The sequence below is a fragment of the Mammaliicoccus sp. O-M54 genome (assembly GCF_022386035.1).
Taxonomy (GTDB): Bacteria; Bacillota; Bacilli; order Staphylococcales; family Staphylococcaceae; genus Mammaliicoccus; species Mammaliicoccus sciuri_A.
In genome coordinates, this window is sequence record NZ_JAJNJE010000008.1 from 57,672 (window position 1) to 115,342 (window position 57,671).

A 57,671-nucleotide genomic window follows, 5' to 3' on the forward strand; every position below is an offset into this window, starting at 1 on the left:
GATGTTCTGAACCGTTTGATCAACATCATGTGGTACAGTTGAAACATCACCTACATCCCCGATAGATAAATGTTTATGTACATCTATGTGATCTAATTCAGGTAAATATCCACTATATCTAGCAGAAGATAATCTAATTTGCTTCGGCCCTAATTCACACCCAGTATAATCTCCCCAAGTGCAAGGTCCTTCGAAAGGGACGCCATATACGAGAACGTCTGTAGAATAATCTTTTTCTTTTGTTAAGTTTTTACCACCTAAAAAGCAAGGTGTATTGCCATAAATTCGTTCTGTCATTGTAAAAGTTCTCCTTTCAATTATTTATTCACATTATATAAAAGTAATCATTCGTTTTCAAACTTTTCTGAATATTATTTTTAGAAAAGGGAATATTAATTTTAATAAATTAATTAAATTTCACTTAAAATGATTGGAGGGATTTATAATCATGATATATAAATGTGTATGGATGGTTACTGCTATATTGCTGTTAACAGGATGTAGTATCACAATAGGAGATCCTCAAAATCACAATCAAAAACCTTCGAAATCCAATAATAAACAGCAGAAAAATAAAAAAGAAACGCCAAAAATTAATGTTTTATCACAAGATTTTTCTGATCATTATATGAATGAAAACCATGTTACGGGATATAGAGGATTAGTGAAGACAATGGATAAATCAGAAATAGAATCTAAATATGGAGATGAAGAAGAAGTACGTAATTTTTTAGGAAGAGAAGGGCATGTTTATGGGAACTTTATGGTTAGGTATTATTTGAGTGAAGGTTATCCAGTTAAACAATTTAGTATCGTTCCTAGTAACCACGTTACGTATAAAGACTTCGTCGATTTTCATGGTGAACCAACACAAGATTTAAGAACGAGACAAGGACATTCATTTGTTGTATATAACAAGACGAATCATAACGGCTATCAAGTTGCTGTATATACAAAAGGAAATACTGACGATGATAATATTCAATATATCATGCAATTTCCAGATGACTTTCAGTTTGAAAATTCAAGGGATAATCAACAAACAACCATTACGAGAGAGAATGTATTTGATGCAGTAGAAGCATTTGAAGGTATAGATAAAGATGATACAGATCATATCATTTGGAAAGAACCTAAGAAGAAAGGTGACGTGTTTGGATTTTCATATTCAAGTAAAGATGGCAAACTACTTGGTTCTTATAATGTTAGTGAAGATGGTTATGTAGAATCCTTTAATGAAAATGGCAAAAAAATTAGAGCTGGTTATATTAATTTAAATCAGTAAAATTACATTCGTAGCGTTGACAATTTTAATGGAACCGATTACAATCATATCATGTTAATATATTTTTTTGAATCTTTTTGGTACCGGTACCAAAAAGAACGGGATAAATAAGGAGTGAAATGAATGAATTATAAAAAGGAAGCTCAGAATATTACTGAAGCAATAGGTGGTAAAGATAATATTGAAGCTATTGCGCATTGTGCCACGCGTTTAAGACTTGTATTAAAAGACGAGTCTCAAGTAAATGAAGACCAATTAAATAATATGGATGTTGTTAAGGGGACTTTTTCAACGGGTGGTCAATACCAAATTATTATAGGTTCTGGAACGGTTAATAAAGTTTTTGCGGAAATGGAATCTTTAACAGGGTTAGAGGCATCTACGACATCAGAAGTAAAAGAAAAGTCGACTAAGAAATTAAATCCGATTCAGCAATTTGTAAAAATGTTATCAGATATATTTGTTCCGATTATTCCTGCAATTGTAGCAGGTGGTTTATTAATGGGGATTAACAATATTTTGACTGCTAAAGATTTATTTTATGATAAAGCGTCATTTATTGATGTACATAGTCAATTTGCAAGTCTAGCTAATATGATTAATGTTTTCGCAAATGCACCATTCGTATTTCTACCAGTTCTAATAGGGTTTAGTGCAGCGAAGCGGTTTGGAGGCAATGCATTTCTTGGAGCTGCACTTGGTATGATACTTGTGCATCCTAGTTTAATGAATGGTTATGATTATCCTAAAGCTTTAGTAAAAGGCGACGAAATCCCAACGTGGGAAATTTTTGGACTTTCTATCAAAATGGTTGGTTATCAAGGACAAGTGTTACCTATATTAGTCGCATCTTACATACTTGCTAAATTAGAAATTGGATTTAGAAAAGTCATCCCTTCTACTTTAGATAATTTGTTAACACCATTACTGTCATTATTCTTTACAGCATTTGTTACATTTTTAGTCGTTGGACCAGTTACACGAACTGCAGGGACATTCTTATCTGACGGTTTAACTTGGTTATATGAAACAGGTGGCGCAATCGGTGGATTATTATTTGGATTATTATATGCACCGATTGTTATTACTGGTATGCATCATAGCTTTATCGCTATTGAAACAACATTGATTGCAGATAAAGCAAATACAGGCGGATCATTTATATTCCCAATTGCAGCAATGTCTAACGTTGCACAAGGGGCAGCAACACTTGCAGCATTCTTTATTGTGAAGAATCATAAGATGAAAGGTACTGCTTCAGCAGCAGGTATTTCTGCATTGTTAGGTATTACAGAACCAGCTATGTTTGGTATAAACTTAAAATTACGTTATCCATTTATCGGTGCAATTATAGGATCAGGTGTCGGTTCTTGTTATGTAGCCGCAACAAAAGTAAAAGCTATTGCACTCGGTACAGCGGGATTACCAGGATTTATTTCTATAGCTCCAGGTAGTTGGTTTAACTATATTATCGGTATGGCGATAGCAATTGTTGTCGCATTTGTTGTTACAATTGTATTATCTAGAAGAAAAGCATATAGAGATGTGCAATCATAATATTTGTTACGACCTCTCATTATTTCGTACAATAGAAGTAGTTATTAAATGGAGGTATTGAACATGAAATTAAATGAAATTGATGAAAATGAATTATATCCTACAGAAAAAGTTGGTCCAAGTGTATTAGGAACAATTATTTATAAAGTAGGCGAACAAAGCCAATTTAAAGGGGCATATATTACAACAAACGAACGTGTTATTATGAGCGTTGATATGAACGGTGAACCTTATAAAAGAGTATTTAGTTATCAAGATATCAAAGCCGTTACAATAGAAGATAAAGGTGTATTATTTATTGAATTCCTCCCACAAGGAAAAGTTGCAATGATTGATATTGAAGAAGGCGACAAAGAAGCATTCAAAGATTACGTTAACAATCTTGTTCAACAATAAATAACATCGTTAAAAACCTTTCAATGAAGACCATAATAGGTCTAAATTGAAAGGTTTTTTTTATACAAATGATGAAATAGATTAACTGTTATTCAATCCAATAATATTGACTTCGTTAAAAATTTTATCAAGCTTTTCATAGTCTAAATCATTATTTGTGGACTTTGACCAATGTATAATACCAGCTAAATTAGAAGCGTAAATAAAAGGTAGTAAAGATTGAGGTAAATGCTCTGGTGTTGAAACCATATTGATATTATTTTTGAAATCTTTGCTGAATACTTCAATAAAGTACTTAGCGATTTCGTCCATAAATGCAGTATCACTATTATCTTTTTGCTTTTCAAATACGTCACTTAACTCACTGATAAATGCCTTTTCCATCGATTGAAATGGATGATGTAGACGGTCGTATAAATCTAATTCAAAGAAATCTTTTGTATATTCGCTTAATGCATATTGTAAGAGATCAAACTTATCCATAAAATGCTTGTAAAAAGTTGTTCTATGTATAAGCGATGTATGACAAATTTCATTTACAGTAATCTCTGAGAAATTCTTCTCTTTAAGAATCGAGATTAATGTTTCTGTGAGTGCTTTTTTAGTTTTAATCACGCGTAAATCCGTTTGTTTAGTCAAAATGAATTCCACTCCTTTAATATACAGTGTATGCATAAAATTTATGAAATGCAAATAGGGAGGTTGTGAGTTACAGATGATATGAGTTATGTATGGGAGCGTGTCGTTATTAGCAGTTTTGGCAAGAAGTGCAAATACTGAGGTTGTTATTAGCAGTTTTAGTGAGAAGTGCAAATACTGGTGTCGTTATTAGCAGTTTTGATGAGAAGTGCAAATACTGAGGTTGTTATTAGCAGTTTTGGTGAGAAGTGCAAATACTGAGGTTGTTATTAGCAGTTTTGGTGAGAAGTGCAAATACTGAGGTTGTTATTAGCAGTTTTAGTGAGAAGTGCAAATACTGGTGTCGTTATTAGCAAGTTTGGTGAGAAGTGCAAATAACGAGTGTGTTAGTAACACTTCAGGCGACTTTTGTAATTAAGGCAGTCTATAGTAACACTTCAGCGGAGTTTTGTAACTAAGGCAGTCTATAGTAACACTTCAGGCGGCTTTTGTAATTATGGCTATTCTTAGTAACACTTCAGGCGACTTTTGTAACTAAGGAGGTCCATAGTAACACTTCGGCGGAGTTTTGTAATTAAGGAGGTCTATAGTAACACTTCGGCCGAGTTTTGTAACTAAGACCCCTGTTATGAACAAGTTTGGCCAGAAGTGTTCACAAGGCCCTCGTTATGAACAAGTTTGGCCAGAAGTGTTCACAAGGCCCTCGTTATGAACAAGTTTGGCAGAAAGTGTTCACAAAGCCATCGTTATGAACAAGTTTGGCAGAAAGTGTTCACAAGCCCGCCATTACGTACATATTTAACAACCCCCATATATAATAGAAGAGACTAGGTCACTATGACCTAGTCTCTGCTTTATTATTTAGTTAACATATCTTTGAAGTATTTAGATTGTTTTTCGATTGAAATTGGATCTGAATACATAAATTCATTTCTTGGATAGTAGTACACGTGATCTTCTTTAACTGCTGGTGTGTTTTTCCAAATGCTACCTTTAGTTAATGAAGAACTTGGTGCTTTTCCATTTTCAGTTGGGATTAATAAATAATCACCAGTGTATTTATTAAAGTTTTCGAATGAAGTTGTTAACCAACCTTCTTTAGGGATGTCTTTTTGTGCTGCTTCTGGATGTTTAAATCCAAATCCTTGATAAATGACTTCTGAACCTCTACCAAAGTTCTTACCGATTAATGTAAGTTCTTTAGGTCCAACTTCCATGATAGAAACTGTGCTGTCTTTACCAATTTTGTCTTGAACTTCTTTCCCGTCTTTAGCCATGATATCTTCTAATTCTTTAACTTGTTCTTTAGCTTTATCTTCTTTACCTAATAATTTCCCGATTTCAATGTGTACTTCTTTAAAAGTACGTTTACTGTGGTCGAATGGTACAGTAGGTGCTATTTTTTCATATTTTTTAATTTGTGGGTTAGCATTATAAGTAATGATTAAATCTGGTTTAAGCTTTGTAACAGCTTCAACATCTTCAGAACCAACACGTTTCCCATCTTTATCGTCAACATATTTTGATTTAGGGAAATCAGCATCTGTTCCGACTGGATCAACACCAAGTTTTTGGAAGTTACCTTGGTTAGTTGTTAATACGACAACACGTTTTGGATTGTTAGGAATTTCAACTGTTTTACCTTCATCTGTTTTATATTTGTGAGTTTTGCTTTTAGATGAGTCATCGTCTTTGTTGCCACAAGCTGCTAATACAAGTAACAATGTAGCGAGGAATACAAGTAATTTTTTTGTCATTTTTCTCTCTCCTAAGTGATAATTACTTTCAATTATATCATGTTAATTTGTTAAATAGTATCCATTTTTTTATTTTAAATTTGTTTATGAATTGTAAATAATGGATAATAAACTGTAACGATGGAGGTGATGTATCATGCATGAAATTAGAATAGAATGTCCCGAAAGATTCGACTATGAAAAATGCTTAGATTATTTAAAAAGAGATGAGAATGAAGTGTTATTTGAAGTTGAAGATCATAAAATTTATCGTGCGATTAATTTAGATGGCGAGCGACTGTTGATGTGTATTTATTATCATCACCATTACTTAATTGTTGAGATTTTAAATGATGTTTCTGTAAATCCCGCACTTACTGAAAAAATAATTGCATATATAGAAGAATGGTTCGATTTCTCAGCAGATTTATCATCGTTTTACCAATATGGTAGAAAAAATGAAATACTAAAGCCATTAATCCAGGAATTATATGGTTTAAGATTGATTAGAATTCCAAATTTATTTGAAGCTATTTCCTGGGGCATAATTGGACAGCAAATTAATTTAACATTTGCATACCAACTTAAAAAGAGACTTGTTCAAACATATGGCGAAAAAATAACTTACAATCATAAAGCTTATTATATCCATCCTACAGTTGAAGTGATTGCGAATGTTTCTGTACAAGAGTTAATGGATTTAAAATTTTCAAGAAGAAAAGCAGAATATCTAATAGATATTGCGAAAAGAATGCATTCTCAAATGTTATCTAAAGACATGTTGTTGGATATTGAAGATACAAATGAAATTGAGCGTACACTTATTAAAAATAGAGGGATTGGTCCTTGGACAGCACATTATGTTATGATGCGTGCGTTAGGTGTTCAGGATGCTTTTCCAATCGGGGATGTTGGTTTACAAAACGCATTGAAAGACATCTTGAATTTAGGTAAGAAACCATCTAAAGAACAAATGTTGAGTTTGAATGAAGGTTGGCATGAGTGGAGTTCATATGCAACATTTTATATATGGCGAGCACCACATATTCAAAATTAAAGAGTTGGATTGAAATCTCTACGATAAATAGGGTATTTCATCCAACTCTTATTGTTTAGTCTAAAGTTTGTTCTTCACCATTAAAGATAAGTTTCGGTTCAATTGTTGCTTTTAAAGAATGTGCAACCGTACAATATTTTTCGACACTCAGTTTTATGGAACGCTTTAATTTTTTTAAATCCACTTCACCTTCAACATCAAAGATTAATGTGACATGTTTCACTGCTCGAGATGTTGTATCTTCTCTTTCATCATCTACAGTAATTTCTAATTTCGTAACTTGTGCTAAACGTTCTTTCATTAAATTGGTAACATCAATTCCAGTACATCCAGCTAAACCGCTTAGCATAAGTTCAACAGGAGATGGACCGTTGTCATCTCCACCTGATTCTGTTGGTGCATCAGAGATGATGTCATGGCCAAATTTGGATTGTGCTTTAAAAGTTTTCTTACCTTGCCAAGTAGACTTAATCATTAAGCTCTCCTCCTCTTTTTCTAAATTGTATCAACTTCAAATAATATAGACTAGTAAATCGTCTTTCCCATAATCATTCATAAAATAAAAAAATTTGTTTTATGTCTTTTTGTTCATATTCAGTTCATATTGCCTCGCTATGATATGTATATACATTAAAGAGAGAGGAACGGATAGACATGAAACTAGCACTTAAAGAGCTTACTTATTACAAATTTAAATATCTACTCGTAACATTAATTTTATTCTTATTAGCATTTTTAGTGTTATTTATATCAGCTTTAGCACAAGGGTTAGCTAAAGAGAATGTATCGGGAATTGAACAATGGAATAAAAGTACGTACGTAATCGCCAGTGATGCTGACAATAACTTGAGTCAGTCTAATATTACGACTAAAACTGATGACGCTGTTAATACAATCGCTAAAGGCGACACAATCAAAACAGCAATGCAAAAAATTGATACTAAAAGCGGGAAAACGGATTTAATGTTTACACAAATGACAAATAACATTAAACCGAAACCAACAGAAGGACATTTACCTCAAAATAAAAACGAAGTGTTATTGAATGAAAAATTAAAAGCAGAAGGTTTTAAAGTAGGGGACGAAATTAAATTATCAGAAGGCGATCAATCATATAAAATCTCAGGATTCGCTGATAATATCATGTTCTCACATACATCAATGGCATATGTAAATGAAAATGGTATGGATGCGTTGAAAGGTCATCATATTTCAGTCATTGCATATGATAACTTGAATGATCATCAAAAAAGTGAAATCAACGACATAGACAATGTTAAAGTCATTTCACAAGATGACATGTTAAATGCCATTCCAAGTTATAACGCAGAACAACAACCATTGAACTTGATGATTGTATTCTTATTCGTTATTTCAGCGATTGTTATTACGGCATTCTTCTATGTTATGACAATTCAAAAAACAAGCCAATTTGGTATTTTAAAAGCAATCGGTACAAAAAACATATCACTTATCTCATCATTAATGCTGCAAATTCTGATGATTACATTAGTGGGCGTGGTCTTATCCATTGCCGTTATATTTATCATCAACAGTGTGATGCCAGTTTCAATGCCATTCTATATTGACGCAAACTTAATGATGTTAATGGTAGCCGTATTCATCGTAGTTTCATTAATCGGCGCCGTACTATCACTGATTAAAGTGACAAAAATCGAACCACTTGAAGCTATAGGAGGAGAATAATAATGGGATTAGTTGTTGAACATGTTACAAAATCATTCGGAGAAAATGAAGCAAAAACACAAGTATTAAATGACATTACATTTACAGCAGAAAAAGGGCAGCTTGTTATTTTGAATGGTGCCTCTGGTTCAGGGAAATCTACATTACTTTCTATTATTGGTGGATTACTTGGCAAAAGCTCAGGAGAAATAACATTAGACGATTTAGATTATGTAGACTTATCAGATAAAAAATTAACAGATATGAGATTGAATCAAATAGGGTTTATCTTTCAATCATCACACTTAATACCATATTTAAATGTTACAGATCAACTTGTTTATGTTGGTGAAATGGCTGGTATGCGTAAGAAAGATGCTAAAGAAAGAGCTGAAAAATTATTAAAACAAATTGGTTTATCTCATAGACTCAAATCATATCCAAATGAATTGTCAGGTGGGGAAAAACAACGTGTTGCAATTATGAGAGCTTGGATGAATCATCCAAAAATGATTTTGGCAGATGAACCTACTGCAAGTTTAGATTCAAAACGTGCAATAGAAGTAGCAAAAATGATTAAAAATAGTGTAAAAGAGAATAATTCAATTGGTATTATGATTACACATGATGAAAGAATATTTGAATTTGCAGATAAAGTGATTAAATTAAGTGACGGAAGAATTGAGGAACAAGTATCATAATTAGAAAAAGCGGCTGGAGATTGTTAATCATCTCACAGTCGCTTTTTGTATGTTTATTTTTTAATAAATCCTTTTAAATTTAATTTTTCTAGAATATCTGGTCTTGTTTTTTTGCTCATCATATTCTTAATTTGTTCTGACCAAGATTCTGAGCGCTTGCCTTGGGTACGTTTTTCATAATATTCTTGAATGTCTTTGTCATATTGTTTAATTTGACTAAGTTGTTGTTCTTTGTCAGCATTGTATTGATTTTCGTGGAAGACATGTTCAAATGGTAAGCGTTGCTTAGGTGACCCTTGATCGTCATCACTTGGTACACCGACAGCCATACCGAATAGTGGGAAGACATGCTCAGGTAAGTTTAATATCTCACTCACTCGACCAACATCGTTACGTAATGATCCTAAATAAACAATGCCTAACCCCATATCTTCAGCTGTTAATGCTACATTCTGTGCAGCAAGCGCAACATCTATCGTACCAACGAGCAAGCCTTCAGCTGACTCAAAACTAGGTTGCATATTACCTTGTGTTTCTTGGTTAATTAAACTATGACGGTAATAATCTATCACATACACAAATAAATAACCGTTATCGACAACATGTTGTTGCCCTGATACTTCTTTTAATGCTTGTTTAATTTCTGGGTCTGTAATACCAATAATAGAATAAGCTTGAACGTAACTTGAAGTTGAAGCCATTTGTCCTGCTTTTACTAATTTTTCTACAGTCTCTTTAGAAAGAGGTTCATCTTTAAACTGTCTAACAGATCGATGCTGTTGAGTTAAGTCAAATACACTTTGATTCATTATGTTCAGTGCTCCTTTATAATTCTTATGATATATAAATGTTATCAAAAATATTAAAAATATTCATATAAGGTGCTTTAAATAAAAAATAAACGTTTAGGATATCAAATGAAATCCTAAACGCTTATTAAGTGAAACTTATTTAATTTTATTTAACGCTTGTTCTAAATCTTTAATAATGTCTTCGCTAGATTCTGTACCAACTGATAAGCGTACTAAGTCTTTTGTGACACCTGATGCAAGTTGTTCTTCGTCTGTTAATTGTTGGTGTGTTGTACTTGCTGGATGTATGATAAGTGATTTAGAATCACCAACGTTTGCTAATAAAGAGAATAAATTCAGTGCTTCTACAAATTCGGGGATAGCTTCTGAATCGCCTTTAACACCAAATGTTAAGATAGCACCTTGGCCATTAGGTAAGTATTTAGTAGCGAGTTCGTGATATTGATTAGATTTAAGACCAGGATAATTAACCCAGCTTACTTTTTCATGATTTTCTAGAAACTCTGCAACTTTTTGAGCATTTTCAGAATGACGTTCTGTTCTTAAATGTAAAGTTTCAAGTCCGATTAGGAATTGTTGTGCATTAAATGGAGAAAGTGCTGGTCCAATGTCTCGCAATAATTGTACACGTGCTTTCGTAATGTATGCAGCTGCACCAACGTCATTGACATAAGATACACCATGATAACTTGGATCAGGTTCAACTAATCCAGGGAATTTGCCATTATCCCAGTTAAATTGACCACTATCTACAATCACACCACCAATTGATGTACCGTGACCACCAATAAATTTAGTCGCAGAATGGACAACGATGTCAGCACCAAATTTAATTGGTTGTAGTAGGTGAGGTGTAGCAAATGTATTATCGACGATTAATGGAATGCCATTATCGTGAGCCACTTTAGCAACAGCTTCAATATCTAATACATCTATACGTGGGTTACCAATTGTTTCAGCGAAAATAAGTTTCGTGTTTTCATTGATTGCTGCTTCAAAATTTGCAGGATCATCTGGATCTACAAAGTGAACTTTAATGCCAAATTTCTTTAAAGTTACAGCAAATAAATTATATGTACCACCATATAGGTTAGTAGATGCGACTACTTCAGAGCCACTTTCTGCAATATTTAATATACTCAATGTAATGGCTGCTTGACCGCTACCAACACTTAATGCTGCTAGTCCGCCTTCTAATAAAGCGATACGTTTCTCGAATACATCATTCGTTGGGTTCATGATTCGAGAATATATGTTACCTTCTTCAGCTAAAGCGAATAAGTTCTTCGCATGTTCAGTAGATTTAAACGTATATGAAGTTGTTTGATGAATAGGTACAGCTGTAGAACCTGTTACAGGATCAGGTACTTGTCCACCATGAATGGCTAAAGTTTCTTTATTCCAATTTTCTTGTGTCATAAAAATAATCCCTCCTAAAGTTATATATGTCATTATAGTCAGATAATTTAAAAAATTCAATTAAATCCGAGTTAAAAGATAAGAAAATTTCATAAAGCCTTTTAAAATGCAATTTTAAATTAAAACCGACTTTACTTATAAGAATAGTTGTGATAAATTCAAAATATTATTACGTTCGGGAGTGAATGACTTGCTTAAAGTTGAAGGGTTGTATCATAAATTTGGTACACAAGAAATTTTGAAGAATATAAATTTTGAACAAGAAAAAGGTACCGTCACAACAATTATTGGACCAAGTGGATCGGGGAAGACGACGCTACTAAGAAGTTTAAATATGCTTGAAACACCATATAAAGGATTGATCGAACTAGGGAATTGTAAGTTCGATGTAGAAAATTATCAAAAACAGGATGTTACACGCTTAAGAAGTCAATCTGCAATGGTCTTTCAACACTATAATTTGTTTAAAAACCGTACGATTTTAGAAAACATTACAGAAGGTTTAATATACGGACAAGGAATGAAGAAGAAAGATGCTAAAGAAAAAGCTATGAAGTATCTTAAGAAAGTATCTTTAGATGATAAAGCAGATGTTTATCCTGTTCAATTGTCAGGTGGACAACAGCAACGAGTTGGTATCGTGAGAGCACTCAGTATCGAACCTGAAGTATTGTTATTAGATGAACCGACTTCAGCACTTGATCCGGAATCTGTACAAGGTGTGTTAAATATTATTCAAGAAATCGCAAGCGAAGGTAGAACGATGGTTATTGTAACGCATGAAATTCAATTTGCGAAAGAAGTATCTGATCAAGTTGTGTTTATGGATAAAGGTGAAATTATTGAAAGTGGGACACCAGAAGCCGTTATTGATAATCCAGCGTCTGAACGTACGAGAAGATTCTTAAGTCGTTTAACACCAGTCGGATTGTAGGAGGTAAAGAATGAAGTATATTAAATTATTGATTTTGATGATGCTCATCATTTCTTTCTCTGGTTGCGGCACAATCACAAAAGAAAATAACGGTAAAAAAGTAGTTAAAGTAGCTTTATCTGCAGAAGTCAATCCGCCTTATTTATATACAGATAGTGATAATAAACCAGTCGGATACGATATGGATTACATGAAAGAACTTGAAAAGAAATTACCACAGTATGATTTCCAATATGAATTCGGAGAAGAAGAATCTAACGTTGTCGGTATTGGTGTCGGTAAATTTGATATGGGTATTAATTGGTTCTTCAAAACGCCTGAAAGAGAGCAGAAATTCTTATATCAAAAAGAACCTTATGTATATTCTTTAACAACACTTATTGTACATAATGATACAAATGATATTGAAACTTTAGATGATTTACAACATAAAAGACTGACGCCTATGTCACCGAGTGGTGGCTTATATTCAATCTTAACAGGTTACAACAAGACACATAATAATCAAATCGACATTGATGAAATTCATAAAGTTTCAAATGGTGAGAATTTCAAAATGATCGAATCTAAAAGAAGAGATGCCATGTTCTTAAACTTAACAACTTACCAAGCAATTCAAAAAGAACTCAATGCTGATGTAAAAGTTGGTGGCGTTGTTTCAAAAGAATCTGTTCATATTTTATATAACAAGAAAAATACGCAATTACAAAAAGATATAGACAAAGCGACTAAAGAGTTAAAAGAAGACGGTACGCTAGAGGAATTATCTAAAAAATGGTTTGGATTTAATATATTTGATGATAAAGAGTCATTAAATGATATTAAAGACCGCTTATAAGGAGGAGACATATGGGAACAACTACTTGGCCAGATTTGTTTGTGCAAATACTGGATAAACTACCAATAACATTGTTAATAACCGTTCTTTCTCTTTTATTTGCGATGATATTGGGGCTAGTATTAGCAGTTATTAGAATCAAAAAAGTACCTGCACTATCCCAAATCGTAAAATTATATATATCCTTTGTTAGAAGTACGCCACTTATATTACAACTATTTTTAGTATATTTTGCGTTACCGATCATATTGCAGTGGATTTACATTGATATTAATCACTTTAGTAGACTTTTCTTTGTGATTTTGACATTCACGCTGCATACTGGTTCATATTTATCAGAAGTGATGAGAGCTGGATATAACTCTGTTGATAAAGGTCAAATTGAAGCAGGGAAAACAGTCGGTCTTAATGATCGTACAATTTTATTAAGAATTATTATTCCACAAGGATTTAGAAATAGTTTACCAAACATCGGTAATCAAGTTATAGAACTGATTAAAGACACATCATTAGCGTTTACAATCGGTTTAATCGACATGATGGGACAAGTAAATTTAATTATCGGTAATAACTACGGACTAGGCATGTTTCCCGTATATGTCGCGATTTGTATCATTTACTGGGTTATCTGTATCATAGTCGAATTTATCGTGATGCTTTTAGAAAAGAAATACAATATTCCATATCAAACTGAACAAATGAGGTGAGCAATTTGACGATAGATTTTCCTTTTATGTATGAACATGTTGGAGATATTTTAAAAGGTGTGCCAACAACGTTATTAATAGCAGTTGTCAGTATGGTAATTGGTTTAGTGATAGGTACTGCTTTTGCATTAATAAGACAAGCTAAGTATCCAGTTATTAACCAACTTATTGTCATATTTGTTTCATTCTTTAGATCGACACCACTCATCGTTCAGTTGTTTGCTTTTTATTATGGGACGCCTGTAGTCATAGAGTGGTTAAACAAAATGTGGCATTTGAACATTAATCCAGATGGCATAAATCCTTTAGCAATCGTATTATTTGTATTTACATTACATTCAGCTGCGTATTTGACTGAAGTGATGCGTGGTGGTTTACGAAGTGTTGATGATAAACAAATAGAAGCGGCACTTACAGTAGGACTTAGAAAACGTCATATACTTATGAGAATTGTGATACCTCAAGCTTTAGGTTATGCAATTCCGAACTTAGGTAATCAATTTATTGCTTTAATTAAAGGAACAGCAATCGCGTTTGTTGTGCAAGTAACAGAAATACTCGCAATCAGCCAAATTATTGCTAACGATGGTTATCGTTTTGTTGAAGTATATATTATAGCTAGTGCAATATATTGGATTATGGCTATCTTTTTCGAATGGATTTTTGGAAAGATGGAAAACAGAGTTGGAAAATATTTATATCAAACATAACGCGCAAGGTCATAGATTATTATTTCCTAGGAAATTTTAACTATGACCTTGTTTTTTTATAACTTTACATCGTATAAGTGTATACTAATAGATAAATAAATATCGGGGGTGCAACATGATTGAAATCCGACCAGTAGAAATGAACGACGCAAGTGAATTATTAGATATAGATGTACGTAATAGAGCACTATTTGAATCATATTCAGCAGCAGACAGAAAAGATTCAGACTACCAACTCTATAATTATAGAAAAATTATCGATAAACATTTGCAAGATATGACAGAAGATAAGGGCTATCACTATGTCATTGTACATAAAGAAGATAATAAAGTAATCGGTACGATAGATTTATTTGCAGTCGTTAGACACAATATACAGAGCTGTATGATGGGTTATGCATTAGACGCAGCATATAACGGAAAAGGTATTACAACATTGGCAGCAAAAGAAGTCATTCGTATCGCATTTAATGAATTAGGATTTCATAGAGTTGAAGCGGGCGTACAACCAACAAATATCGGTTCAGTTAGAGTATTAGAAAAAGCAGGCATGACACGCGAAGGACTAAACAGATCTAACGTAAGAATCAATGGCGAATGGAAAGACCATTACCTATATGCCATCGTAAACGAAAACTATTAAAGATAGGTGAGCAGCATGGTGGTAGTAGGGTTGGGTGTTTATATATGTTTGTTATTATTGGCTAATTACTTAATTAAAAATGAAAAATTCTATATTATTCATACGATGTTTACAATAATCTTTATTTGTTTTAGCCAAATTCCTTTAATTTATTATGCAAAACTTGAAGGGGACTTAAATGGCATTGTATTGATATTAGGATTGATATTTACAATACTGATGAGTGTATCGATGTTCCTACAAGTGATTTGTGATTTATTAGCATATACGAATTTGTTTAAAACAAAAACCATAGATAAAGTGTTCAAAATTGTATCTGATCCATTAGAGGTAGCTGGTAATGTAATGAAATCAGTATGGTTATTACTATTAGGCATACATTTAATTCAAAACAATGATTATGGGATAGGATTATTAGTTCTAATATGTGGTATAACGATTGTCTATTATATTGGCATCCTTATAAATTATTTAACAAGACACAAGAAAGGTATTAGTCCAAATGTGATTTTTATAAATATTGAAACACTATTGATATTTTTAATTCTATATATAGGAACTTTTGTTATATGAGGTGACTTTCTGGACCGATAAAAATAATTATCGGTCCAGAAATGAGAAATATGGACCGATAAAATAAATTACCGGTCCAGAAATGAGAAATATGGACCGATAAAAAAATTTACCGGTCCAGAAATGAGAAATATGGACCGATAAATAAAATTACCGGTCCAGAAACGAGAAATATGGACCGATAAAAATAATTACCGGTCCAGAAACGAGAAATATGGACCGATAAAAAAATTTACCGGTCCAGAAATGAGAAATGTGGACCGATAAAATAAATTACCGGTCCAGAAATGAGAAATATGGACCGATAAAAAAATTTACCGGTCCAGAAACGAGAAATATGGACCGATAAAAATAATTACCGGTCCAGAAACAGGATTACCAGGCCGATAAAATAAAATATCGACCCGAAAACGAGATTTGCAGGCCGATAAATAAAAATATCGGCCCGAAAATGGGATTTGCAGGCCGATAAAAATAAATATCGACCCGAAAATGAGATTACCAGGCCGATAAAATAAATTATCGGCCTGGTAATTTCCTGTTATCGCATTAAATGAAACAAGCGGAACCATAATCAACGATGGTTCCGCTTGTCCTTTTACCTTGAATCGGGTTGGTCTATTTTTCTATGGTGATCTATATATAATCCGAGTGGTGTTAGTATGAATGAAAGTATGATATATGCCCAATTTGATGTATATATTTTAGGTCCTAATTGTAAATAGACGCCTGGTAAATAAAAGGCTAGTATCGTTACAACTAATGTCCCGAATATCAATATATTAGTAATCATGGTTGTCCAATTGGATTCGCTATATATTCGTATTTGAACGACTTTAAATATCATCCATATAAATATAAAAATCATCGTAAATCCTGTTACAAAGGTGATGAGGAATGTGTAAAGATATGTGAATTCAACTTGTGTGAAGAATCCTGTGAATCCTCTTATGAATGAAAATACACCTAACAAAATAAGGATGTGTAATCCGATAAATTTAAATATATTCTGGAATGTTCTATTTGGCATATTTCTAATCATCGTGTCGGCATGTTTTTTTGGATCGTGGTCAAAAAATTCCATGGCATGCATGCCGTCTTTTTCGGCACTTAACAAATGATTAAGTATATTGAGCAACATTTTCTCTGAGTCATATTCATTGATGCTCAAATTTGCACGTACATATGTTATATAATTTTCGTAAACTTCTCTATCGTGACTATTGAGTCTTAATCGTTTTACGTTATTTTCGATTATAAGGTCGCGTGTTGATTTTTTCATCAGCGTTTTCCTTTCTGTTATCAATAATTTTATTTTAACAAGTATTTTCTAATAAAAACATTACAAATTTGAGGTTTATACTTTTTACAGATGATTCATTTTTCGATATTATTAAATGTAACAGGTGGTGTAGTCTTGGAGATCATGACATTATTTATTATCTTTTTAGTAGGGGTTTTTGCAGGAACGATTAATATCGTATCTGCTGGTGGCTCATTAATTGTTTTGCCATTACTTATATTTTTTGGACTACCAACTACTGTTGCGAACGCATCGAACAGGGTTGCGATTTTAGTTCAAAATTTATTAGCGTTATATGTGTTTTATATAAAAGGCATGAAAAATGTTAAGTTGAGCTTGATGTTAAGTGTGCCTGCTATTATTGGCTCTTTCATTGGCGTTCATTTCGCTATAAATCTCCCGGATGCTGTCTTTAACCGCATGTTAGGTATTATTATGCTTCTCGTTTTAATCGTTATGATTATTCCTACCAGATGGAAAGATACACAAAAACAATCTGAAAAATTATCTATCTTTAGAATTGTACTTCTCATTATTGTTTTTCTAGCACTTGGTATTTATGGTGGCATTGTTCAAGCTGCTGTAGGATTTTTATTTATTATAGCTTTAAATTTAATTATGCCAAGACTGACTTATGCTGAAGTTCAGTGTATGAAGACTTTAGTTATAACGATTTACTTATCATTATCTACTTTTGTTTTTATTTTTCAAGGTTATGTTAATTGGCCATTTGCCATAAGTTTAGCACTTGGTTCAGGATTAGGTGGCTTTATAGGTGGTCGTTTAACAGTTTCTTTACCTGAAAAGAAACTAAAAATCATAATGTTTATTATTATATTTATTTTAGCAATTAAATTATTAATCGAGAATAATTAGGTAGGGTAAAAATGGTTGTCATAAAAAATATAGAAGATGACGCAACGATATATAGCATTAGTGAAATGGCTGCTTCTTCATTTAAAGATGAAAATCAAAGCTTGAGACTTGCTACATCATTAGAATACGAAGCAATAAAGCGATCTCTTGAATATGAGAAGAGTGTTTTGAAAGGTGCTTTAATTCAAGATGAATGCATCGGTTTTATATGGGCGAAATATAATGTTCATGATCGAGAGGTTAAGATATACAACCTTCTCGTTGAGAAAAGTCATAGAAATAAAGGTATAGCAACCGCTTTGAAACGAGAATTAGAAAAGTGGGCGAAAGATATGGGTGCGTATACCATCGTTTCAACAGTCCATGCTCACAATAAAACAATGATTCATTTAAATGAATCAATGGACTACGAAGTTGAAAAAGTTATTATGCGTAAAAAGTTATTTTAAACAGAAGAGAGGAATTTTATGGCCATATTTGAAGGTTTCTTATGGTTCATCATGGGTATCATCCTAAGTTCAATCATACATCATTATATTTCTAAGATACCTTTAAGTTTTGTTCAAATCATAATTGGTTTTGTTATATTCTTATCTCCAATTCCAGTTGAATTAAACTTTGAGTCAGAAGTATTTATGGTAGGAATTATCGCACCATTGCTATTTTTAGAAGGTATTTCGGTATCACGTTTCCATTTAGCGAGATATTTGAAACCTGTTATGTCAATGGCATTAGTGCTTGTATTCTCAACAGTTATTGGTCTCGGCTTCTTATTACATATTATCTGGCCAGAATTACCATTAGCTGCATGTTTTGCAATTGGTGCAATTGTGTCACCTACAGATGCGGTAGCCGTTCAAGCTATTGCGAAAGGTAAATTATTGCCTAAAGGTTCTATGACTATATTAGAAGGTGAATCTTTACTAAATGATGCTGCAGGTATCTTATCATTTAAGATTGCATTAGCCGCATTAGTAGGTGGTTCATTCTCATTAACTGGTGCAGTTGGCCAGTTCTTCATAACTGCAATCGGAGGCGCAATTGTTGGTCTTATCATTGGTTATGGTGTTGTACAGTTACGTGTTTATTTAACTCGAAATGGGATTAATAACGGTAATATGTTGACGTTCATCCAGGTTATTACGCCGTTTCTAGTTTATATTATTGCTGAAACATTCCATTCATCAGGTATTATTGCTGCAGTTGTTGCAGGTTTAATTCACGGTGTTGAAAAAGACAGAATTGCTCAAGCAACGACGAAAGAGCAAGTAACATATAATCATACATGGGATTTACTGAGTTATTTATTAAACGGTTTTGTATTTATTTTATTAGGTTTCTTAATACCTGAGGTCATGATTAATATATTAGAAGAACCACAACATGAAATTATGCATGTTATTGGTATTACACTATTTGTAGCTGCATTAGTGTATCTATTTAGATACATTTGGGTGCTTATTTCATATCCATATTTCTATTTACCAGAAAGTCGATTTTCTAAAATGTTAAATACGGGTAAAGATATTGCGCCAGAGTCAGAAATAGATAAACCAAATCGCTTTAAATATGCATTTATTATGACGATTTGTGGTGTTCACGGTACCATTTCATTAGCAATCGCATTGATGTTGCCATTTAAATTGTCAGAACACACTGATTTTATTTATCGCGATCATCTATTGTTTATCGCAACTGGTGTTATTTTAATCAGTCTTGTGCTCGCGCAATTAATATTGCCGCTCGTTACACCAAAAGCTAAACCGAAAGATCAAAGTTTATTAACATTTAACGAAGCGAAAATTTTATTAATTGAAAGTGCATTAGAAAATCTACAAGAATTTTACAGTAAAGAAACAAGCTATATTTACGGTAAAATCACACGTAGTTATCATATGCAATTATCATTCTTAAGAGAAAATGAAGAAAAAGACGAAGATATTAAAGAGTTAGAACGTATGCAACGCATTGCGATTGATACAGAATTCAATACGTTGGATAAACTCATTAAAGAAAATAAAATATCTCAAAGTACATTTGATAACTACAGACAAATTACTGAACGTTCATCAACATTTAAAAATGCTTCATTATATACAAAAGTGAAATTAATGTTGAAATTATTTGTTAGACGTAGAAAAATTAAAACATTCATCAATGCTACAAGTTCACTTTCAATTGAAAGTAACATTAAAGAAATGAGATTTATCAGTAAAGAAGTGCATTTCAATGTTGTTAAAAGATTAACCGAAGAAATGAATGACAACAATGAATTTGAAATTAGTATTGTATGTGATTCTTACTTAAACAAAGTTGAAAGATTAACGCCTGATTACTTTAAAGGTAATCACACTGCTGTATATACAGAAATGGAAATTTACGCATTAAGAATTCAAAGAGAAATGATTAATCAGTTAACAGAAGAAGGTAAAGTCAGTCGTTCAATGGCAATCAAACTAAGAGAATCTGTTAATTATGATGAAATGATTGTTCTCGGTAACAGCATATAGTTTGTTTTCAATAGATAGCTTACATGTTGTGTGGTAAAATGTTTAAGACTATATATAGGAGGCGACACCTATGAAGAAGGCACTTTTACTTATGGTGAGCTCATCAATTATTCTAGCAGCGTGTGGCAATGATGATGAACAGAAAAATCTAGAACAAGAAATTAAATCTTTAGAGAAATCGACTAAAGATTATCAAAAAGATAAAAAGTCTTTAGAAAAAGAAAATGAAAAGTTAAAAGAAAGTATTAAAGATAAAGAAGAACAATTAAAAAAACTTGAAGATGAAGTGAAAAGTAATCAATCAGATACAGAAGAATCTAAAAGTAGCAAAGAAGATTCTTCAGACAAAAAAGAAACTTCAAGTGCTGAAAGTAAAGAGGACTCAGCAAAAAAGCCATTTCCTAATACAATTCGAACGTCAACAAATGGAGATGTTGAACTCATTCATGATCTTAAAGATAAACATTTTCAATTTGAAGACAGTGGCATGAAAGTCAATATTGATCATTTGCAAATTTTCCAAGTGCATAACATGCCTGAAGGACAGGTCTTACTGTTTAACGGTGCGAAAAATGGTTATGTCGTGATGTATGAAGTATTAACTGAAAATACTTCTAATCATAAGTTATACTATGATAATACGGCATCTATTCAAGATGGCAGTCATAAACAACGATCTGATTATGCATCATTTATACCAGACTCTCACAATGAAAAGTACATGAAAAAGTCTAAAGAAAATACAGATGAATATCAGCCTGGTGAAAAGACAAAAAGTTTAAAATCTATTCCAATTTCTCATGAAGCCTATGATGCGCTTAAAAATAACCGTGCTACTTTTAATATACACGGTGGTGTAAGTAAATCAGCTACATTTGATGATGCAACTGATAAAGTAAAATCATTTAAATTAGATTTATAAGTCGCGTTTAGATTGAATTGTATTAGGGAATAAACAACAAAGGATTATTTGAAAAGAGGGATGTCATCGTGCACGAAAAAGAATTTGTTCTGATTGAAGGCGGAAAAATGACATTATTAGAATTAGGTCATGAAATCGAAACAATCACAGGTCGAACATTACAATCAACAACAGGTGAGGTTAGAAGTTGGCCATCAGAAGCAGTAAATTTTAATCGCAAATCTAATATTAATCAAGTCACATATCGTTTTAATGATGTTAACGATTTGATTGATGCAACGATTGAAGTTCCTAGAGGCTTTAAAAATTATGATACTGATCCTGTAACAATTAAACTGCTAACATATATTAGAAAAGCATAGAACACATAACGGAGCGGGATGATGAAATCTTTTAAGTTTAAAAGATTTCTCACTCGCTCCATATTTTATACATAAGGAGAAATATAATGAAGTCTAAACTGTCGATATTGAGTTTAATAACACTGATTGTCTTTGTTATTGCAGGTTGTTCAAATGACGCAACTGAGAAAGAAGGTAAAGATGGAAAAATTGTATTATCACCTAAAAGTGATGATATAAAAGGGAAAGTCTTGTTTGATAGTGCACATGGTCAAACAGCAGGCAGCGCAGATTGGGTCATCAATGGTGGCTTTTCTGATTTTGCTGATGCATTAACTAAAGAAAACTATGAAGTAACAGATTTAGGGTATAACCAATTATTAGATTATGACAAAATGAAAAATTATGAAGTCGTTGTTATTCCAGAGGCTAATAATCCACTTAAAGCGAGTGAACAAGACGCTATAGAGCAGTATGTGAAGTCTGGTGGCAGTATATTAATGATTAGTGATCATTATAATGCCGATAGAAACTTTAATCGATATGACTCTTCAGAAGTGATGAATGGTTATAGAAGAGGTGCGTTTGATAATCCTACAAAAGGCATGAACGCTGAAGAAAGCTCGTCAGATAAGATGAAAGATGTTCAAAGTAGAGATTTCTTAAACGAAGTGTTTGGCTTAAGATTTAGATACAATGCATTAGGTAACATTAAAGTAGATGATTTAGCGGATGAAAAAGATAGCTTTGGAATTACTAAAGGTGTTAAAGCAGTATCGATGCATGCCGGTTCAACAATCGCCATTACAGATCCTAATAAAGCAAAAGGTGTCGCTTTTGTTCCTAAATTATCAAAAGATGATGCATGGAATCATGCTGTTGACCAAGGTATATACAATGGTGGTGGCCGCAATGAAGGTCCATATATAGCTGTGAGTAAAGTATCTAAAGGTAAAGGCGCATTTATAGGTGATTCTTCAATGGTAGAAGATAAGTCACCAAAGTATAAACGTGAAGACAATGGTGAAACTAAAAAGACTTATGATGGATTTAAAGAAGAAGATAACCAAAAAATGATTATGCAAATTGTAGAATGGTTAAATAAAAAAGATGACCAACAAGATTTATCATCTTTGAATGTTCAACTTGATGAAAAAACGCAGTTGTTAAATTTTGAACAACCAGAAAATAGTAGAGAAAATGAAAAAGAACCTTGGGGAACACCTAAACAAGGATATAAATGGTATGATTCGTCAACTTATGCATCTGGAAGTTATGGTGCAAACTCTGAAAGTAAGAATAATAAAGATGATCAATCAACAACACCTCGTTCAAAAGAACAAAATAATAATCAATCATCTAAGAGTGACCAAGGTGCATTTGAAATGCCATCATCTGTTCAGAAACAAGAGAAATTTCAAATAACAGTCCATGTCGATGAATCGAAATTAGTAAATCATAAATTCCAGTTGTCGATTAAAAATAAAGACGGACAAGAAGTAGGTATGTTCGACGGACAAGCACCAGGTGTTTCAAGTTCAGTATCACCAAAAATTAAAAACGGTGTAACCGATTGGTATTTTAAATCCAAAATAGCAAACGAAGCGGATAACGAAGTAGAAGTTGAAGTCTTATCAGGCGGCAACGTGATAGCCAAAACGACATTAAATGTACAATAACGGGTGTCGTTAGGGACAGAATTCTGAGAAATGTCCGTAAGAGGCGTTGTTAGGGACAGAATTCTGAGAAATGTCCGTAAGAGGCGTTGTTAGGGACAGAATTCCGAGAAATGTCCATAAGAGGCGTTGTTAGGGACAGAATTCCGAGAAATGTCCGTAAGAGGTGCTGTTAGGGACAGAATTCCGAGAAATGTCCGTAAGAGGTGCTGTTAGGGACAGAATTCCGAGAAATGTCCGTAAGAGTGGTTGTTAGTGACAGAATTCTGAGAAATGTCCGTAAGAGTGGTTGTTAGTGACAGAATTCTGAGAAATGTCCGTAAAGGGGGGCTCTAATTACCAGAATTCAGAATAATGGAAGTTACAGCGTTCTAATTACCACAATTCGAAATAATGGAAGTTACAGTGTTCTAATTACCAGAATTCAGAATAATGGAAGTTACAGCGTTCTAATTACCAGAATTCAGAATTCTGACATTTAGCGCTATCTCAATAAAATTCATATAACGACATTTAAGCGTCTAGGCATAAGTTTATGCTCCAGACGCTTTTTATATATAGATATTTGTAACTTTTTATTTAAATTTTTATTAATAATATAAAATGCATTTTATTTGATGTAAGCGTTTTCCTAGATTAAAATTAAAGTGTAATTAATCTAAGGGAGGCGTTTTAATATGGCTTTTGAATATCCAACTGCAGCAAATGCAAAATACAAAGTTAAAGACAAGTATCAGAACTTTATCGGTGGTAAATGGGTGGATCCTAAAAATGGTGAATTCTTTGATAATGGATCACCGGTAACTGGTGAAGTATATGCAAAAATTCCTCGTTCTACAAAAGAAGACATAGATGAAGCAGTTAAAGCAGCGCATAAAGCACAAGTTGAGTGGGCGAAAAAATCGCCAGCTGAACATTCGCAATTACTCTTAGATATAGCCGATCGTATTGAAGAAAATTTAGAAGAATTAGCAGTTATTGAAACATTTGATAATGGTAAACCTATTAGAGAATGTTTAGCAGCTGATTTACCATTAGTTGTGGATCATTTTAGATACTTTGCTGGTGTGGTCAGAGCAGAAGAAGGGGCAATCTCTCAAATTGACGACAATACAGTAGCGTATCACTTTAAGGAACCTATTGGGGTTGTAGGTCAAATTATTCCATGGAACTTTCCGTTATTAATGGCTACTTGGAAATTAGCGCCAGCAATTGTTACAGGTAACGCTGTTGTACTTAAACCAGCAGAACAAACGCCTGTATCTATTTTACATCTTATTGAACTGATTCAAGACTTATTACCAGAAGGCTTGATTAATGTTGTAAATGGTTTTGGTGCAGAAGCAGGACAAGCTTTAGCAACACATGAAAATATTAATAAAGTTGCATTTACAGGTGAAACAACTACTGGTCGTATCATCATGCAAAATGCGAGTCAAAACTTAATTCCAGTAACCCTTGAATTAGGTGGTAAATCACCAAATATCTTCTTCAAAGATATTATGGATGAAGATGATGACTTCTTAGATAAAGCTGTTGAAGGATTAGTAATGTTCGCACTTAACCAAGGTGAAGTATGTACATGTCCATCAAGAGCATTGGTACATGAAGATATTTATGATAAATTCATCGAAAAATGTATCGAACGTGTAAAACAAATTAAGACAGGTAATCCTCTCGATCCAGAAACAATGCTTGGTGCACAAACTTCACAAGAACAAGCTGAAAAAATTAAGAGCTATTTAGATATTGGTAAACAAGAAGGTGCAGAAGTATTAGTTGGTGGTAATGTAAGAGAAGAAGCTGGAGAATTAGAAAATGGTTTCTATATTGAACCAACAATATTTAAAGGCACACAAAATATGAGAATATTCCAAGAAGAAATCTTTGGACCAGTATTATCATTAGCAACATTTAAAGATGATGAAGAAGCATTAGAAATGGCGAATGATACTTTATATGGTTTAGGTGCAGGTATTTGGACTAGAAACCAAAATAAAGCTTATCGCTTTGGTAGAGGTATCCAAGCAGGTCGTGTATGGGTGAATAACTACCATACTTATCCAGCTCACGCTGCTTTCGGTGGTTACAAAATGAGTGGTATTGGCCGTGAGAACCATAAGATGATGTTAGAACATTATCAACAAACTAAAAACTTACTCGTGAGTTATGACGAGAAGCCTGCAGGACTGTTCTAAATGACTGAACAAGTCACTGCTACTGAAAAAGCCAAATCACTCATTAGAGAATTAAAGAAAACACATGGTGAAAACCTTATTTTTCATCAATCAGGTGGATGTTGTGATGGTAGCTCTCCAATGTTATTTGTTGAAGGAACATTAATTATTGGAGATGTAGATGTGAAATTAGGTGAAATTGAAGGTGTCCCATTCTATATGAATAATAAGCAATATGAATATTGGAAACATACGAATTTAGAAGTCGATGTTGTCGATGGAAGAGGCGGTATGTTTAGTATAGAAGGCCCAACTGGGAAGAGGTTTCACATTAGGAGTTCAGTAAGATCATAATTTTTTGAAGGATGTGCTAAAATATTAGTACATCCTTTTTTGAATATGATAAAGGTTGGGTGAATGAAATGAAACATTACATTGAAACAAAACGTTTAATACTTAGAAATTGGAAAGATGAGGATGTTGCATTATTTCAAAGTATGAATGCAAGTCCTGAAGTGAGAAGATACTTTCCAGATATATTGAGCTATCGTGCGACTGAAAATACGATTAACCAAATGAAATCAGTCATCGATCAACATGAAATTGGTTTATTTGCTGTGGAATTAAAAGAAACTAAAAGCTTTATCGGTATGGTAGGTTTGAATTATATTCCAGAAGGTAGCGAATTAAGTTTCCCAGAATTACCTTTTTATGAAATAGGTTGGCGAATGGATAAGGATGTATGGGGTAATGGGTTAGCAACAGAAGCGGCGGAAGCGGTATTAACGTATGCTAAATCAAAAGGTATCGATGAAGTGTATAGTTTTACGTCGGAAATTAATAAACCTTCCAGAAGAGTCATGGAAAAATTAGAAATGAACCATATTAGGAATTTCTTGCATCCAAAAGTCATACATGATGATGATTTAGCAGCACATGTTTTATATCATAAAGTATTGTAAGGAGTAGATGATATGATCGTTATTAGTGCATGTTTAGTTGGAGAAAAAGTAAGGTATGATGGCAACCATAAGTTGGATTTATTCTATAAGAATTTAATAGATGAGAAGAAAGCGATTAGTATTTGTCCTGAAATATTAGGTGGCTTACAAGTTCCAAGAGAACCAGCAGAAATCATCGGAGGAGATGGTTATGCTGTGTGGAATGATCAAGCAAAGGTCATGACTGTTACAGGTCGTGATGTCACAATACAATTTAAAGAAGGCGCTAAACGTGCACTCTCTATTATTAAAGATTTAAATGCCGATACAGTTATTCTGAAAAGTGACAGTCCTTCATGTGGTAGTACTGTTATATACGATGGTACATTTACGGGAAATAAAAAAGAAGGTGTCGGTGTTACGACAGCCCTCTTTACATTAAATGATATTAACGTCTATGATGAAAAAACATTTTTAACTATTTTTGATAATCACGAAGTTTAACGGGTTGTGCCATTTTCATAGCACTAAATAAATCATCGATATTTTCTTTAATAATCGCTAAATTTTTATAATCTGAACTGATAAATTCAGTCGATATTAAATGATCAATCATTAAACTTAATGGATTGAAAAATTGTTTAGTATTTAATGCACCAATTGGTTTATGATGTAGTCCTATTTGAGACCATGTATAAATTTCAAAGAATTCCTCTAAAGAACCAGCACCACCAGGTAACATAATGAATGCATCAGCCATATCAGACATCATTTGTTTTCTTTCATGCATTGTTTCGACAACATGATATTCTGTTAAATTTTCATGAGCGATTTCACGTTCTCCTAAAAATCTTGGCATTACGCCAATAGCAATACCATCATGGTCAATGACACCATTGGCTACTGCTCCCATCATGCCAGTTGATCCGGCACCATATACTAATTCATATTTATTTTCGGCTAAATATTTACCTAACGCATAAGCTTGTTCTGTATAAATTGGGTCATTTCCCTTACTTGCACCACAGAAAACAGCAATTTTCTTCATATATATTACTCCTCTCACATATGTAGTATAATAACTTAAAAGATACTTCTATTTATTTAAGAAGGGGGTATAACTGTGAATATATTTTTAATGGTCGTGCTTATTGTACTTATTTCATCAGTAGCGGGTCTTATAAAAAACCATCAAAGTAAAACGGTTAGAATAGAAAAAATTAAATCCCAACGTGTTAAAGATGAATTAGAACTTGAGAAACTAAAGCATGAGAACTATCTATTAGAAACAGATAAGATGCGTTTAGAATTAGAACAAATGAAAGAAACAGATAAAGTTAATTTAGAAAAAGCTAAAAAACAAATGATAGAATAATAACATTCTGGACGATTATCATTGTCCAGAATGTTTTTTTATTAATTTTGATAGAAATTCTGAAAAAACTTTATGGTCTTCTTGTGTGAGTTTTTTAGGACCTTTCGTTCTACCACCTTGTTGACGTACTTGAGCAGAAATATGTCTTTGCGTTAACAGTTGTTCAATATTTTGAGGCGTATACTCGTAACCTTTATGGTGGATAACGTGAAGGGCTTTATTTAATAGAAGACTCGCTAGTCCGTAATCTTGCGTTACAACGATATCATCTGGTTGCGTCAATTTGACAATTCTAAAGTCTGCACTATCAGCACCATGATCAACATATATTGTTGAAACATAATCGGGATATTCTGTTAGTGAAAAATGGTTAACACTTCTAATAATAAGAACAGAGATGCCTGTATGTTGAGTTAAGCGAATGATATCATCCGTAACTGGACAAGCATCTCCATCTATAATAATTCTGTTAATCATTTATTGCGGCGAAATCTTTTTTTAGATTTTTTATGTTCAGATGTATGTTCATCATATGGAAATTGACTGATATGTTGAGACATAGACGATCTATGTTGATTAAATAGAAGATGACTAGATTTTTCTTCTTTCTCATTTCTAACTCTTTCATTGACTAATTCTTGAATGTTTGGTTTTGCTTGTTTAGAGCTTACGTCGTTGATTGATTTTGCATGACTGCTTTGTGTAGTTGCTGTGTTCATTTGATGTCCCTCATATTTCTTTATTTCTTTAATGCGTTCTTCTTTGTTTTGTTGCTCTAATTTTTGTTCTTCTTGTTCACGTGCTTCGATATTACTTTGTAACTTTTTATCTAACTTAGATACATCTTTTTCGTTTTCTTTTTGAAGTTTTTCACCTTTTTTAGCTTGTTGTTCTTCAAGCTTTTGGTAGTGTGTGAGTTCTTTAATACGCGCTTTTTTATTTTCTTTTTGTGCTTTTTCTTCTTCTTTTTTACGAGCATCGATATTTTTTTGAAGTTTTTTATCTAAATGATCAATTTCTTTTTGTTGTTGTTTTGCTTCTTTTTGTTCTTCTTTAAAAGGTTGTTTCATTTGTTTGTTGTACTCATATAAACGTTTCTTTTGAACGACATATGATTTTACAGGTTGTGTTTTTTCTGCAACTTTATCTTTCGTTTCGATTGTTTTATCTTTTACTTTATGTGAAAAATCAACAGTCGTCTCAGTTACATGTTTAACATCTGGATGTTCTTTTATTTTTTTGCGTTCTCTAATTAATGGTACTAATACAAGTGGTAATGTGTTAACAATTAATTTAACTTTATCATTCATGAGTCATTCCTCCGTAGTTATTTCTTATAATATATCTTACTCCAATACCCTATATCATAATCTTCAAACGATTGGTACGATGTGTTAGCCGATATTCTGACCAATTCCAAAACCGAAATATGCAATAGCAATAATAATAACTAAAATAATACGATAAATCGCAAAAGGTATTAATTTTACTCTATTAATCAGTTTTAAGAATAATTTGATTGAAATCAGTCCAAATATAAATGATGCGATAAACCCTACAATATAGAAAGGTATTTGATCTAATGTTATAAATTGTAGATTTCCAAGTAACGCTTTTGCACTTGCTGCAAACATAATAGGTACTGCCATAATAAATGTAAAGTCAGAAGCTGCCTTGTGATCTAACTTTAAGAAGACACCTGTTGAAATAGTTGAACCTGAACGACTAAATCCTGGCCATAATGCAATTGCTTGAGATAGGCCAATTACAAATGCTTTTGGATAGTTCATATCATCTACTTTGTGTGGATTTGTGACGCGTTTAGAATACATATCCGCACCAATCATATATATAGCTCCAAGTAATAAACCGATTAATACAGTTGGGACACTAAATAAATGTTCTTCAATGAAATCATCAAATAATAGTCCGAGAATACCAGCTGGTACAAGCCCGACAATAATATGTGATAATTTTAATTTTCTTTTTTGCTGTTCATTTTGTTTAATATGTAACATTTCAAAATATCGATTTCTAAATATCCATGCTGCTGCAAGGATCGAACCTAATTGGATCACAACTTTAAATGTGAATGCTGATTCGCTTCCAAGAAAGGCTTTAGATTTTAACCACATATCATCTACTAAAATTTGATGACCTGTAGATGAAACAGGTGCGAATTCTGTTAAACCTTCAACAATACCTAATATAATAGCTTTTATTAATTCTAATATAAACATAGCTTTGCTCCTCTGTTTTTATGAAAGTCTGTGGTTATCTAGAGACAATCACCGTATCATCATTGTACCAAATATTACATTGTAATATGCTAATATTTAATAATACATTTTAGTTTATTTTTTTCGTAAAGGCGTTATAATGGAACAAGGTGGTGAGATTGTGAAAGATTTAACAAAGTATAGTATGCAGTATAAAACGTTGCAAATATTTATGTTTCTCGCTTCGTTTTTATTAAGTTTAACAGTCGTATTTCAAAATATATATTTAGGAAAAATTATTAACCAAATGCTCGTCGTAAAATCAAATGGACAACAACTTTATTTATGGCTAGCAATCTTGCTCATTGTATTGCTTTTAAGAGCATGCTTTAACTACCTTAATCAATTATCAGGACAAAAACTTTCTTATAAAGTTAAAAGAGATGTTAGACATCAATTGATAAATAATGAAACAGATAGAACTAAAATAACAATGATTACTGAAGTGGTTGAGGGTATACATCCTTTTTATGAATCATATTTGCCACAAGTCTTCAAATCAACCATTATCCCAGTATCGATTATCGTTACATTACTCTTTATTCATTGGCCAGCTGCGTTAATTATGATGATTACAGCGCCGTTTATTCCACTGTTCTATATTGTATTTGGGCTGAGAACTCGTGATAAAGCGAAAGACCAAATGCAATCGTTAGATCAATTTGCAGCAGAATTTATAGATTTAACAAAAGGTCTCGTATCGTTAAAACTTTTCAATCGAACACATGAAACGACTGAAAAAATCTATAAATCAAGTACGTCATTTAGAGATTTAACGATGGAAATTTTGAAAAGTGCCTTCTTATCAGGCTTAATGTTGGAATTTATCTCGATGCTTGGAATAGGTATAGTTGCGCTAGAAGTAGGGTTAAGATTAATCGTATTTCACGATGTATCTTTTGTAGTTGCCATTATTACTTTATTATTAGCACCAGAATTTTATAATGCGATTAAAGACCTAGGACAAGCTTTCCATACGGGTAAACAAAGTGAAGGTTATATAGAATTGATTGAAGATATGAATAATGAAGAATCTATACAAGCTTCAAACATTCAAATTTATTCAAATATGAATGATGAAGATATCATTCAATTTGATCATGTGTCATTCACTTACCCAGAGCGTAAAGATTTTGCATTTGATCAAATCAATATAAGTATAAAAGAAAATCATCATACAGCAATTATTGGACCGAGTGGTGCAGGTAAATCGACATTAATCAAACTTATGTTAAATGAATTGAATCCCAATGAAGGTAAGATTATTTATAAAAAACCACTCAAAATGGGGTATCTATCCCAAAGACCTTATATTTTCAGCGCATCTTTGTATGAAAATGTCACAATGTTCCAAAATTATGATGAAAATCGTGTTAGTGAAGTGTTAACTGAAGTGGGTTTACTTGAAAAAGTAAAACAATTATCTAAAGGTATGCATACGATGATTGGTGATGGTTATGAAATGTTGTCTGGTGGAGAAATGAGAAGAATAGAACTAGCCAGATTACTATTACTTGATCCAGATGTGGTTATTTTTGATGAACCGACAACTGGATTAGATATTGAAACCGAACAACTTATCGTGCAAACTGTTAACCAATTTGCGCATCAAAAGACTATTCTCACAATCGCACATCGAAAAGAAGTGTTGAGATATGCCACTGATTATATAGAAATTCATAATGGAACAGTTCAATCATATGACGCATCTCAAAAAGGTGGTGCTACGTCATGAAAAAATTAAAAATTAAATTTGATAAAGACTTCTATCTTTCTATTGTAATAGGCGTATTTGGCATGCTAACTGCACTTGGAATGTTTGCTTTAAGTGGATATATGATATCTAAAAGTGCGCTTGGAACACCTTTATATGCATTAATGATTTTAATTGTATCTATTAAGTTATTCGGTTTTGTTCGTGCAATAACTAGATATTTCGAAAGATTATATTCGCATCGTTCTACATTTACAATGTTGAGAGATATACGTGTTAACTTGTTTAATCAACTCATTCCAATCGTTCCAAACGTATTTAGAAGATACCGTTCGAGCGATTTATTAACGCAAATGGTAAACCACGTTGAACGATTACAAAATATTTTACTCAGAGTTTATTATCCACCAATTGTTATTATTATAACGACAGTTATAACAATACTCGTGATGATTAATTTCAATATATATGCAGGTGTGATTATAGGACTTTCAATGTTGATGTCAGTCATCATCATCCCTTATTTATCAGCTAAAAGAGCTGAAAGTTTGGCTGAATCTGTTCAACAAAGTGAAGAAACATATGTTGCTGAATACTTTGATTTTGAAAAAGGACGTTCAGAATTAAAAAGATTCCAACAATATCGTGCATTTAAAGAGAAAGTGTTAAATAAACAATATCAATATGAAGATAAAAAATATAAAGAACAGAAATTTTTAAGTTCTTATGACTTTATGCTGAATTTATCATCGATGGTGAGTATTTGGTGTATGACGATCTTATGTATTTGGCAAATTCAAGAAGGTGTATTAAACGCTGTATTCTTTGCGAGTATATTAATGATTACAATTACGTTATTTGAACAAGCTATCCCGATGACTAATGTTGCTTTTTACAAAGCGGATACAGAGCGAAGTCTTAAAAATATTGAAGAAGTCATCAATCAATCATTTGAATTACCTCAAGAACGTTCAGTTCAAAATCATGCATTGTATAAAGCAGAGAATGTAATGTTTAAATATGATTTTCAAGAAAGAGAAACGTTATCTCAAATTAACTTTGAAATAAATAAAGGAGATCATGTAGCTATTATAGGTCCTTCAGGTTCAGGTAAGACAACGATGCTTAATATATTAATGGGATTATATAGTGTGAACGATGGTACTTTATCCTATAAAAATGAACAGTTGTCTCATGTGATTCAAGAAGATTATGTGAATGAAATCAATACAATGTTGCAACATAATCATTATTTCGAAGGCACAGTAAGAGAGAATTTATTAATTGAAGTAGAAGATGAGCTGATGACAAACGTTCTTGCTGCCGTAAATTTAAATCATTTAAACTTAGATCAGCAGCTAACTAAAAACGCTGAGAATATTTCAGGTGGGGAACGTCAACGTTTATCATTAGCAAGATTATTGTTAAGAAAAGCACAAATATGGTTGCTTGATGAACCAACAGCTTCATTAGATGAAGAAAACGAAGAAAATGTTATGAATCTCTTATTAAATAAAGATGATACAATTGTGATTGTGACGCATAACTTGAAATATTTACAAAGCTTCGATCATATAATCGTCATGAATGAAGGACATATCATAGAACAAGGTAGTTATTCTCAACTCATTAAAGAACAAGGTTATTTATATAAAGTCATTCAATATAATGAACAATTAGAATAAATACTAGAAAAAAATAAGCATATCACTTTAAACTGAGCATTCAGTTGCGTGATATGCTTATTTATTTTGAGCAAGATGATAGATGCTTGCTGTATTATTTTTCTTGATTGATTTTATCTACATTATTGATCAATTTTTGTAATAAGTTGTTTAATTGATTAGTTTCTTCATCATTTAACTCTGATACATCTTGAATTAAATGTGAAGCTTGGTGTAAATGTGGTTTCATTTGTTCACTTTTTTCAGTTAGATGAACAAACACTTCTCTTTGATCTAATTCAGAACGTACACGTTTGATTAAATCTAAATTTTCCATTCTTTTTAATAAAGGGGATACAGTACCTGTATCTAGGGCTAAGTCTGTTACAAGCTTTTTGACATTGACCGGTGCGGTTTCCCATAAAATCGTTAATACTAAATATTGTGGATATGTAATATTGTACGTCTTGAAAATTTTGTTTGAATAATAGCGGTTAACTTGTCGTTGCGCATTATACAAATTAAAACACAATTGGTTTTGGATATCTAATTTATCCGGCATAATCTTTCCCCCAAACTACAAATGCAATGGTTCATTATTTTTTTGAAATCTCCTAATTCATTATATAATGAATAATTTTATTTTGTAAATATTTTAGTGGTGTGTAATTTATAAATATTTAAAGTATAAGTTATAGGATAAACTTTAAGTCTTTGTAGTTTCTGAACTTATATCATATAATTACAGAAAGGTGGTTTGAATATGAGTCAAAGTATGAAGAATAAAAATAAAATGGCAGTAACAATTTTGACAGGTTTTTTAGGTAGTGGTAAAACAACATTACTTCAAAGACTCATCATGAAAGCAAAGGAATCTGGTCAAAAGGTCGCAATCATTATGAATGAATTTGGTTCTTTTGATGTTGATAGCAATTTGTTAGGTGATGATGTCTCTACTCAAAGTTTATTAAATGGTTGTATATGCTGCTCATTGAAAGATGATATTGAAGTTGTATTACATAATTTATATCATAAAGACCAGCCTGATCTTGTATTAATTGAAGCGACTGGTATTGCGCATCCTGTAGAAGTAGTAGACGCATGTCAAAACCCTACATTAGTAGATAAAGTTGAAATGCCAACAATTATTGGTGTAATGGACGGGAAAAGATATTTAGAAAGATCGAGATATACCGTTCAGACGAAGCAATTAATGGAAGAACAAATGTTATATTCACATTTGATTATTATTAATAAGTCTGATGAATTATCTACTGAAGAAAAAGCGTCATTAGAAACGTCATTACAAACGATTAAGCATCAACCAGTTCTACACTTTACGCAGTTTTCAAATATTGATGGTGTTGAAATACCTGTAAATGAGGCTTTGTCACTTCAAGCTAAACATAGTCATCATCACGGTATTCAATCCATAAATTATACATTTAGTGGTCCGATAGAAATGGAATTATTAATGAATTTCTTAAGACAATTACCTGATTCAATTCTTAGAATTAAAGGATTTGTTAAATTTAGAGAAGAACCAGAACAAACTTATTTATTTCAATATGCATTTGGGGTACCTCAATATGAACCAGAAATAATGAATATGCCTTTAACAATTGTCATAATAGGTGAATCTATAGATAAAGCAAGTATTCGTAACAAGTTAGATATGTTGAATTTTTCTTAGGAGATGATGGGATGGAAAGAATTCGTATAAATAAACATGTTAGTTATTCTAGAATTGTACATGGTTTTTGGAGATTGAATGAATGGGGTTATAACAATCAACAATTAAATGATTTCATACATGAAATAGTTGATAGAGGCATTACAACAATGGATCATGCGGATATATATGGTAATTATACATGTGAATCATTATTTGGTGATGCATTAGCATTAACACCTAATTTAAGAGAGAAAATTGAAATCGTCACAAAATGCGGTATTATTTTACCGAATGATCAAATTGCTAAAAATACTGGTCATCGATATGATCAAAGTTATGATCATATTATTGAATCAGTTGATAAATCGCTATTAAATCTTAAGACGGATTACATCGATACGCTACTGATTCATCGTCCATCTCCATTAATGGATCCAGATGAAGTAACGCGTGCAGTGATGCATTTAGTTGAACAAGGAAAAATAAAAGCATTCGGTGTTTCAAACTTTAAATGTAATCAATATGAATTATTAAATGAAAGTTTGAAGAAAGAAATGTCTCATATCTCAGTTAATCAAGTTGAAGTTTCACCATATCAACTTGAAAATATTGAAGATTGTACATTAAATAGAATGTTGCAACATGATGTTAAAGTAATGGCATGGAGTCCATTAGCTGGTGGTAAATTATTTGATCAAAATGATGAAAAAGCAAGACGCATTATGGCAGTTATACAACCGTTAGCAGAAAAATATAACGTATCAGTGAGCACAGTGATTTACAGTTGGTTACTCAGATTGCCATCAAAAGTAATGCCAATTGTAGGTTCAAGTAAGATAGAAAGAGTTGACGAAGCTGTAAATGCTACGAAATTACAATTAACAGATCAAGAGTGGTTCGATATTTATGTCGCATCACGTGGTGAAGATATATTATAGTATGATAATGATATAAAAATGAGGCTAGAACCAATATACAGGTTCCAGCCTCATTTATTTTTAATAATATTTATTTTTCTAGTCTGTTTAATGTAATTTCTCCTAAAGATTTTGCTGCAACTTGCAAGCAATCTTCATTCACATCAAATTTAGGGTGATGATTCATATATGGTTCTGTTACGCCTTCAGGTTTACTGCCTACAATGTAGAATGAACCAGGAATTTTTTGTAGATAGTATGCGAAGTCTTCTGAACCTGTAACTTGAGGTATTTCAACTAATTGTTGGAAATAGTCACCTTTACTATTTGATAATATTTCTGCTACTTTATCAGTTTGTTCCGGGTGATTGTAAAGTACAGGATAACCAAATTGATAATCTAAGTCATATTCAATATCAAAGCCTACTGCAACACTATCTGCAATTTTTTTGATTTCTTGATACATTGTTTCTTCTAATTCGGGATTTAAATATCTAGCAGTACCTTTGATTGTAACGCTATCTTGAATTACATTGTATCCGCCTGGTGCTTCGAATGCGCCAATCGTAACGACACCCATATCTAATGGATCGATACGTCTTGATACAATCGTTTGAATAGCATTTACAAAGTTTGTCCCAGCAACTAATGCGTCATGTGTTTTGTGTGGACTTGCTGCATGTCCGCCTAAACCATTAATCGTCAACTTGAATGTTGAACTTCCTGAGAATGAAGGTCCTTTATTGTAACCAATAAATTCTGGTCCAGCTACTGGAACGATGTGGATACCATAAACTTCATCTAAGTCATCAAGTGCACCAGATTCTACAAGTGCTTTAGCACCACCAGGAGGTTTCTCCTCAGCATGTTGATGAATGATTTTAACTGTGCCAGGTAATTCTTCTTTAATTTCAATAAGTGCATCTGCAAGCCCCATTAAATAAGCAGTATGAGCATCATGACCACAAGCATGCATAACACCTTCATTTTGTGATTTGAAAGGAACATCTGTTTCTTCTGTTATAGGTAAAGCATCAAAGTCAGCTCTTAAACCAATCGTTCTACCTTCTTGACCACCTTTAATTTCTACAATAATAGCATGTTCTTTTTCTAAAGGTTGTGTTACTTTAACATCTTTGCCTTCGTAAAATGATTTAATATATTCAGCAGTTTGCGTTTCTTCAAATGATAGTTCTGGGTGTTGATGCAAATGCCTTCTAATATCAATCATGGCACTTTCTTTCTTTTCAATTAGGTTAAAAAGCTTTTCTTTTAAATTATTCATGATTTACCTCCTAAAATTATACTAGAAAAGTATTAACAGTAATCTTTTACTGTATAAAATGATTGCACTTATAAAACAACTAAAAAATTTTGGTTGATTTTGGTTGATTGTGAACGAAAGTGATTGACAATGAAATGAAAACGTTTTATTATGTAGAGGAATAGGGGAGATTGTATGTTAACGACTGAAAGACATCAATTAATATTAGAAGAGATTAATCTACGGGAAACAGTATCTCTACAAGAACTTATTAATTTGACGAATTCAAGTACATCAACAATTAGGAGAGATTTATCTCAGCTTGAAGAAAGAGGTATGCTCAAAAGAGTTCATGGTGGTGCAACTCAAATAACAAAGCGCCATGAAGAGCGTAATATGACAGATAAAGAATCGCGACATCAAGATGAAAAACGAGAGATTGCACGATTAGCTGTCAGTCAAATTTCAGATGGAGATACGATATATTTAGATGCTGGGACAACTACTTTAGAAATGATTCCGTTCATTACACAACAAGATATTATCGTTGTGACAAATGGTTTAACACATGTAAGACCGTTATTAGAGAAAGGCATTTCTGTTTATATGACAGGTGGAGAAGTAAAGGCAACGACATTTGCGAATATAGGCGTAAATGCAGTTAAATCCCTTGAAAGATATCGTTTTGACAAAGCTTTTATTGGTATGAATGGCATTGATTTGAACTATGGGTTAACGACACCAGACCCTTACGAATCAGAAATGAAAGAAACGGCCATTCATTTAGCATCTCAAGTATATGTCTTGTTAGATCATTCTAAATTTAATGAAGTATCGTTTGCGGAAGTAACATATGATAAATCAATAGAGATACTAACTTCACAAAAAGCGATTCAAACATTAAATAATTTAAATCAATTTAAAGAAAAATATAACATTAACGGAGGACAAAAATGATATATACAGTTACGTTTAATCCATCAATTGATTATGTAATGTTTACCAATCAATTTGAAGTAGGTGAATTAAACAGAGCACATGAAACAAACAAGTTTGCTGGTGGAAAAGGTATCAATGTTTCTCGAGTACTTCAAACATTAGATATCAAAAGTACAGCAACAGGTTTTATAGGTGGATTTCCTGGAGATTTTATTAAAGATGCACTTAATCAAGCAAACATCTTAACTGACTTCGTAGAGGTTAAAGATGATACAAGAATCAATGTGAAATTAAAATCTGGTTTAGAAACTGAAATCAATGGTCCGGGACCAAATATTGAACCACATAACTATGAAGAATTTTTAACTAAAATGAAAAATACGCAATCAGAAGATACGGTTATAATTGCGGGCAGTGTGCCAAGTTCATTACAAAATCCAGTCTATCAAGAAGTAGCAGAAATACTTAAACAAACTGGTGCAAATTTAATCGTTGATGCTGAGAAAGATTTGATGAAATCAGTATTAGCGTATAATCCGAAATTTGTTAAACCAAATAAACATGAATTAGAAGAAATATTTGATAAACAAATTGAAACAGATCAAGAAGTTATTGAATGTGCTGAGCAATTATTGAATGAAGGTGCTCAAGCAGTCATCGTTTCACTCGGTGGAGAAGGTGCTATTTATGTGGATCAACAAACACGATTAAAAGCTATCGTACCAAGTGGTCAAGTTGTGAATACAGTTGGTTCAGGTGACAGTACTGTTGCTGGTATGGTAGCAGGATTAGAAGCTGGCAAAGATATAGAATCAGCATTTAAATTGGCAGTAAGCTGTGGTACAGCAACAGCATTTAATGCGGATTTAGCTAATAAAGAAGATATAGAAAAAATAATTTCTAAAGTAATCATTAAACATGTTTAAAATAGGGAGGTTATTAAAATGAGAATTACAGAACTATTAACGAAGGAAACCATTGCAATGGATCTTTCTGCAACAAGTAAAGATCAAGTCATTGATGAGTTAGTTGCACAATTAAACAGCGCTGGGAAATTAAGCGATGAGGCAACTTTTAAAGAAGCGATTCATGCAAGAGAGTCACAAAGTACAACAGGAATTGGTGAAGGGATTGCGATTCCTCATGCTAAAACAGATGCTGTACAGTCTGCAGCGATTGCTTTTGGTAAATCTGTTGAAGGTGTAGATTATCAATCATTAGATATGCAACCAGCTCATTTATTCTTTATGATTGCTGCGCCAGCTGGTGGTGCACAAACACATTTAGATGCCCTTGCAAAACTTTCAGGTATTTTGATGGATGAAGATGTAAGAGCAGAGTTATTACAAGCGAAAAGTAAAGAAGAAGTATTAAATATCATTAATAAGCATGATGATGAAGCTTCAGATGAAACTTCAGAAGCAGCAGCTGCAACGAATGCAGAAGCGGATTCAGAAAAAGGACTTGTATTAGCTGTAACAGCATGTCCTACAGGTATTGCACATACTTATATGGCTGCGGATGCATTGAAAAATCAAGCTAAAAAAATGGGTGTACCTATTAAAGTTGAAACAAATGGTTCAGGCGGTATTAAAAATCACTTAACAGATGAAGAAATTGAAAAAGCATCAGGTATCATTGTAGCTGCGGATGTGCATGTTGAAACAGATCGTTTCGATGGTAAAAATGTAATTCAAGTTCCGGTTGCTGATGGTATTAAACGTCCAGAAGAATTAATCAATATGGCGCAAGATACATCTCGTAAACCATTCGTAGCTAAAGGTACGAAACAAAGTAGTGCTGCTAGCAATGAAAAACAAAGTGTATCGAAGACGATATATAAACACTTAATGAATGGTGTTTCTAATATGTTACCACTCGTTATATCTGGTGGTATCTTGATGGCAATCGTATTCTTATTTGGTGAAAACTCATTCGATCCAAAGAGTGGACAATATAACGAATTTGCAGCTAATTTATGGTCGATTGGTAGCGAAAGTGCTTTTAAATTAATCGTGCCTATTTTAGCAGGTTTCATCGCTAGAAGTATTGCAGATAAACCTGGTTTCGCATCCGGTTTAGTCGGCGGTATGTTAGCAGTAGCAGGTGGTTCAGGATTCTTAGGTGGTATTATCGCTGGTTTCCTTGCAGGTTATTTAACAGAAGGTATCAAATATGTATTTAAGAACTTACCTCAAATGTTTGAAGGTTTAAAACCTACATTAATTTATCCAATTTTATCAGTATCACTTACTGGATTACTTATGGTGTACGTGGTGAATCCACCAACAGCATGGTTAAACAATTTATTATTAGATGGATTAAATAACTTATCCGGTTCTAATATTATGTTATTAGGTTTAGTAATTGGTGCAATGATGGCAATAGATATGGGTGGTCCATTTAATAAAGCGGCATATGTATTTGCGACAGCAGCGTTAACAGAAGGAAATGCAGCAGCAATTACGGCAGCTATGGTTGGTGGTATGATTCCACCAATTGCAATTGCAACAGCGATGTTAATCTTTAGAAAGAAATTTACGAAAGCACAAAAAGGTTCTATTATTCCAAACTATGTGATGGGATTATCATTCATTACAGAAGGTGCTATTCCATTTGCAGCAGCAGATCCATTACGTGTCATTCCATCAATGATGGTTGGTTCAGGTATTGGCGGAGCGTTAGCTTTAGGATTAGGTTCAAGAATTCAAGCACCACATGGCGGTATCTTTGTTATATTTGCAACTGACTTCGGTCATGTATTACAAACATTACTAGCAGTAGTTATCGGTGCATTAGTTGCAGCAATTATTTATGGTGTTATTAAACCTAAATTAACGAAAGAGCAACTTGAAATCGCTGAAGAAGTAGAATAATCAATATATCGTATTAAATTATAAGCTGTCTACAGAGTTGTGACTTTGTAGACAGCTTTTTTTATCATTACCTTAAATCCTCGGCCAAAAGTATGACACTGATTTAACATGTTTAAAATTGAAAAGTTGGGGAAATTTTTATATGATTAAATTAAATTATTATAATATGTAGAAAATGGTAAACATAGGGAAAGATGTGAACAATGTTATATTACAAGACAATTATTAAATCAAATGACGCAGAATGGGTTACGTTGATACACGGAGCTGGTGGTAGTTCTTCAATTTGGTTTAAACAAATGAGATATTATAGGAAACATTTTAATATATTACTCGTAGATTTAAGAGGGCACGGGAAGTCTGCGAATAAAGAATGGAAGAAAAATGATTCATTTGAACATTTAGCAAAAGAAGTTGTAGATGTATTGGATTATTTAAATATAGACAAGACACATATTATTGGTATGAGCCTTGGCACAATTGTTGGTCAAACAATGGCGCAATCATATCCGGAGAGAATAACGACATTGGTTTTAGGTGGGGCCATCATTAATGTGAATTTAAGGACTAAATTCTTGTTAGCTATCGGCCGTACGATTATGAATTTTGTACCGTATATGTTGCTTTATAAATTATTTGCTTACATCATTATGCCTAAGAAAGCTCATGAAGAATCTCGCTTGAGATTTGTGAATGAAGCTAAGAAAGTGTCTCAAAAACAATTTATTAAATGGGTTAAATTAACGAAGCTTGTGAATCCTTATTTAGCACATTTACAAGTTGCAACAAGAGATATTCCAACGCTCTTTATCATGGGAGAAGAAGACTATTTATTTATGCCACCAGTAGAAAGACTTGTTAAAGAAAATGAAAACTTTTCAATAGAAATAATAGAGCAAGCTGGTCACGTATGTAATATTGATCAACCAGAAGCTTTTAATAAAATTAGTTCTAAATTTATCATGCAACACGTTGGAACGACGACTATATAAAGAATGTATGTGTAGACTTCTACATTTACATTCTTTCTTATATCATTTAAATTGAGATAAAAATATGGTACACTAAAAATAATATGCTAATATCGGGGGAGGTGACGCTAAATGGGAAGGATTTAGTTTTGAAAACGTATATCATAAATAAACTTATTGAACAAAATCATACAAAGGTGGCCATAGCGTCACCGCAAAATATTTGGAGGTGAATCCCTAGAAATAGGGAACTAATTGGAAATTTCGACCATAATAAACTTTATTGTATTCTTTATATTAATTGCATTTACAATGGTATTTGTAGGATCTGAATTCGCGCTTGTAAAGGTGCGTATAACTAGAATTGAACAATTAATTTCTGAAGGAAGTAAATCAGCTAAAATTGTACATAAAATGATCAAAGAACTAGATTATTATTTATCTGCATGTCAGCTTGGTATTACTGTAACATCACTTGGATTAGGTTGGATTGGTGAACCGACATTTGAAGTTTTAATACATCCTGTATTAGACTTCTTTAACTTGCCAGACGCATTAACTACAACTTTCTCCATAGCGATCAGTTTCTTAATTGTAACGTTTATCCATGTAGTAGTTGGTGAATTAGCACCAAAAACGGTAGCAATTCAACAGGCAGAAAGACTTACACTTGTCTTCGGCCGACCATTATATTATTTCGGTATCGTTATGAAACCGTTAATTTGGTCAATGAATGGCGCAGCACGTATTCTAGTTAGGGCAATAGGTATTCAACCTACTAACGAAGAACAAGCAATGTCAGAAGAAGAATTAAAGCTTATCATGACTCAAAGCTATCAAAGTGGTGAAATCAACCACACTGAATTAGCTTATATGCAAAATATTTTCTCATTCGATGAAAGATTAGCAAAAGATATCATGGTACCTAGAACACAAATGGTTACATTAACAGAACCATTTAATATTGAAGAATTATTAGAAATTATAAATGAACATCATTACACACGTTACCCAATTACTGAAGATGGCGATAAAGACCATATTAAAGGCTTTATCAATGTTAAAGAATTTTTAACAGAATACGCTTCAGGTGAACAAATTAAAATTAATAACTACGTACATGACTTACCACTTATTCACGAAGTTACAAGAATTAGTGATGCATTAGTAAAAATGCAAAAAGATCATGTTCATATGGCGTTAGTTATTGATGAATATGGTGGTACAGCTGGTGTCATCACGATGGAAGATATATTAGAAGAAATCGTTGGTGAAATTCGTGATGAATTTGATGATGATGAAGTAAATGATATCATTCAAACTGGTGAAGATACTTACCAAATTAATGGACGTGTAACTTTATCAGAACTAGAAGAAAAATTCGGAATTGAATTTGTAGATTCAGACGATATTGATACAATCGGTGGTTGGTTACAAGCACATAACCCAGAAATTGAAAAAGACGACTATGTCGATACAGAATATGATAAATGGGTTGTCATTGATGTTGAAAATCACCAAATTAAGACAGTTGCTTTACACAAAGATTTTATAAAAGAAAGAAAAAGTATCTTTGACGAAGACGAAGAAGACGAGGATTAAAACGTGAGCAAAACTACATTAACATCATTATTTAGGTTTACAGGATATTTAGAAGGTGGATCATTACTGTTATTAGTATTTATAGCAATGCCTATCAAGTATATGTTGAGTAATCCAAATGTAGTTTCAGTATTAGGCATGATACATGGTGGATTATTTTCAATGTATGTCATTATGATATTGGTAATGGCACTGATTGTTAGAATTCATATAAAGTGGCCAGTCATTGCTTTTATAACAGCTTTTATTCCTTTTGGAACATTTATATTTGATCATTTCTTTATAAATGGCAAATCTTATGAAAAGATAACGCAATCATAAATTGATACGAAGAGCATGGGACAAACATTTGGATCCTGTGCTCTTTTTTTATTGTATTAATTACAAAAGTCGGTGGAAGTGTAACTAAGGCAGCCCATACAAAAGTCGTCAGAAGTCCAAAATAGACACATACTGTTTTGTTTTAATGAAGATCATCATGTAAAATAGGGAATATAGTAGATAGATTGAGAGAGGAACCATTTTTATGAGAATTAATAAATTTCTAAGTGAAGCTGGTGTATGTTCGAGGAGAGGTGCTGATAAATGGATAAGTGCTAATCGCGTTCAAATTAATGACGAATATGCGACACTAGGGTCTCAAGTTGAAAGTACGGATGTTGTGAAGGTTGATGGTGAAGTCATTACAATTGATAAAGGTTATGTTTATATAGCACTCAATAAACCGCGTGGTATTACATCTACTACTGAGAGACATGTTAAAGGTAATGTTGTAGACTACGTCAATCACCATGAAAGAATTTTTCATATTGGTAGATTAGATAAAGATTCAGAAGGATTATTACTCCTTACTAGTGATGGAGATATCGTTAATGAAATCTTGCGTGCTGAAAATCATCATGAAAAAGAATATGTCGTTTCAGTAGATAAGCCTTTAACGAAAGACTTCTTAAAGCAAATGTCTGAAGGTGTTGAAATTTTAAATCAAAAGACACTTCCAGCGAAAGTATCGCAAATTAATGATAGAACATTTAAAATTGTTTTAACACAAGGTTTGAATCGTCAAATTAGACGTATGTGTGAAACGTTAGGATATAATGTAAAAAAATTAAAAAGAATACGCATTATGAATATTAAGCTTGATGGTATTAAATATGGTGAATGGCGTGATTTAACGAAAGAAGAATTTGAAGAACTGACACGTTCGCTCGCTTATACACCTAAAAGAGACCGTATGACATCTAAATAAAGGGGATAATAAAATGGTTAAATTAAATAACAATGTAGAGATACCAGAATTAGGTTTAGGCGTATACAAAATTGGAGATGCAGATGTTGAGAGAGTCGTCCACACTGCAATTGATGCAGGATATCGTGCGATAGATACAGCTTGGTTTTATAAAAATGAAAAAGCATTAGGCGAAGCTTTAAAAACAGTCAATATTAATCGAGAAGATTTATTTATTACAACTAAATTATGGAATGACTTCCAAGGGTATGATGCAACTATTAAAGCGTTTAATGACTCATTAGAATCATTGCAACTTACGTATATCGATATGTATTTAATTCATTGGCCATGTCCTGCAGACGGATTGTTTATTGAGACGTATAAAGCATTAGAAACGTTATATAAAGAAGGCAAAATTAAAGCAATTGGTGTATGTAATTTTAAAGAACATCATTTAGATCAATTATTAGCTGAAACTGAAGTTATCCCTGCAGTTAACCAAGTTGAGTTTCATCCGTTATTTAATCAAAAAGCATTACAAGCATATTGTGAAAGTAAAAGTATTAAATTAATGGCGTGGAGTCCACTAATGAGAGGTGGGGAATGGTTAAATAACGCAGATTTACAAAGTATAGCAGATCAGTATAATAAGACTGTTGCCCAAGTTATTATTAAATGGCATTTACAACAAGGTAGACTCGTTATTCCAAAATCTCAAAACGATAATAGAATCAGAGAGAATTTTGATGTATTTGATTTTGAATTGAGTGATGAAGATTTAGCCAAAATCGACCAATTAAATACAGATGAACGACAATTTAGAGATCCAGATGAAGTTAAAATTGGAGATATGAAGTAAAATATAGAACCTTCACAGATTTGTTTGAATTAAGATGTATTTCATATGCATCTTTTAGTAAAATAAAACTGTGGAGGTGTTTTATTTGTTTAAATTTAAAAAACCAAATCAACATGGCGTATGGTCAATGATTGTACTACCAATCGCATTCGGAATTGCAGCAACTGGTTTTACATACTTTCATTTATTATTGTATTTAGGTGTACTGGCATCTTATTTCATGAGTGACCAAATTTTCTTCTACTTAAAGAAAAGGAAGAAAATAATAGGTTATATTTATACGGCAGGCATATTTGCTTTGATTGTCGTCATATGTTTTGTACCAATCGTATTACATAAACCCGTTACGATATGGATTTTTCTACTGATGGTACCTTTATCACTATTAAATGCCTATTTTGCTAAAAAGAAAAATGAAAGAGCATTTACTAATGATTTAATAGCTGTCTTGATATTCTGTTTATTTGGTGTGATCAGCGCTTTCTTAAATGTATCTATAACAGATGTACAATCTTGGTTACCAGTCTTTATATTAAGTTTCTTATATTTCTTCGGTACAATTTTATACGTTAAGACGATGATTAGAGAGAAAAAATCCGTAAAATATAAATGGTCATCTTGGATTTATCATTTATGTATAGTTGTTGTAGGATTCTTTATACATCCATTAGTTATGTTGATGTATATACCGAGTTTAATACGATCAATCGTTTTATATGGTAAGAAAATAAAAATTATGCATGTAGGTTTAATTGAAATAGCTAATTCAGTATTTGTATTAGTAGTTGGATCGATATTTTTACATTAAAAAAGCAACCATCCGCGGATGGTTGCTTTAACTTTATCTATTAATTGAAGATTAATTATTTTTTGATTAATTTCAAAATAAATGATAATACAAGAATTAAAATAATTGAACCGATTAGTGCTGGTATGATTGCGACGCCACCCCATACTGGACCTAGGTCTCCAAGTAAAGAACCACCAATCGCTGAACCAATTAAACCGGCAATAATATTACCGACTATGCCGCCAGGTATATCTTTACCTAATATAACACCTGCTAGCCAACCTATTAGGCCACCTACGATTAACATTAATATAAAGCCCATTTGAGTGTACCTCCTTATTTATATTTCTTATTTCTATATTTAAGTACCCTGTTATTCACTATGTGAAACATAATAAGAAGTTTTGAATAACTTTTGCCATAAAATAAACATAATATAAAAAAGGAACACTGGTATTAATAGAAACCAATGAGGCGTAAGGACAATCATACATATTAACGCCACAATCGATAATATCTCACCAACTAAACGCGGATGAATAAAGTATCGATATATACCATTTTGGTAAATTTTTGCGAGCCTTTTACCGTCTGATTCAATAGGTTCTGTGAATAACGATAAATAAGCAATGATTTGGCCAAATATAAATAAACTGACACCTAAATAAGGTACAGATTGATAAATTGAAAGTGTACTATCTAAATAAACAATGTTTAAAGACATACTAAATACAATCGTAATGATATAAAGTACGAAATATTGATTTTCAATGTAGTTTGGAACGTATTTAATTTGAATCCATGTATGTAAAAATGCCCATATAAGTAACATAGTCGTTACAGCAATCGTGATGAAGTTGATTTCTTTGATGATTATAAAGGATATTAAACCATTCAAAGCAATTGTGATTGAAATAGCGTAATGATTGATACGCGATTTCTTATTCATTACTACAAAGTTATATGACATCAAGACGATACACAGAATGATATTAATTGAAACGAGGAATGCCATATCTGTCTCCTGCCTTAAAATAGTCTCATCTAAGAATTATAACAATTTCTAAACATATAATCACTAAATATATGTTTTGTGAAAAAAATTAAAGACCCTTTGACAAATGAAGGAAACTTTAATAGTATAAAAGTAAGCTATCTTGTAATACAAAATAGCTGTAAAAATTGGAAGAGGTTATTAAGATGTCGACAATTAAGACACAGATGAGAAAAGGGTTATTAGATGCTTGTATTTTATCTATCATACAATCTCAACCAGTATATGGTTATGAATTATCTCGCAAATTAAATGAACATCAATTTACCGATGTAAGTGAAGGAACGATATATCCTATTTTACTTAGATTATTGAAGAAGGATTTTATTTATAGTGAGTTTAAGCATAGTGAACAAGGACCTAAAAGAAAATATTATTATATTACAGATAAAGGTCGCGAAGAATTAGAAATCGTACGAAAAGAATGGCTTGAAATTAAGGATCCTATTACTAAATTGTTAAAAGGGAGCAATGAAGATGTCTAGAACTACTAAACAACTCATCAAAGAAAACAACGAGAAGAGAAAGCAGCTAAATGAAACGGATTTAGAAGTTTATGAAGATTTCTTGTTATATGTTAGAACAGACTTGCGCGTAAATGAACATGAATCAGAAGTCATATTAATGGATGTTCTTGATCATTTATTAGAAGCTGTTTCAAATGGCACAACTGCAATTGAATTTTTCGGTCATGATGTTAAAGGTCATGCCGATGATATATTAAACGAACTACCGAATGAATCTAATAAAGCAATTTTAAAAATGGTAGGAATGGGTGTAGCTTACTTCTATAGTATATATTTTGTTATTACAGGTATCGTAGGTATATTTGTTGATTATAAGACACCACTTATATCTACACTTTTCCTATTACTTATTGTACCAATAGGTGGATTCTTTATTGTTAAAGCATTATTCAATATTATCCAAAGATATATCTTTGATAAATCTAAATATAAGAAAATAAAAGAATCAGCATATGCTGGACTATTAGTTGGTGTTATACCAGCAATTCTAATATTAGTACCTAATCTTGTATTTAAAGATATGATGAAAGTTTATATTCCTTGGTGGATCTTCCTTATATTAGGGATTGCGATTTATGTTATATATAAAGTTATGAAAAGACAGCCAAAAGCTGTATAAATAATAGACTAAAATAAATAAGCACATCACTTAATGAGAATTTTCAAGTAAGTGATGTGCTTATTTTATATTGTGTATGCTATTTCCTAGGAAATATTAAACACCTTTTTTATTGCTCCATAACAGTGTATGTAGCTGAGGTAGAACAAAAATATCATTTAAAGTATCATTCATTACTTTATCGATCAGTTGTTCATATTTTTCGAGTAATTTTTCAGTATGGTTTGAAACGCTATCGTCTAGATATGGATTACCTACTTGTAAATAGAATGGGATAGAAGGATATCGTTTGTGTATATCTTTAGCAAATTGATAGTCTGCTTCGTCGAAAATCACAACTTTGAGTGAAAGACTTTCTTCTACACATTGTGCGATAACTTCATCTAGTATTGTTAAATTAGGTTTCATACCAGAACTTGGTGGCTTAGGACTAATCGTTAAGTCATCGATTAGTGTCATCCATTCTTGGAATTTAGAGCCTTGAGTTTCAAGTGCGGTCTTTATATTTCTTGCTTTAAGTGCTTCTACAAAAGGTCCGATATTTTTAATCAGAGCAGGGTTACCACCTGATATCGTAACGTGTTGATATTTATTTGGAGCGAGTTGATCTAATTCTGAAATAATATCTTCTGGTTCAAGTAATCGAATATCATCTTTAGCAGAGCCATCCCATGTAAAACTTGAATCGCACCAACTACATCTATAATCACAACCACTTGTTCTAACAAACATCGTTTTTTGACCAATGACTGCACCTTCACCTTGAATCGTTGGACCGAAGATTTCTAACACTGGTATTTTAGGCATTGTTGTCACCTTTCTTAGTTGGACGGTAAACGACATAACTTGTAGGTGTTTCTCTCACAAATACTTGTACACATTTAGGTTGATTATCACGTTTATCTAGAGATGCTTGAACGATATTATAAATAGTTTGAGCAACTTGTTCAGTTGAAGGACTATAATCTTTGAATTCTTCAAAGTCATTTAAAAGTTGATGATCATAACGTTTATGGATTAATGATTTTAATTCGCTAAAGTTCACTAAAAAGCCCATTTTATCTAATTCGTCGCCAGCAATTGTTAAATTAACAAAATATGTGTGCCCATGTACATTCATACATTTACCAGCTTCTTCATGTGGTATATAATGTGCACTTGAAAAATTAAAGTCTTTATTCAGTTCGAAAGCATAAGGGTGTTGAACGCTCGGATAGATTTGTTGTAACATTATAAACTTCCTTTCGTTTCTAGGTATTGGTCTAATCCTTGTTTTCTTAATTTACAAGCAGGACATTCACCGCAACCATCACTCATCACACCGTTATAACATGTTAATGTTTTTTCTCTAACATAGTCTAATGCACCTAATTGATCACTTAGTGCCCAAGTTTCTTTTTTATTCAACCACATGAGCGGTGTATGAATGACGAAATCTTTGTCCATCGATAAGTTAAGGGATAAGTTCATAGATTTAATAAAGCTATCTCTACAATCTGGATACCCGCTAAAGTCTGTTTCGCAAACACCTGTAATAATATGTTTAGCACGAATTTGGTATGCTAATGCACCTGCAAATGATAAGAATAGTAAATTACGTGCTGGCACAAATGTATTAGGTATGCCGTTTTCATCATTTTCTATTTGCATTGAATGGTCTGTTAATGCATTAGGGGATAGTTGTGAAAGTAATGACATATCTAGAATATGATGCTTTAATCCTTGTTCTTTAGCGATATTTTCAGCAACTTTAATTTCTAAATCATGGCGTTGGCCATATTGAAACGTCACTAATTCTACTTCTTTAAAATGTTCTTTCGCGTAGAATAAGCATGTTGTACTGTCTTGTCCGCCACTGAACACAACAACTGCTTTTTCATTCTTTAATGTTTCTGACATAGTGTTTCTCCTTTATAAAGGCATAAAAAAAGCCTGCCTTCTATAAAAAGGTAGACGTAGGTGTCTAGTTTTTTATAGAGGGTGTAAGCTAGTAACCTCTTAGTTTATTGAATATACAAATGATAATATAATCAAATTGTAAAAGCAAGTTTAGTATATGGTATGATTGACATGAAATTAACGAAAGAAGAGCGAATAAACATATGATTATAATGATAGATAACCACGATTCTTTTACATATAACATTATCGAGTATATTAATATACTGACAAAAAATGAACAAATAAAAATATTGAAATCTGAAGAGGTAAATTGTGATGTTGTACGTGCAATCAATCCAGATGCTATGATCATTTCACCTGGCCCTGGTCATCCAGATGATTATGTACAGTTAAAGGCGTTTCTTCAATCTATTTATACAGATATACCCATATTAGGTGTATGTCTTGGCTTTCAATTATTGATATCTACTTTTGGTGGCAAAGTCGTAAAAGGTCCACGTCCTGTTCATGGGCATACAGCAACGATTAAACATGATGGGAAAGGTATTTTTGAAGGATTGCCTGAATCATTTGAAGTGGCAAGATATCATTCTTTAATAGCAGATAAACACCATATACCTGAAGGGTTTACGGTTTCAGCATGGTTAGAAGAAGGTATTCCAATGGCTATACGACATCAACATTTACCTATTGAAGCGGTTCAGTATCATCCGGAAGCAATATTAAGTGAATATGGATTAGAACAAATTGCGAATTTCTTAGTAAAGGCAGGTGTAGAGATTGAAGACACATATACAATTTAAGTATATTTCAGACAGTCAAATAGAAGAGAAATTAGATTATAAATTTGAGAATCCAATTGTCATTAAATATGCAAGAACGATTGAAGAAGTATCAGAGCTTGTGCATGAAGCGGAGCGCTATCAAAAAGAAGGATACTATGTTGTCATGACTTTACCATATGAAAGTGCAGCAGCTTTTGATTCAGCGTTAAATGTTTATAAAGCGTCACATCATTATGGAAGTATTCAAGTATTCGAACAACCTGTCTCACACTTTAATGATAAAACGCAACATACATATATAAATGAACATATTGAATGGCGAAGAACAGATTCAGATGAACGTTTAGCAAACAATATACAAGCTATTCAAGATGAAATTAGACTAGGAAATACGTATCAAGTTAATTATACGACACAACTTGAATCAGAACCGATTCGTCATGGTTATGACTATTATCAATCACTCACAGAGGATGCTAATGGAGATTATCAAGCGTATATTGAGCTTGAAGATGAAACGATTATATCCATTTCTCCAGAACTTTTCTTTCAATATGGTACTTATCAACAGATGACAAATACAGTATTAACGAAACCTATGAAAGGGACAATTTCAAGAGGGAATCATAAAGTAGAAGATCAAGCAAATTATGAACAACTGAAGCATTCTCAAAAAGATAGAGCAGAAAATGTCATGATTGTAGATTTGCTTAGAAATGATTTGAGTAAAATTTCTGAAGTTGGTACGGTTAATGCCATTGATTTATTTAAAATCGAACCTTATCAAACGGTATATCAAATGACTAGCACGATTCGAAGTCAATTGAAAGCACAGCATTCATTATTTAATCTACTTCAAGCGCTATTCCCATGTGGCTCGATAACAGGTGCCCCAAAAGAATCAACGATGGCCATTATCAAACGACTAGAGAATAGACCAAGAGGCATATATTGTGGAACGATAGGTTTGTTGTTACCTGATAACAGAATGATTTTTAATGTTCCAATCAGAACGATACATTCAAATTCAGAAAGAGCAGTTTATGGCGTTGGAGCTGGTATCACAATAGATTCAAATGCTGAAGCTGAAATTGAGGAATTCAAAATGAAATCTAAAATATTAGAAAGCAGACATGTAAATCTTATTGAAACGATGAGATTAGAAAATGGAAAAGTCCAAAGACGTCACGAACATACGCACAGAATTTCTACGAGTGCTAAAGCGTTAAATATTCGATTTAATAAAGACGAATGGGAAACTATGCTTAACGACATGGTTAATACTTATGTAGATGGCACATATAAATTAAGAGTTGAATTAAATTCGGATGGTACATTTAATGCTGAAACTTCACCAATAGTCGATTCAACTCAATCTTTAACAGCTCAGTTGTTACCGAGTACACCAGTTTCTTCTATTTATACGATACACAAAACAACTGAACGTCATCATTTTCAACATAATCATGATACAGATGTCATATTGTATTATAATGGAGAGAATGAAATAACAGAATTTGATATTGGTAATGTCGTTATTAAAATAGGTGATGCATATATCACACCTCCATATCATGGACAATTTTTAAATGGTTGTATGAGGCAAGCGTTATTAGAAGATAACCTTATCGAAGAAAAAAATATTACTGTGGAAAAGTTAATCAACGATATCGAAAGTTCAAATTGTGAAATATACATGATTAATAGTTTGCGAGAATGGACAAAAATAGATTTAAAATTATGATGGTAATATAAAGATACAAATAGTAAAATAGTAAACATCATATAAGGACGGGTGAAAATAGATGTTCTTAACATTATTATATTTAGTAATAGTGATTGTTATTGCATTCTACTTAAAGCGCATCGTTTTAAGTGAATTGAGAAAAGAAAAAAATAAGCAAAGTTTTGCGTATTTATATATTGGATTTGCCGTTGCAATTGTTTTTGTAGGCTTATTTGTAAATCAATTAACACATGTATTTATTGATTTAACAGATGTATTTTATCGTAAATAATGATGCTTTATATATAGCAGAATAGAATGAGGTGTCTTAAATGCGCATATATCCTAAGGGCGATTCTGCATTAACTGTAATGAGCGATCGTGAACCTTCGAGACAGTTAACGCATGAAATTAATGAATTTAGATTAGAAATATTAAGTCAAGATATGCCTTTTATAGATGAGGTTATACCTAGTGAAAATAGTTTAATGGTTGTGTATCATCCTTATAGCATGATGATGAACCATAATATCAATGAGCCATTTAAATATATGACTGAATTTGTAGAACGTATTATTTATAAGAAAAAGCAAGACATTAATGATAGAGAAGTTACAAAGGAATCGATTATGATAGATGTCATTGTAGGTGGCGAATATGGTCCGGATTTTGATACGTTAACGGACTTGTCTGAAGAAGAACAAAGACAAGTGTTAGAATCTAGAACGTATTTTGTTTCAATGATAGGTCATACTCCAGGATGTCCTTATTTATCTGGTTTAAGTCATCGATTGCATTCAGGTAATGCACAGTTCAAACAATTTATCCCTAAAGGATCATTGTGTATTGAAAGAGATAAATTATTTATTACGACAACTGATACAAGTGGTGAGTGGCCAGTCATTGGTTGGACGAATGTTGAAATATACGATAGACAAAATAATATTTGTAAGCTTAATTTTGGTGATGATGTCATCTTAAATATTGTAGATCAACTACAAAGCAAGGATGGAGGGTATAAGCCATGTCATTAATTATTCGAGAAGCTGGACTATACTCTTCGATTCAAGATTTAGGAAGGCAAAAACAACAACATATTGGCATTGTTAAAAATGGTTCAATCGATCAATTAAACCATAGACTCGCTAATATGCTTGTAGGTAATGAAGAAGGCGAAGCTTTAATCGAAATGACGATTAAGTTGCCGTCTATCCAATTTACAGAACCAACTTTAATCGCATTTACAGGAGCTAACTTCCCAGCATTTGTAGATGGTAAGAAAATAGCACCATATAAAATTCATTTGCTGGATAAAGGTGAAGTATTAAAGTTTGGTGAAGCTTCAAAAGGTACGAGAGGTTATTTAGCAATTGCAGGTGGAATTGTTGCTGAAGAATGGTTAGGTTCAAAATCTACAAGTATCCGTTTAGAAATGGGTGGCTACCACGGTCGTACCTTACATGCAGGCGATGAAATTGAAATGTGCCGTAACTACACACCTTTACAAAAAAAGCTATTTGAAAATTTAGAAGATAGCAAAACAGCTTCATGGGGCGTTGACCAATATACATTAGCGTTAAATTATTTAACAGATATATTCCATGTTATATCGGGAGAAGGTATGACACACTTTAATGAAGCAGAAATCAAACATCTTGAGAGTCAAGTTTATAAAGTATCTAATCGCTTTAACCGAACGGGATTAACATTAGAAGGGAACTCCGTTATTAATCGTAGAATCGTCGATCAATCATTTTTAAGTGTTAAAAAAGGTACCGTTCTATTAAATGAAGGGAATCAACCGGTCGTAATGTTGAATGATCATCAATCATTATCGAGCTATCCTCAAATTGGAACAATTGCTTCTTATCATATCGATAAATTAGCACAAAAAAAGCAAGGTTCAAAACTCATCTTCAAGAAATTAACAATACAAGAAGCGGAACGCAATATGAGAAAACATGCTCAATTCGTTAAACAAATAAAAACCGGCATTAGATATAAATTAAATGAAGAATTAAACAAATAAATTACATGTGTGAATTGTGTCTATTGTGTGCACTTTTTACACATTTCTTATTTCTATTTTAGGTTTTTAGTTGAAATTTATTGTAAAATAGTATAAATTATAATACTGTACATTAAATATTACAAGAATATTACAACCTTCAATAATATGTAATGAAATAATAATGAAAATTGATATGAGTTGAGATACGGAGGAACAGTATGAAAACTAAAAATAGGAAGATAGGCGTCTTTACATTCTTCTTGCTAACGATTTTAGCAATTTCACTAAAGACTTATTTTGCCTATTATGTAGATTTGTCACTCGGGGTTAAGGGACTCGTACAGAATTTAATTTTATTAATGAACCCATACAGCTTGATTGCGCTAATATTGAGCGTATTCTTATTCTTTAAGGGAAGAAAGTCGTTCTGGTTTATTTTTATCGCTGGATTTGTACTATCGTTCTTACTATATGCTAACGTCGTGTACTTTAGATTCTTTTCAGATTTCTTAACATTTAGTACTTTGAATCAAGTAAGTAACGTAGAATCAATGTCTGGTGCAGTATATAGTTCATTCTCTTGGTACGATTTTATATATTTCACAGATACGATTATTTTCTTATTTGTGTTGATCTTTAAGAGAAATAATTTATCAGTTAAAGCATTTCCTAAGAAATTTGTCCCAGTTGTTATGGGTGTAGCTGTAGCACTATTTTTCTTAAACTTAGCATTTGCTGAATCAGATAGACCAGAATTATTAACACGTACATTTGACCATAAATATTTAGTTAAATATTTAGGACCATATAACTTTACAGTTTACGACGGGGTTAAAACGATTCAAAATAATTCACAAAAAGCATTAGCAAGTGAAGATGATTTAACACAAGTTAAAAATTATACAAAACAGAAGTATCAAGAACCTAACAAAGAAACATTTGGTATCGCTAAAGACAAGAACGTTATTAAAATTCACTTAGAAAGTTTCCAATCTTTCTTAATAAACTTCAAAGTTAATGGTGAAGAAGTAACACCTTATTTAAACTCTTTAGCTAAAGGTGATAAAGGTTACAAATACTATCCAAACTTCTTCCATCAAACGGGACAAGGTAAAACAGCCGATTCAGAATTAACGATGGATAATAGTATTTTCGGTTTACCACAAGGTTCAGCATTCTCATTAAAAGGTGACAACACTTATCAATCACTACCAGCAATTTTAAATCAACAAGGCGGCTATGAAACATCAGTTATGCATGGTGATTACAAAACATTCTGGAACAGAGATCAAGTGTACAAGCATTTTGGTGTAGATAAGTTCTATGATGCAACTTATTATGATATGCAACAAAAAAATCTTGAAAACTTAGGCTTAAAAGATGAAGTATTCTTTGATGAATCTATTGCACATCTAAAAGAACAAAAACAACCATTCTATTCTCATTTAATTACGTTGACTAACCATTACCCATTCACATTGAGTAAAGAAGATGCAACGATAGAGAAACCAGATACAGGTAGTGCAACATTAGATGGATACATTCAAACAGCTCGTTATTTAGATGAATCATTAGAAAAATTCATGACAGAACTTAAAAAAGAAGGTTTATATGATGATTCAGTAATCATCATTTACGGAGACCACTATGGTATTTCTGAAAACCATAATAAAGCAATGGCTAATTTACTTGGTGAAGATGAAATCACACCAGCTAAATTCATGGACTTAAACAGAACACCATTCTTTATGAAAGTACCTGGTCTTAAAGGTGGCGTCGATGAAACATACGGTGGCCAAACAGATGTAATGCCTACATTATTGGACGTATTAGGTATTAAATCAAATAACTACATTATGTTTGGTACAGACTTATTAGCTAAAGGACACGATCAAACGGTTGCATTTAGAAATGGTGATTTTATAACGCCAAAATATAAATCAATCGGTAGCACTGTGTACGATAATAAGACTAATAAACCTATGAAGACGAAACCTAAAGATTTAGAAGAAAATAAAAATAACGTCGAAAAAGAACTCGAATTATCAGACCAGTTATTACACGGAGACTTATTCAGATTCTATGATAACCCTGACTTCAAGAAAGTTAAGCCATCAAACTATGAATACAAATCCGGTAACGGCTATCAAGAAAAATAATTATGAGTATATGAGTACCACAAAATCATGAGATTTTGTGGTACTTTTTTGTGTTGGAAATGGGGGCTGTGGGGTGGTGACTGGGAAAAGTACTATTTAATAGGAATTATGAGTTAGAAGATGATGTGGTCGATACAGGATATAGGGTGGAGAAGTATGATTTAGTAGGAGATGTGAGTTTAAGAGGAAATAAACTCACGAGATTGAAGAAGATGTGAGTTAAAGTTGTAGTAAACTCACGAGATTGCTAAAGATGTGAGTTAAAGAGGAAATAAACTCACGAGATTGTAAAA

62 protein-coding genes (1 of these 62 only partly in view) are annotated in these 57,671 nt (G+C 32.4%); 44 read left to right on the forward strand and 18 right to left on the reverse strand.

The window, feature by feature from the left end; genetic code table 11:
* Positions 1-297 carry the 5' portion of an agmatinase family protein gene (locus LQ673_RS12530; protein ID WP_191836284.1) on the reverse strand. The gene continues 645 nt to the left of window position 1, outside the view, so 297 of the gene's 942 nt are visible here — the first part of the coding sequence; it begins with the start codon at positions 295-297; the stop codon falls past the left edge of the window.
* Between the two features lie 151 nt (positions 298-448).
* On the opposite strand from LQ673_RS12530, the gene LQ673_RS12535 reads away from it, so the two are divergent.
* The 3 genes from LQ673_RS12535 to LQ673_RS12545 all read left to right on the forward strand — a co-directional run bounded on the left by LQ673_RS12535 (position 449) and on the right by LQ673_RS12545 (position 3,238).
* Entirely contained in the window at positions 449-1,285 is an 837-nt protein-coding gene (locus tag LQ673_RS12535) for a hypothetical protein (protein WP_126476706.1), read from the forward strand.
* Positions 1,286-1,408: 123 nt separating this feature from the next.
* The gene (locus LQ673_RS12540) at positions 1,409-2,842 is read left to right on the forward strand and encodes a sucrose-specific PTS transporter subunit IIBC (protein WP_191836285.1); all 1,434 of its coding nucleotides are present in this window, start codon (positions 1,409-1,411) and stop codon (positions 2,840-2,842) included.
* A 63-nt stretch (positions 2,843-2,905) separates the two neighbouring features.
* Positions 2,906-3,238 (forward strand): hypothetical protein, encoded by a 333-nt coding sequence (locus LQ673_RS12545; protein WP_159315799.1) that lies wholly within the window; start codon positions 2,906-2,908, stop codon positions 3,236-3,238.
* An 81-nt stretch (positions 3,239-3,319) separates the two neighbouring features.
* Here the strand turns inward: LQ673_RS12545 and LQ673_RS12550 are convergent, their stop codons facing one another.
* Both LQ673_RS12550 and LQ673_RS12555 read right to left on the reverse strand, forming a co-directional pair.
* Positions 3,320-3,877 (reverse strand): TetR/AcrR family transcriptional regulator, encoded by a 558-nt coding sequence (locus LQ673_RS12550; RefSeq protein ID WP_191836286.1) that lies wholly within the window; start codon positions 3,875-3,877, stop codon positions 3,320-3,322.
* A gap of 857 nt (positions 3,878-4,734) precedes the next feature.
* Entirely contained in the window at positions 4,735-5,634 is a 900-nt protein-coding gene (locus LQ673_RS12555; RefSeq protein WP_107576910.1) for an ABC transporter substrate-binding protein, read from the reverse strand.
* Between the two features lie 136 nt (positions 5,635-5,770).
* On the opposite strand from LQ673_RS12555, the gene LQ673_RS12560 reads away from it, so the two are divergent.
* Positions 5,771-6,670 carry a DNA-3-methyladenine glycosylase family protein gene (locus LQ673_RS12560; protein WP_239745067.1) on the forward strand — a complete coding sequence of 300 codons (900 nt, stop codon included), beginning with the start codon at positions 5,771-5,773 and terminating at the stop codon, positions 6,668-6,670.
* 55 nt (positions 6,671-6,725) lie between these two features.
* Here LQ673_RS12560 and LQ673_RS12565 read toward each other — a convergent pair whose 3' ends face one another.
* Positions 6,726-7,145 (reverse strand): OsmC family protein, encoded by a 420-nt coding sequence (locus tag LQ673_RS12565; RefSeq protein WP_037589290.1) that lies wholly within the window; start codon positions 7,143-7,145, stop codon positions 6,726-6,728.
* 179 nt (positions 7,146-7,324) lie between these two features.
* Here LQ673_RS12565 and LQ673_RS12570 point away from each other — a divergent pair, with 179 nt between their 5' ends.
* Together LQ673_RS12570 and LQ673_RS12575 are read left to right on the forward strand one after the other, a co-directional pair.
* A complete protein-coding gene (locus tag LQ673_RS12570) occupies positions 7,325-8,377 on the forward strand; it encodes an ABC transporter permease (RefSeq protein ID WP_159315795.1) in 1,053 nt (350 codons plus the stop codon).
* Between the two features lie 2 nt (positions 8,378-8,379).
* Positions 8,380-9,057, forward strand: a complete 678-nt coding sequence (locus tag LQ673_RS12575) for an ABC transporter ATP-binding protein (RefSeq protein WP_107565335.1) — start codon at positions 8,380-8,382, stop codon at positions 9,055-9,057.
* A gap of 53 nt (positions 9,058-9,110) precedes the next feature.
* On the opposite strand, the gene nfsA is transcribed toward LQ673_RS12575, so the two are convergent.
* Positions 9,111-9,866, reverse strand: coding sequence for an oxygen-insensitive NADPH nitroreductase (gene nfsA, locus LQ673_RS12580; protein ID WP_037589287.1), 756 nt, complete (start codon positions 9,864-9,866; stop codon positions 9,111-9,113).
* A gap of 138 nt (positions 9,867-10,004) precedes the next feature.
* Positions 10,005-11,288: a homocysteine synthase gene (locus LQ673_RS12585; RefSeq protein ID WP_037589286.1), complete on the reverse strand. Its 1,284-nt coding sequence runs from the start codon at positions 11,286-11,288 to the stop codon at positions 10,005-10,007.
* A gap of 190 nt (positions 11,289-11,478) precedes the next feature.
* On the opposite strand from LQ673_RS12585, the gene LQ673_RS12590 reads away from it, so the two are divergent.
* From LQ673_RS12590 to LQ673_RS12615, 6 genes are all read left to right on the forward strand, one after another.
* Positions 11,479-12,222, forward strand: a complete 744-nt coding sequence (locus tag LQ673_RS12590) for an amino acid ABC transporter ATP-binding protein (protein ID WP_103362168.1) — start codon at positions 11,479-11,481, stop codon at positions 12,220-12,222.
* A gap of 10 nt (positions 12,223-12,232) precedes the next feature.
* Positions 12,233-13,060 (forward strand): transporter substrate-binding domain-containing protein, encoded by an 828-nt coding sequence (locus LQ673_RS12595; RefSeq protein ID WP_191836288.1) that lies wholly within the window; start codon positions 12,233-12,235, stop codon positions 13,058-13,060.
* 11 nt (positions 13,061-13,071) lie between these two features.
* Positions 13,072-13,767, forward strand: a complete 696-nt coding sequence (locus tag LQ673_RS12600; RefSeq protein ID WP_191836289.1) for an amino acid ABC transporter permease — start codon at positions 13,072-13,074, stop codon at positions 13,765-13,767.
* Between the two features lie 5 nt (positions 13,768-13,772).
* Complete coding sequence (locus LQ673_RS12605; RefSeq protein ID WP_025904717.1) at positions 13,773-14,477, forward strand: amino acid ABC transporter permease; 705 nt, start codon at positions 13,773-13,775, stop codon at positions 14,475-14,477.
* 115 nt (positions 14,478-14,592) lie between these two features.
* The gene (locus LQ673_RS12610; RefSeq protein ID WP_107572590.1) at positions 14,593-15,120 is read left to right on the forward strand and encodes a GNAT family N-acetyltransferase; all 528 of its coding nucleotides are present in this window, start codon (positions 14,593-14,595) and stop codon (positions 15,118-15,120) included.
* A 15-nt stretch (positions 15,121-15,135) separates the two neighbouring features.
* On the forward strand, positions 15,136-15,693 hold the full coding sequence (locus tag LQ673_RS12615) for a hypothetical protein (RefSeq protein WP_204171232.1): 558 nt from the start codon (positions 15,136-15,138) through the stop codon (positions 15,691-15,693).
* Between the two features lie 598 nt (positions 15,694-16,291).
* On the opposite strand, the gene LQ673_RS12620 is transcribed toward LQ673_RS12615, so the two are convergent.
* On the reverse strand, positions 16,292-16,975 hold the full coding sequence (locus LQ673_RS12620) for a DUF1129 family protein (protein WP_037589281.1): 684 nt from the start codon (positions 16,973-16,975) through the stop codon (positions 16,292-16,294).
* A 144-nt stretch (positions 16,976-17,119) separates the two neighbouring features.
* On the opposite strand from LQ673_RS12620, the gene LQ673_RS12625 reads away from it, so the two are divergent.
* The 10 genes from LQ673_RS12625 to LQ673_RS12670 all read left to right on the forward strand — a co-directional run bounded on the left by LQ673_RS12625 (position 17,120) and on the right by LQ673_RS12670 (position 26,943).
* Positions 17,120-17,872, forward strand: coding sequence for a sulfite exporter TauE/SafE family protein (locus tag LQ673_RS12625; RefSeq protein ID WP_239704797.1), 753 nt, complete (start codon positions 17,120-17,122; stop codon positions 17,870-17,872).
* Positions 17,873-17,883: 11 nt separating this feature from the next.
* Positions 17,884-18,321 carry a GNAT family N-acetyltransferase gene (locus tag LQ673_RS12630; protein ID WP_191836368.1) on the forward strand — a complete coding sequence of 146 codons (438 nt, stop codon included), beginning with the start codon at positions 17,884-17,886 and terminating at the stop codon, positions 18,319-18,321.
* Between the two features lie 18 nt (positions 18,322-18,339).
* A complete protein-coding gene (locus tag LQ673_RS12635; RefSeq protein WP_037589278.1) occupies positions 18,340-20,382 on the forward strand; it encodes a cation:proton antiporter in 2,043 nt (680 codons plus the stop codon).
* Between the two features lie 70 nt (positions 20,383-20,452).
* On the forward strand, positions 20,453-21,304 hold the full coding sequence (locus tag LQ673_RS12640; protein WP_204173349.1) for an SA0632 family lipoprotein: 852 nt from the start codon (positions 20,453-20,455) through the stop codon (positions 21,302-21,304).
* 68 nt (positions 21,305-21,372) lie between these two features.
* A complete protein-coding gene (locus LQ673_RS12645; RefSeq protein ID WP_037589276.1) occupies positions 21,373-21,666 on the forward strand; it encodes a hypothetical protein in 294 nt (97 codons plus the stop codon).
* An 86-nt stretch (positions 21,667-21,752) separates the two neighbouring features.
* Positions 21,753-23,324 (forward strand): DNA-binding protein, encoded by a 1,572-nt coding sequence (locus LQ673_RS12650; protein WP_191836365.1) that lies wholly within the window; start codon positions 21,753-21,755, stop codon positions 23,322-23,324.
* A 674-nt stretch (positions 23,325-23,998) separates the two neighbouring features.
* A complete protein-coding gene (gene exaC, locus LQ673_RS12655; RefSeq protein WP_103362177.1) occupies positions 23,999-25,519 on the forward strand; it encodes an acetaldehyde dehydrogenase ExaC in 1,521 nt (506 codons plus the stop codon).
* Positions 25,520-25,852, forward strand: a complete 333-nt coding sequence (locus tag LQ673_RS12660) for a DUF779 domain-containing protein (RefSeq protein ID WP_025904728.1) — start codon at positions 25,520-25,522, stop codon at positions 25,850-25,852.
* A 68-nt stretch (positions 25,853-25,920) separates the two neighbouring features.
* Complete coding sequence (locus tag LQ673_RS12665; RefSeq protein WP_037589273.1) at positions 25,921-26,460, forward strand: GNAT family N-acetyltransferase; 540 nt, start codon at positions 25,921-25,923, stop codon at positions 26,458-26,460.
* Positions 26,461-26,472: 12 nt separating this feature from the next.
* Positions 26,473-26,943 carry a 2-thiouracil desulfurase family protein gene (locus LQ673_RS12670; RefSeq protein ID WP_239704782.1) on the forward strand — a complete coding sequence of 157 codons (471 nt, stop codon included), beginning with the start codon at positions 26,473-26,475 and terminating at the stop codon, positions 26,941-26,943.
* Here the strand turns inward: LQ673_RS12670 and LQ673_RS12675 are convergent.
* Positions 26,918-27,487 carry an LOG family protein gene (locus tag LQ673_RS12675; RefSeq protein WP_037589271.1) on the reverse strand — a complete coding sequence of 190 codons (570 nt, stop codon included), beginning with the start codon at positions 27,485-27,487 and terminating at the stop codon, positions 26,918-26,920. The two genes, LQ673_RS12670 and LQ673_RS12675, sit on opposite strands and share 26 nt — an antisense overlap.
* A gap of 75 nt (positions 27,488-27,562) precedes the next feature.
* Here LQ673_RS12675 and LQ673_RS12680 point away from each other — a divergent pair, with 75 nt between their 5' ends.
* Complete coding sequence (locus LQ673_RS12680) at positions 27,563-27,814, forward strand: hypothetical protein (RefSeq protein WP_078099953.1); 252 nt, start codon at positions 27,563-27,565, stop codon at positions 27,812-27,814.
* A gap of 18 nt (positions 27,815-27,832) precedes the next feature.
* On the opposite strand, the gene LQ673_RS12685 is transcribed toward LQ673_RS12680, so the two are convergent.
* The 3 genes from LQ673_RS12685 to LQ673_RS12695 all read right to left on the reverse strand — a co-directional run bounded on the left by LQ673_RS12685 (position 27,833) and on the right by LQ673_RS12695 (position 30,054).
* Positions 27,833-28,288 carry a YaiI/YqxD family protein gene (locus LQ673_RS12685; RefSeq protein WP_227531867.1) on the reverse strand — a complete coding sequence of 152 codons (456 nt, stop codon included), beginning with the start codon at positions 28,286-28,288 and terminating at the stop codon, positions 27,833-27,835.
* A complete protein-coding gene (locus LQ673_RS12690; RefSeq protein WP_239704780.1) occupies positions 28,288-29,124 on the reverse strand; it encodes a hypothetical protein in 837 nt (278 codons plus the stop codon). The genes LQ673_RS12685 and LQ673_RS12690 overlap by 1 nt, the downstream gene beginning before the upstream one ends.
* Before the next feature lie 84 nt (positions 29,125-29,208).
* The gene (locus LQ673_RS12695) at positions 29,209-30,054 is read right to left on the reverse strand and encodes an undecaprenyl-diphosphate phosphatase (RefSeq protein WP_025904735.1); all 846 of its coding nucleotides are present in this window, start codon (positions 30,052-30,054) and stop codon (positions 29,209-29,211) included.
* 139 nt (positions 30,055-30,193) lie between these two features.
* On the opposite strand from LQ673_RS12695, the gene LQ673_RS12700 reads away from it, so the two are divergent.
* Both LQ673_RS12700 and cydC read left to right on the forward strand, forming a co-directional pair.
* Positions 30,194-31,828 carry an ABC transporter ATP-binding protein/permease gene (locus LQ673_RS12700; RefSeq protein WP_239704778.1) on the forward strand — a complete coding sequence of 545 codons (1,635 nt, stop codon included), beginning with the start codon at positions 30,194-30,196 and terminating at the stop codon, positions 31,826-31,828.
* Positions 31,825-33,492, forward strand: a complete 1,668-nt coding sequence (gene cydC / locus LQ673_RS12705) for a thiol reductant ABC exporter subunit CydC (protein ID WP_191836363.1) — start codon at positions 31,825-31,827, stop codon at positions 33,490-33,492. Before LQ673_RS12700 ends, cydC begins: the two co-directional genes overlap by 4 nt.
* A 94-nt stretch (positions 33,493-33,586) precedes the next feature.
* Here cydC and LQ673_RS12710 read toward each other — a convergent pair whose 3' ends face one another.
* On the reverse strand, positions 33,587-34,033 hold the full coding sequence (locus tag LQ673_RS12710) for a MarR family winged helix-turn-helix transcriptional regulator (RefSeq protein WP_025904738.1): 447 nt from the start codon (positions 34,031-34,033) through the stop codon (positions 33,587-33,589).
* A gap of 201 nt (positions 34,034-34,234) precedes the next feature.
* Between LQ673_RS12710 and LQ673_RS12715 the strand changes: the two genes are divergently transcribed.
* Together LQ673_RS12715 and LQ673_RS12720 are read left to right on the forward strand one after the other, a co-directional pair.
* The gene (locus tag LQ673_RS12715) at positions 34,235-35,164 is read left to right on the forward strand and encodes a CobW family GTP-binding protein (protein ID WP_191836362.1); all 930 of its coding nucleotides are present in this window, start codon (positions 34,235-34,237) and stop codon (positions 35,162-35,164) included.
* Positions 35,165-35,175: 11 nt separating this feature from the next.
* Positions 35,176-36,084, forward strand: coding sequence for an aldo/keto reductase (locus tag LQ673_RS12720; RefSeq protein ID WP_025904740.1), 909 nt, complete (start codon positions 35,176-35,178; stop codon positions 36,082-36,084).
* Positions 36,085-36,154: 70 nt separating this feature from the next.
* Here the strand turns inward: LQ673_RS12720 and LQ673_RS12725 are convergent, their stop codons facing one another.
* Positions 36,155-37,348 (reverse strand): M20 metallopeptidase family protein, encoded by a 1,194-nt coding sequence (locus LQ673_RS12725; RefSeq protein WP_126476685.1) that lies wholly within the window; start codon positions 37,346-37,348, stop codon positions 36,155-36,157.
* Positions 37,349-37,522: 174 nt separating this feature from the next.
* Between LQ673_RS12725 and LQ673_RS12730 the strand changes: the two genes are divergently transcribed.
* From LQ673_RS12730 to LQ673_RS12770, 9 genes are all read left to right on the forward strand, one after another.
* Complete coding sequence (locus LQ673_RS12730) at positions 37,523-38,284, forward strand: DeoR/GlpR family DNA-binding transcription regulator (RefSeq protein ID WP_126476684.1); 762 nt, start codon at positions 37,523-37,525, stop codon at positions 38,282-38,284.
* The gene (gene pfkB, locus LQ673_RS12735) at positions 38,281-39,192 is read left to right on the forward strand and encodes a 1-phosphofructokinase (protein ID WP_037589267.1); all 912 of its coding nucleotides are present in this window, start codon (positions 38,281-38,283) and stop codon (positions 39,190-39,192) included. Before LQ673_RS12730 ends, pfkB begins: the two co-directional genes overlap by 4 nt.
* 18 nt (positions 39,193-39,210) lie before the next feature.
* Entirely contained in the window at positions 39,211-41,142 is a 1,932-nt protein-coding gene (locus LQ673_RS12740) for a PTS fructose transporter subunit IIABC (RefSeq protein ID WP_191836361.1), read from the forward strand.
* Between the two features lie 203 nt (positions 41,143-41,345).
* Complete coding sequence (locus tag LQ673_RS12745) at positions 41,346-42,134, forward strand: alpha/beta fold hydrolase (protein WP_037589265.1); 789 nt, start codon at positions 41,346-41,348, stop codon at positions 42,132-42,134.
* A 234-nt stretch (positions 42,135-42,368) separates the two neighbouring features.
* Entirely contained in the window at positions 42,369-43,715 is a 1,347-nt protein-coding gene (locus tag LQ673_RS12750) for a hemolysin family protein (RefSeq protein WP_025904746.1), read from the forward strand.
* A 3-nt stretch (positions 43,716-43,718) separates the two neighbouring features.
* On the forward strand, positions 43,719-44,036 hold the full coding sequence (locus LQ673_RS12755) for a DUF3817 domain-containing protein (RefSeq protein WP_025904747.1): 318 nt from the start codon (positions 43,719-43,721) through the stop codon (positions 44,034-44,036).
* 205 nt (positions 44,037-44,241) lie between these two features.
* On the forward strand, positions 44,242-44,964 hold the full coding sequence (locus tag LQ673_RS12760; protein ID WP_107572598.1) for a pseudouridine synthase: 723 nt from the start codon (positions 44,242-44,244) through the stop codon (positions 44,962-44,964).
* A 13-nt stretch (positions 44,965-44,977) separates the two neighbouring features.
* Positions 44,978-45,805, forward strand: coding sequence for an aldo/keto reductase (locus tag LQ673_RS12765; RefSeq protein ID WP_191836360.1), 828 nt, complete (start codon positions 44,978-44,980; stop codon positions 45,803-45,805).
* Between the two features lie 76 nt (positions 45,806-45,881).
* Positions 45,882-46,613 (forward strand): YwiC-like family protein, encoded by a 732-nt coding sequence (locus LQ673_RS12770; protein ID WP_239745068.1) that lies wholly within the window; start codon positions 45,882-45,884, stop codon positions 46,611-46,613.
* A gap of 55 nt (positions 46,614-46,668) precedes the next feature.
* On the opposite strand, the gene LQ673_RS12775 is transcribed toward LQ673_RS12770, so the two are convergent.
* Positions 46,669-46,917 carry a GlsB/YeaQ/YmgE family stress response membrane protein gene (locus LQ673_RS12775; RefSeq protein WP_025904751.1) on the reverse strand — a complete coding sequence of 83 codons (249 nt, stop codon included), beginning with the start codon at positions 46,915-46,917 and terminating at the stop codon, positions 46,669-46,671.
* 51 nt (positions 46,918-46,968) lie between these two features.
* Positions 46,969-47,610 (reverse strand): hypothetical protein, encoded by a 642-nt coding sequence (locus tag LQ673_RS12780; protein ID WP_037589261.1) that lies wholly within the window; start codon positions 47,608-47,610, stop codon positions 46,969-46,971.
* Between the two features lie 185 nt (positions 47,611-47,795).
* On the opposite strand from LQ673_RS12780, the gene LQ673_RS12785 reads away from it, so the two are divergent.
* Together LQ673_RS12785 and LQ673_RS12790 are read left to right on the forward strand one after the other, a co-directional pair.
* Positions 47,796-48,134: a PadR family transcriptional regulator gene (locus tag LQ673_RS12785; protein WP_025904753.1), complete on the forward strand. Its 339-nt coding sequence runs from the start codon at positions 47,796-47,798 to the stop codon at positions 48,132-48,134.
* On the forward strand, positions 48,127-48,795 hold the full coding sequence (locus tag LQ673_RS12790; protein ID WP_185805776.1) for a DUF1129 family protein: 669 nt from the start codon (positions 48,127-48,129) through the stop codon (positions 48,793-48,795). Before LQ673_RS12785 ends, LQ673_RS12790 begins: the two co-directional genes overlap by 8 nt.
* Before the next feature lie 96 nt (positions 48,796-48,891).
* Here the strand turns inward: LQ673_RS12790 and queE are convergent, their stop codons facing one another.
* Genes queE through queC form a run of 3 tightly spaced genes read right to left on the reverse strand, consistent with a single transcriptional unit; the run spans position 48,892 to position 50,694 of the window.
* Complete coding sequence (gene queE / locus LQ673_RS12795) at positions 48,892-49,602, reverse strand: 7-carboxy-7-deazaguanine synthase QueE (protein WP_119493789.1); 711 nt, start codon at positions 49,600-49,602, stop codon at positions 48,892-48,894.
* On the reverse strand, positions 49,595-50,026 hold the full coding sequence (gene queD, locus LQ673_RS12800; protein ID WP_191836358.1) for a 6-carboxytetrahydropterin synthase QueD: 432 nt from the start codon (positions 50,024-50,026) through the stop codon (positions 49,595-49,597). The genes queE and queD overlap by 8 nt, the downstream gene beginning before the upstream one ends.
* Positions 50,026-50,694, reverse strand: coding sequence for a 7-cyano-7-deazaguanine synthase QueC (gene queC / locus LQ673_RS12805; protein ID WP_191836357.1), 669 nt, complete (start codon positions 50,692-50,694; stop codon positions 50,026-50,028). The genes queD and queC overlap by 1 nt, the downstream gene beginning before the upstream one ends.
* Before the next feature lie 203 nt (positions 50,695-50,897).
* Between queC and LQ673_RS12810 the strand changes: the two genes are divergently transcribed.
* From LQ673_RS12810 to ltaS, 6 genes are all read left to right on the forward strand, one after another.
* Positions 50,898-51,500, forward strand: a complete 603-nt coding sequence (locus LQ673_RS12810) for an anthranilate synthase component II (protein ID WP_126476677.1) — start codon at positions 50,898-50,900, stop codon at positions 51,498-51,500.
* A complete protein-coding gene (locus tag LQ673_RS12815) occupies positions 51,478-53,226 on the forward strand; it encodes a chorismate-binding protein (protein ID WP_191836356.1) in 1,749 nt (582 codons plus the stop codon). Before LQ673_RS12810 ends, LQ673_RS12815 begins: the two co-directional genes overlap by 23 nt.
* Positions 53,227-53,287: 61 nt before the next feature.
* Positions 53,288-53,500, forward strand: coding sequence for a hypothetical protein (locus tag LQ673_RS12820; RefSeq protein ID WP_025904760.1), 213 nt, complete (start codon positions 53,288-53,290; stop codon positions 53,498-53,500).
* A 40-nt stretch (positions 53,501-53,540) separates the two neighbouring features.
* Entirely contained in the window at positions 53,541-54,242 is a 702-nt protein-coding gene (locus LQ673_RS12825) for a carboxyltransferase domain-containing protein (protein ID WP_191836355.1), read from the forward strand.
* Positions 54,233-55,237, forward strand: a complete 1,005-nt coding sequence (locus tag LQ673_RS12830; protein ID WP_191836354.1) for a 5-oxoprolinase subunit C family protein — start codon at positions 54,233-54,235, stop codon at positions 55,235-55,237. Before LQ673_RS12825 ends, LQ673_RS12830 begins: the two co-directional genes overlap by 10 nt.
* 200 nt (positions 55,238-55,437) lie before the next feature.
* Positions 55,438-57,378, forward strand: a complete 1,941-nt coding sequence (gene ltaS, locus LQ673_RS12835) for a polyglycerol-phosphate lipoteichoic acid synthase LtaS (RefSeq protein WP_191836353.1) — start codon at positions 55,438-55,440, stop codon at positions 57,376-57,378.
* Positions 57,379-57,671 lie beyond the last annotated feature (293 nt).

Bases quoted from the DNA above. Each gene is read 5' to 3' on its own strand.
- LQ673_RS12535 (WP_126476706.1), top strand. From the start codon at position 449: ATGATATATAAATGTGTATGGATGGTTACTGCTATATTGCTGTTAACA.
- LQ673_RS12540 (WP_191836285.1), top strand. From the start codon at position 1,409: ATGAATTATAAAAAGGAAGCTCAGAATATTACTGAAGCAATAGGTGGT.
- LQ673_RS12545 (WP_159315799.1), top strand. From the start codon at position 2,906: ATGAAATTAAATGAAATTGATGAAAATGAATTATATCCTACAGAAAAA.
- LQ673_RS12555 (WP_107576910.1), bottom strand. From the start codon at position 5,634: ATGACAAAAAAATTACTTGTATTCCTCGCTACATTGTTACTTGTATTA.
- LQ673_RS12560 (WP_239745067.1), top strand. From the start codon at position 5,771: ATGCATGAAATTAGAATAGAATGTCCCGAAAGATTCGACTATGAAAAA.
- LQ673_RS12565 (WP_037589290.1), bottom strand. From the start codon at position 7,145: ATGATTAAGTCTACTTGGCAAGGTAAGAAAACTTTTAAAGCACAATCC.
- LQ673_RS12570 (WP_159315795.1), top strand. From the start codon at position 7,325: ATGAAACTAGCACTTAAAGAGCTTACTTATTACAAATTTAAATATCTA.
- LQ673_RS12575 (WP_107565335.1), top strand. From the start codon at position 8,380: ATGGGATTAGTTGTTGAACATGTTACAAAATCATTCGGAGAAAATGAA.
- nfsA (WP_037589287.1), bottom strand. From the start codon at position 9,866: ATGAATCAAAGTGTATTTGACTTAACTCAACAGCATCGATCTGTTAGA.
- LQ673_RS12585 (WP_037589286.1), bottom strand. From the start codon at position 11,288: ATGACACAAGAAAATTGGAATAAAGAAACTTTAGCCATTCATGGTGGA.
- LQ673_RS12595 (WP_191836288.1), top strand. From the start codon at position 12,233: ATGAAGTATATTAAATTATTGATTTTGATGATGCTCATCATTTCTTTC.
- LQ673_RS12600 (WP_191836289.1), top strand. From the start codon at position 13,072: ATGGGAACAACTACTTGGCCAGATTTGTTTGTGCAAATACTGGATAAA.
- LQ673_RS12610 (WP_107572590.1), top strand. From the start codon at position 14,593: ATGATTGAAATCCGACCAGTAGAAATGAACGACGCAAGTGAATTATTA.
- LQ673_RS12615 (WP_204171232.1), top strand. From the start codon at position 15,136: ATGGTGGTAGTAGGGTTGGGTGTTTATATATGTTTGTTATTATTGGCT.
- LQ673_RS12620 (WP_037589281.1), bottom strand. From the start codon at position 16,975: ATGAAAAAATCAACACGCGACCTTATAATCGAAAATAACGTAAAACGA.
- LQ673_RS12625 (WP_239704797.1), top strand. From the start codon at position 17,120: ATGACATTATTTATTATCTTTTTAGTAGGGGTTTTTGCAGGAACGATT.
- LQ673_RS12630 (WP_191836368.1), top strand. From the start codon at position 17,884: ATGGTTGTCATAAAAAATATAGAAGATGACGCAACGATATATAGCATT.
- LQ673_RS12635 (WP_037589278.1), top strand. From the start codon at position 18,340: ATGGCCATATTTGAAGGTTTCTTATGGTTCATCATGGGTATCATCCTA.
- LQ673_RS12640 (WP_204173349.1), top strand. From the start codon at position 20,453: ATGAAGAAGGCACTTTTACTTATGGTGAGCTCATCAATTATTCTAGCA.
- LQ673_RS12650 (WP_191836365.1), top strand. From the start codon at position 21,753: ATGAAGTCTAAACTGTCGATATTGAGTTTAATAACACTGATTGTCTTT.
- exaC (WP_103362177.1), top strand. From the start codon at position 23,999: ATGGCTTTTGAATATCCAACTGCAGCAAATGCAAAATACAAAGTTAAA.
- LQ673_RS12660 (WP_025904728.1), top strand. From the start codon at position 25,520: ATGACTGAACAAGTCACTGCTACTGAAAAAGCCAAATCACTCATTAGA.
- LQ673_RS12665 (WP_037589273.1), top strand. From the start codon at position 25,921: ATGAAACATTACATTGAAACAAAACGTTTAATACTTAGAAATTGGAAA.
- LQ673_RS12670 (WP_239704782.1), top strand. From the start codon at position 26,473: ATGATCGTTATTAGTGCATGTTTAGTTGGAGAAAAAGTAAGGTATGAT.
- LQ673_RS12675 (WP_037589271.1), bottom strand. From the start codon at position 27,487: ATGAAGAAAATTGCTGTTTTCTGTGGTGCAAGTAAGGGAAATGACCCA.
- LQ673_RS12690 (WP_239704780.1), bottom strand. From the start codon at position 29,124: ATGAATGATAAAGTTAAATTAATTGTTAACACATTACCACTTGTATTA.
- LQ673_RS12695 (WP_025904735.1), bottom strand. From the start codon at position 30,054: ATGTTTATATTAGAATTAATAAAAGCTATTATATTAGGTATTGTTGAA.
- LQ673_RS12700 (WP_239704778.1), top strand. From the start codon at position 30,194: ATGGAACAAGGTGGTGAGATTGTGAAAGATTTAACAAAGTATAGTATG.
- cydC (WP_191836363.1), top strand. From the start codon at position 31,825: ATGAAAAAATTAAAAATTAAATTTGATAAAGACTTCTATCTTTCTATT.
- LQ673_RS12710 (WP_025904738.1), bottom strand. From the start codon at position 34,033: ATGCCGGATAAATTAGATATCCAAAACCAATTGTGTTTTAATTTGTAT.
- LQ673_RS12715 (WP_191836362.1), top strand. From the start codon at position 34,235: ATGAGTCAAAGTATGAAGAATAAAAATAAAATGGCAGTAACAATTTTG.
- LQ673_RS12720 (WP_025904740.1), top strand. From the start codon at position 35,176: ATGGAAAGAATTCGTATAAATAAACATGTTAGTTATTCTAGAATTGTA.
- LQ673_RS12725 (WP_126476685.1), bottom strand. From the start codon at position 37,348: ATGAATAATTTAAAAGAAAAGCTTTTTAACCTAATTGAAAAGAAAGAA.
- LQ673_RS12730 (WP_126476684.1), top strand. From the start codon at position 37,523: ATGTTAACGACTGAAAGACATCAATTAATATTAGAAGAGATTAATCTA.
- pfkB (WP_037589267.1), top strand. From the start codon at position 38,281: ATGATATATACAGTTACGTTTAATCCATCAATTGATTATGTAATGTTT.
- LQ673_RS12740 (WP_191836361.1), top strand. From the start codon at position 39,211: ATGAGAATTACAGAACTATTAACGAAGGAAACCATTGCAATGGATCTT.
- LQ673_RS12745 (WP_037589265.1), top strand. From the start codon at position 41,346: ATGTTATATTACAAGACAATTATTAAATCAAATGACGCAGAATGGGTT.
- LQ673_RS12760 (WP_107572598.1), top strand. From the start codon at position 44,242: ATGAGAATTAATAAATTTCTAAGTGAAGCTGGTGTATGTTCGAGGAGA.
- LQ673_RS12765 (WP_191836360.1), top strand. From the start codon at position 44,978: ATGGTTAAATTAAATAACAATGTAGAGATACCAGAATTAGGTTTAGGC.
- LQ673_RS12775 (WP_025904751.1), bottom strand. From the start codon at position 46,917: ATGGGCTTTATATTAATGTTAATCGTAGGTGGCCTAATAGGTTGGCTA.
- LQ673_RS12780 (WP_037589261.1), bottom strand. From the start codon at position 47,610: ATGGCATTCCTCGTTTCAATTAATATCATTCTGTGTATCGTCTTGATG.
- LQ673_RS12785 (WP_025904753.1), top strand. From the start codon at position 47,796: ATGTCGACAATTAAGACACAGATGAGAAAAGGGTTATTAGATGCTTGT.
- LQ673_RS12790 (WP_185805776.1), top strand. From the start codon at position 48,127: ATGTCTAGAACTACTAAACAACTCATCAAAGAAAACAACGAGAAGAGA.
- queE (WP_119493789.1), bottom strand. From the start codon at position 49,602: ATGCCTAAAATACCAGTGTTAGAAATCTTCGGTCCAACGATTCAAGGT.
- queD (WP_191836358.1), bottom strand. From the start codon at position 50,026: ATGTTACAACAAATCTATCCGAGCGTTCAACACCCTTATGCTTTCGAA.
- queC (WP_191836357.1), bottom strand. From the start codon at position 50,694: ATGTCAGAAACATTAAAGAATGAAAAAGCAGTTGTTGTGTTCAGTGGC.
- LQ673_RS12810 (WP_126476677.1), top strand. From the start codon at position 50,898: ATGATTATAATGATAGATAACCACGATTCTTTTACATATAACATTATC.
- LQ673_RS12820 (WP_025904760.1), top strand. From the start codon at position 53,288: ATGTTCTTAACATTATTATATTTAGTAATAGTGATTGTTATTGCATTC.
- LQ673_RS12825 (WP_191836355.1), top strand. From the start codon at position 53,541: ATGCGCATATATCCTAAGGGCGATTCTGCATTAACTGTAATGAGCGAT.
- LQ673_RS12830 (WP_191836354.1), top strand. From the start codon at position 54,233: ATGTCATTAATTATTCGAGAAGCTGGACTATACTCTTCGATTCAAGAT.
- ltaS (WP_191836353.1), top strand. From the start codon at position 55,438: ATGAAAACTAAAAATAGGAAGATAGGCGTCTTTACATTCTTCTTGCTA.